A 55886-nucleotide genomic window follows, 5' to 3' on the forward strand; every position below is an offset into this window, starting at 1 on the left:
CCGCGACGATCCGCTCAGCTGCGGACACGGTGCGTGTCCACCTCGGTGCCGGCCATCGCCCCGGTCATGATCGCGACCGCGTCGGACATGGAGAATTCGTGTGGCTCGATCACCGCCACCCGGCGGCCGAGTCGCTGAATGTGCACGCGGTCGGCGATCTCGAACACATTGGGCATATTGTGGCTGATCACGATCACGGCCAGGCCGCGGTCTCGGACCTCGTGAATCAGGTCCAGCACCATACCGGTCTCCTTGACCCCCAGCGCCGCGGTCGGCTCGTCCATGATCACGACATGCCGGGCGAACGCCGCACTGCGCGCGACCGCCACACCTTGCCGCTGTCCACCGGACAGCGTTTCCACGGCCTGCTTCATGGACCGGATGCCGATCTTCAGATTCGCCATGTGCTGCTGGGATTCTCGCACCATGCGGTCCTTGTCGATCATCCGAAACACCGATCCGAGAATGCCGCGGCGGCGCACTTCCCGGCCCAGGAACAGATTGTCGGCGATGTCGAGCGCGGGCGCGACCGCCAGATCCTGGTAGACGGTTTCGATGCCGGCACGGCGAGCGTCGACGGGTCGCCGGAAACGCACCCGCTTGCCGTCGAGGTAGATCTCGCCCTCGTCCGGGATCAGCGCACCCGACAGCGCCTTGATCAGCGTGGATTTCCCGGCGCCATTGTCGCCTATCACCGCGAGAATCTCGTTCGGATACAGGTCGAAATCCGCCCCGTCGAGGGCAGTGACGTGGCCATAGCGCTTCACCAATCCCTTCGCATGCAACAGTGGAGCCTGCTGTTCGCTCACTTCTGCCTCCCGCGGTTGAACTGGTCCACGGCCACCGCCGCGATAACCAGGATGCCGGTGATCAGGGTCTGATAGATCGACGGAACTCCCATGAGCTGCAGCCCGTTTCGGATGATGCCGACGATCAGCGCGCCCAGCAGTGTGCCGATGACGCTACCGCGCCCGCCGAACAAGCTGGTGCCGCCCAGCACGACCGCGGTGATCGAGTCGAGGTTGTCGGTCTGCCCCGCATTCGGGTCGCCGACACCGGTGCGCGCCACCAGCAGCAGCGCCGCGAGGCCGTAGATCAGCCCCGCCGCGGTATATACGCCCAGCAGCACTCGCCGCGTGTCGATTCCGCTCAGCCGTGCCGCCTCCGGATTGTTACCGACGGCGTAGACGTGCCGCCCGGCCGCGGTCTGGCGCAACACATACCAGGCGAACGCGAACAGCACCAGCATCGCCACGGAACCGTAGGTGATATCGGTGTCGCCCAGCGGGAACGTCTTGTCGAAGTAGGTGAGCGTCCTGGGCAGACCGGAAATCGTCTGCTCTTCGGAGTAGATGTGGGTGAGGGCGAACGCGATGCCGTAGGTGCCGAGGGTCACGATGAACGGCGGCAGCTTCACCAGACTCACCAAAGAGCCGTTGAGCAAACCGAACCCGGCCGTGAGCGCGAGCCCGAGCACGATCGCCACCAGTGGCGGCAGCCCGGAGTCGACGGCCAATTTGGTGATGGCGATATTGCCCAGCGCCATCACCGCGCCGTTGGACAGGTCGATGCCCGCGGTGAGGATGATCAGCGTCTGGCCGATCGCCAGCGTGCCGACCACCATCACCTGTTGCACGATCAGCGAGAAGTTGCCGCCGGTGAGGAATCGCTCGGACTGGGCGGCGAAGAAGACGACGGCGATGATGATCGCCGCGATCGGTCCGAAGTTGGGGATGGCGAGCAGGCGAGTGAGGGCCGACGGTTTCGGCTGCGGCGGTGCCTGCGAGCTGGTGGCGGTGCTCATGTGAATCCTTGCTGCTCCTTGCGGTTACGACGGCGGACAGGTGCCCCCAGCCGACAGCGTGGCGGGGATGACGGTGCCTCCGCCGTGCCGGGTGATGCCCGCACCTGGGACGTGCTGGGCGTCGGCGTCCCGCCCCTCGTCAAGCCGGGACGCCGGCGCCCGGCCCCGTCGTTGTGCCGGGGCGACAAGGCCCAACTCGTCATCCCGGCACGGGCTCAGCGGGCCGCGGCGCTCACCCCCAGCAGTTGTCCAGGCCGTACTGCACGTCCTTGGAGTCCACGCCCGCTTGCGGTTTCGCGGTGATCAACGTGACGCCGGTATCGGTGTAGCCACTGACCTTCTTGCCGTTCTTGGCGTAATCGACGACCGCCTTCACGCCCTCGCTGGCCATCTTCAGCGGGTACTGCTGCGAGGTCGCCGCGATCTTGCCGTCCTTGACCGCCTGCACACCGCTGCAGCCGCCGTCCACCGACACGATAAGGGCGGTGTTCTCCTTGCCCGCGGTCTTCAGCGCGGTGTACGCACCCAGCGCGGACGGCTCGTTGATGGTGTAGACGAGGTTGATGTCGGGATCCTTCTGCAGGCAGGTTTCCATGGCGGTCTGTGCCTTGGCCTGGTCGCCCTGGGCGGGCTGCGCGCACACCACATTCGGCGCGGTGACGTCCTGGGTCATGTCCTGGGTGGCCTGGGCGGTGCCGTAGCCGGACAGGAAACCGTTGTGCCGCAACACACCGACGGTGACGCCGGGGTTGAGGTCGATCATCGCGATCTTCACCGGCTTGTCACCTTCGGCGGCCTTTGCGTACTTGCCGATCAGCTGCCCCGCAGTGAAGTTGTTGGTTGCGAACAGGGCATCGACGGCGCTCTGCGGGTCGGTCGGGGTGTCCAGCGCGATCACCTGCACCCCCTTGGCGCGCGCCTTCTCGACGGCGGGCACGATCGCCTTGGTGTCGCTGGCGGTGATGAGAATGCCCTTGGCGCCGGCGTTGACCATGTTCTCGATCGCCGTCACCTGGCTGGCGTTGTCGCCGTCGAATTTGCCGGCGGCGGTCAGCAGTTTTACGCCCGCGGCATCGGCCTCCTTCTGGGCGCCCTCCTTCATCTTGACGAAGAAGGGGTTGGTGTCGGTCTTGGTGATCAGGCCGACCGTGATCTGCCCGGAACTGGAGCCATTGCCACAGGCGGCGGCCGAGAGGGCGAGGGCGCTGACGGCCAGACAGGCGGCGGCGAGGCGGACGGCACGAGAGGACATCGATGTGCTCCTGCGATACTGGTATGACAACGTTGTCATGACGATAGAACGTGATCGAGCTCACGTCTAGGGGAATCTTTTAAGATATTGGCCGAGAACAGCAGCGTTCCGCGACACATAGGAGAAGGTGGCAATGTCAGCGTTGTCAGACCGGTTGCCGCGCCGGGGCGCCACCATGCGCGAGGTCGCCGCGCTGGCGGGGGTCAGTATCAAGACAGTGTCGCGGGTGGTGCGCGGCGAGGGCGGCGTTTCGCCGGAACTGGCCGCACGGGTGACCGATGCCGCCGCAATGCTCGACTATCGGCACAATCTCGCCGCCAGCACGCTACGCGGCCACGGCCAGAAGACGGCCGCGATCGGCCTCGTGCTGATGGATGTCGCCAACCCCTACGCGTCGGCACTGCATCGCGCGGTCGAGGATTTCGCGCACGGCCGTGGCACTTTGGTGTTCGCGGTCAGCAGCGACGAGGATCCCCACCGGCAGCGGGAAGTCCTCGACGCCCTGCTGTCCCGGCGCGTGGACGGACTGATCGTGATGCCGGTAGGCGCCGACCACGGCGCGCTGCTCCACGAGCAAAGGCGCGGCACGCCCATCGTTTTCGTCGACCGCGCGCCGGCCACCGCTGAAATCGACAGTGTCACCGTCGACAACCACGACGGCGCACGTCGCGCGATCGAGCATCTGGCCGCCCACGGACACCGGCGGATCGCGTATCTCGGTGACCTGCAGACGATCTGGACCGCCGCCGAACGCTACGGCGGCTACGTCGAGGGTCTGGCCCGCACGGGAATCCCGCTCGACCCCACCCTGATCTGCGCCGACCTGCACTCACCGGAAGTAGCCGAGGCCGCCGCGGATGCCCTGCTGTCTCGCCCTGATCGCCCTACCGCATTGTTCAGCGCGCAGAACCTGGTCACCGTCGGCGCGCTGCGCGCGATCCAAAAACGCGGCCTGCAAACCGAAATCGCGCTCGTCGGCTTCGACGACCTCCCCCTGGCCGAACTCCTCTCCCCCGCCCTGACCGCGGTCACCCAGGACCCATCGAGCATCGGCCGCACCGCCGCCGAAATCCTGTTCACCCGCCTCGACGGCGACATCTCCGCACCACGTCACGAAGTGATCCCGACTCGTCTTCTCGTTCGCGGGTCCGGGGAAATAGCGGCGCCCGGTATTCGTGCCAACGGCTAGCTTTCATGCATCTCCACCCCGCGCCTCGAGCGACCGGAACTCCCGGAGCGCTGATCGCATCCACGGATTCAGGCTTGGTCAGTCGGGCTCGGCCACCCGAGTGGCGGTCGGTGCGGCAGCGGGCGGAGTCCGGCCCCGGCGCCGCCCGGGTGCCAATGCGCCGATGGCGAGGGCGGCGACCAAGGTCATTGCGCCGAGGATCGCCGCTGCTTGGCGGACGCCGTGGACGAATGCGGCCTTGGCCGCGTCGGCGAGCGGTTGCGCTTGCGGGCCCAGATGCTCAGCCACGGCCAGTGCGCCGACCAGTGAGCCGGAGACCGGACCGCGTAGCTGTTGCGGGAGCATCGGCAGAATCGTCGCGATCCGGTGACTGTAGCCCCCCGCGAGAATGCTTCCGGCCAAGGCTATTCCGATCGCGGCGCCGACCTCGCGCGATACGTCGTTCACGGCCGCCGCGATGCCGTGCTGGTCGGCTGGCACGCCCGCCATGATCGCGGTGGTGGCAGGCGCCGCTGACAGGCTGATGCCGAGGCTGACGATCAGCAGCGGCCAGACGACATCGAAATAGGTGCCATCGACCGACAAGCGGGCGACCGCCAAGAGCCCGACGCCCAACAGCGCGAGACCGCATAGGGTCTGCAGCCGCAGTCCGAATCGCTCGGCGAGCCACGGCGAGATCGGCGAGATGGTCACGAAGGGAATCGTCATTGGTGCCATGGCCAAGGCCGAGATCAGCGGACGGTAGCCGAGGATCAACTGCAGGAACTGCACGACAAGCATGAACATGCCGAAGGAAACCAGGAACTGAATCGCGACGGAGGCGGTCCCGGTGCCGAATCGACGATCGGCGAACAACCGGACGTCGAGTAGCGGATGCGCCACCCGCAATTCGATCAGTGCGAATATTCCGAGCGACACGATGCCACCGATGGCGGCACCGATTACCAGCGGATGTGACCAGCCGAGCTGCGGCGTCTCGGTTGCCGCCGCCACGATCATGCCGACGCCGATTGCCGAGGTCACCGTGCCCCACGGGTCGAAACCGGGCCGCGCCGATGCGATCGAATCGGGGATGACGCATCCGGTGGCGGCGAGCAGCGCGCTACATGCGCTCATCGCCGCCATGATCGAAAGCCAGGTCCAGAACTGCAACAGCAGGCCAGAGACGAGGATCCCGCCCACCGCGCCCATGCCCACAGAACCGGCCCACATTCCGACGGCGACGCCGCGCCTGCCCTCCGGCAATCCGGCGGTGAGTAGCGACAGCGTCGACGGCATCACCAGGGCGGCGCCGACCCCGGCCGCCGAACGAGCCGCGATCAGCCATATCGGACCGTCGAACAGCAGCGGCACCGCGGAAAACAGCGCGAACACTCCGAGACCGATAAGCAGCATCCTGCGGCGTCCGTACCGGTCCCCCAACGCGCCGCCGGGCAACACCAGACAGGCCAGCGCAAGGGTGTAGCCGTCCACGATCCAGGTCAGCTGCTGCTGGGTGGCGCCGGTGGCCGCGGCGATCTCGGGCAACGCGGTGTAGAGCGCGGCCATCGAAGCGACGACCAGCGCCACCGCGGCACAGGACAGCATCAGCGCCCACCGCTGCGTGACGGACAACCGTGTCGCGGTGGAGTTCATGTCCTGCCCTACTTGAGCATCATGCCGCCGTCGACCGGTAATGCCACCCCGGTGATATAACGGGCGTCGTCGGAAGCAAGGAACAGCACCGCATTGCTGATATCTTCCGGCTCCACCCAGGCGATCGGCAGCACGTGGAACATCTGCGCGACAGGGATGAAGTCGTCGACGGTCGGATTCTCCAGATCCGGTCGGAACATGCGGAAGGTGGGCTCGTTCAGCAGCATCGGCGTCGCCACGTTCGTAGGGCAGATCGCGTTCACGCGAATGCTCTTGTCCCCCAACTCCATTGCCAGCGAGCGCATGATGCCGATGACACCGTGCTTGGCGGCGGCGTAGTGGCCGATATTCGGAACGGCGCGCAGGCCGCCGATCGAGCTGGTGAGCACGATCGACCCGCCGCGACCGCCCGCGACGATATGCGGCACCGAGACCCGGGTGGTCATCCAGACACCGGTCATATTGACATCGATCATGTCGCGCCAGGTCTGTTCGCTCATCTTGTCCATCGCATCGCCATCGCTGGCCAACCCGGCATTGGCCACCACGATGTCGAGCCGGCCGAGTTGTGCGACGCCGTCGTCGACCACGGCCCGCATGGTCTCCAGATCGCGCACATCGGCCTCGACGGCGATGATGCGCCTGCCGGTCGCCTCGACCAGCGCGACCGTTTCGGCCAGGTCGTCCGGTGTCGACATCGGAATGGTGACACCGTCGAGCTGTTTACAGACATCGACGGCGATGATGTCGGCGCCCTGCTGCGCCAGTTTCACGGCGTGGCTACGCCCCTGACCGCGCGCTGCACCCGTGATGAAGGCGACCTTGCCTTCTACTCGTCCGGTCATCGGTATCACTCACTCCCTGGATTCGTGGCCGCCACCGGCCCGGTGCCGACGGCGAAGCAACAACAGAACTGTCAGCAGGACAGCAACGGCGATCGCGCCGTAGCGCGCGGCACCGCTCATGCCGCTGGCGGCGAGCAGATCGATCGGGGCGGCAGAGACGCGCGGCTCGGCGACCACGCCCGATTCGGCATGGTGCTCGACTTGCCCATCAGCCGAAGCGGATTCGGGCTCGCCGGGTGCCCCGGCGGTGATCTCGGCCGCGAGATTGGTGGCGAACGTTCCGATGAGCGTGCCGGCGACCTCGGCGAGCGCGCCTCGGCCGAATTGGGCCGGTTTACCCGTGACAGCCAGGTCGGTTTCGACGAAAACATCTGTCACGCCTGCTGATTCGGCGAGTCGGCAGGTGATCGTCGCCTTCGCGGTGCCGTTGCCGCGCGCCTCCCGCCCGCCGCCCTCGAGCACCGCGATCCCGGCCGCCTCGTCCTGCGAGGCGATCTTGATGGTGCCGGTATAGGACAGGGTGACCGGACCGAGTTTGACCTTGATCTTGCCGCGGTAGTCGTCGCCGTCGCGCCCGGTGATGGTGGCTCCGGGGACGCAGGGGGCGATCCGCTCGAGGTCGAGCAGCACCCGCCAGGCTTGTGCGGCGGGGGCGGGAATGCTGAAGGTGTTCTCGAACTTCATGCGGACTCCTTCGCGATCGATTCCGCGGCCGCACGAACGGCTTTCACAATTCCCTGATATCCCGTGCACCGGCAGACATTGCCGGACAGCGCCTCTCGAATCTCGTCGTCGGACGGATCCGGGCTTTCCTGCAGGAATGCGGTCACGCTGGTGATGAAACCCGGTGTGCAGAAACCACATTGGAGCCCGTGACAGTCTCGGAAAGCGGCCTGCACCGGGGATAATCGGCCGTCCGGCGATGCGATCCCCTCCACGGTCGTCACCTGCGCACCGTCGGCCTGCACGGCCAGGACCAGGCAGCCACGCACCGCCTGCCCGTCCAGCAATACCGTGCACGCACCGCACACCCCGTGCTCGCAGCCCAGGTGGGTCCCGGTCAGCCCGCATATTTCGCGCAGGTAGTCGGCCAGCGTCAGCCGAGGTGCCACCCGATGGCGCCGGACCCGCCCATTGACCCGCACCTCGATATCGATGTCAGTCATTGCTCGCCTCCTCAACGGCGCGGCGCCAAGCGCGCGCCACCATGACCGCCCCGACCCGTTTGCGGTAGTCGGCCGTGCCGTGCAGATCGGACGGCACCGCGCCCAACGGTTCCGTCGCCGCAGGACCGACCTCGTCGGGAGCGACTTCGGCGATGTCGCGGCCGATCAGTTCCGCCTCGAGGGCAGTGGCCCTGCTCGGGGCGGGGCCGAGCCCGAAAAGACCGATACCGCACCGGTCTATGCGGGAGTCGGCGTCGAGGCCGATGGCCACGACAGCACCCGCCAACGCGAAATCGCCACTGCGGCGGGCGAATTCCTCGATCGCGAAACCGCACCGGCCGCGCCGCGCCGGAAAGACGATCCCGGTCAACAGTTCGTCGGCGGCCAGTTCGGTGCTCCACATCCCGGTGAAGAAGTCCGACGCGGACAGGGTGCGGCGCCCGCGCGGCGACTCAGCCTCGATTCGCGCGTCGAGAACCATGGCCACCGCCGGATATTCGGCCGCGGCATCGGCGTGGGCGATCGAGCCGCCTATCGTGCCGCGGTTGCGGATCTGGGGATGACCGATCAGCGGGGTGGCCCGCGCCAGCAGTGGCACCGCTCGGTTGACTTCGGCGGACCGGCCGACCGTGGTGTGGGTGGTCCCCGCGCCGATCCACACCGAGTCCACGCGCGACTCGATACCACACAGTTGATCGATGCGGCGCACGTCGACCAGATGCTCGGGGACCGCCAACCGCAGTGCCAGCATCGGCACCAGACTCTGCCCACCGGCGATGAGCTTCGCCTCGTCACCGAGTTCGGCGAGCAGCTCGACGGCCGCCATGGTGGAGATCGGCGCGTGATATTCGAACGGCGCGGGTTTCATGCCGGCACCGTCCCGGTTAGATCGGCGCGCGCCTGGTCCACCAGTGCCACGATCGCCGCGGGCGACAGCGGCAGGTGGCCGGCCTCCACGCCGAACGGTGCGAGGGCATCGACCACGGCATTGATCACCGCAGGCGCGGACCCGATGGCGCCGCCCTCGCCGACACCCTTGAAACCGCCGGGGCCGGGGCTCGGTGTCTCGACATGTCCGACCTCGATAACCGGCACCTCGGTCGCGGTGGGCAGCAGGTAGTCCATGAAGGTTGTGCTGATCGGATTCCCGCTGTCGTCATAGGCGAGGTGCTCGTACAGCGCGCCACCGATGCCCTGGACGGTGCCGCCGAAGATCTGGCCCTCCACCACATCCGGGTTGATCATCGGCCCGCAGTCCTCGCTGACGATGTAGCGCAGCAATGTCACCGCACCCGTTTCTATGTCGACCTCGCAGGTGCACACATGGGTCGCGTTGGCCCAGATCATCATGTGCGGCGTCCGATATCGGCCGCTGGCCTCCAGGCCCGCGGGCACGCCCGGCGGCAGGTCGTATCCGTTGAAATAGGCGATATCGGCTATCTCGGCCAGCGTCATCGTCGCATCGGGCACGCCACGGACCCGCGCCTGTCCGCGCGTCAACTCCACATCCTCGATGGGCGCACCCAGTTTGTGCGCGGCGATCGCCACCATCCGCTCACGCAGTACGGCGGCCGTCTCCGCGATCGCGCCGGCCAGCATGGAACCCGACCGGCTGCCGCCGGTACCGCCGCCGAACGGAGTCAGTGCGGTATCACCTTGAATCGTGTGGACATCGGCGATGTCCACACCGAGCGCATCGGCGGTCAGCTGGACGACGGTGGTCTCCAAACTGTTTCCCGACGATCCGCCCGACACATACACATTGACCTTCCCGGAGGGTTCGATCCGAATGGTCGCGCCTTCGGTGCTGTGCAGCGGCGTGCCGCCGGTGGTCGGTTCGAGGTAGGTGCAGGTGCCGACCCCGAGGTAGCGGCCATCGGCCCGGGCGCGCCGCTGCTGGTCACGGAAGGCGTCGTAGTCGAGCATGGCCAGTGCCTGCTCGAACGTCTCGGACGGCGACACATCGGAATACGGCATGCCGTTGGGGTTGAACGTCGGAAACTCGTCCCTTCGCAACATATTTCGTCGTCTCAGCGCCACCGGATCCATCCCCATCCGGCGCGCCGCGGTATCCAGCAGCACTTCGCGGGCCACCGACTCGAACTGCCAGGGACCGCGATAGGCGACACGTCCAACGGTGTTCGAATACATAAGCCGCACATCGAATGTCGCGGCAGGCACCCGGTACGGTCCTGGGAACAGCATCCCGACCGGGATGGCGGCCGTCAGCGGTGATGGGGTCGGATACGCGCCGACGTTCTGCACGTAGTCGATGGCGGCGGCGAGAATGGTGCCGTCCGCATCGAAGGCCATGCGGGCATCACCGTGCTCGTGCCGGGCCATCCCGCCCGCCATCAGATTTTCCTGCCGGTCCTCGATCCATTTCAGCGCCACCGGCAGCTTGCGCGCGGCCAGCACGATGCAGACGTCCTCCCGCAACGGCGCGGCCTTCAGCCCGAAGCCGCCGCCGGTATCGCGCATGATGACCCGCACCGAATGTTCGGCGATGCCGAGCAGTCGCGCGCAGAAGCCGCGGATCTCGTGCGGCACCTGAGTGGATGCCCAGACCGTCAACTCCCCGCTGGGAGCCGACCATTCCGCGATCAAGCCCCGCGTCTCTATCGGCACCGGCGCGTACGCCTGCTGAAAGATCTGCTGCCGCACCACATATGCGGCCGAATCGAAGATCGGGTCGAGCTCTGCCGCGGGGCGCCCGCTCAGTGCGCCGGCCAGGTTGCCCGGGCACTGCGCATGCACAAGTTCGGTGGTTTCATGCGCCGTGCGGTAATCGACGACCGGCTCGAGCGGTTCGTAGTCGACGACCACCAACTCGACCGCATCCTCGGCCACATACCGATCGATGGCGACCACTAGGGCGACCGGATCACCGACGAAACGCACCTCGCCCTCGGCCAGCGGCGGCCGAGGCACCGGCGGCAGTCCGGGGGCGTCCAGCGAGTACGAGAACTGATGCACTTCCGGATTCAGGTCGGCCGCCGTGAACACGGCATACACTCCGTCGAGCGCCGCGGCCTCCGCGGTATCGATGCCGACGATGCGACCACGCGGGACCGGACTTCGCACGAAGCACGCGTGCAGCATGCCCGGCCGATGCACATCGTCGACAAAACTGCCCGCACCGGTCACCAACCGGAGGTCTTCGACCCTGGGCACCCGGGTGCCGACGAACCCGGTCGGCGCCGCTTCCGTCACCTGACGAATCCCGATATCTGTCATCAGGCGGGCCTCCCATTCACTGTGCGGAGCGTTTCCGCCACCACCGGGTAAATGGTGTCCGGAAACGCTCCGCCGGAAGAAATATGCACTACGGCGATGAAAATCTGGGAGCAGGGAAAAATGGCATCGCAATCCGTTCGAATCAACGCGATCCGGCACCCCTCGGAGCCGCTCATCGCTGCTGAGGAATTGTCTAGCACCGCATCCACAACGGTGTCAAGAGTGTAATATGTCTTGACTGAGAATTATGATCTCATCTCGGGCACTTATGATTCTTACACCTGCACCTGCCGTCGCGCAATGTCGTCGAGAGGGTCGATCATGCGGGAACTGACCGCGTCATTACTGCGCTGGCATGCGACCGATACGCAATACGCGATCGCGACCGTCGTCGGGGTGACCGGAAGCGCTCCCCGACCGGTCGGCGCCGCGCTCGCCGTCGATGCCACCGGAACCGTCCTCGGCAGCATCTCGGGCGGCTGCGCCGAGGCCGCCGCATACGAGCTGTGCCGACAAGTGCTGCGATCGGGCTCGCCGATGCGGGCGAGCTTCGGTTACCACGACTCCGACGCCTTCGCGGTCGGCCTGACCTGCGGCGGCACCATCGATGTTTTCGTCCATCGGGTGCGCCCGGCCGACTATCCGATCGTCGAAGCGGCGCTGCTTCCCCCCGGCCCGGTGGCGCTGGTCCGCGATCTGGACAACGGGGCCCTGACCACGGTCGATCCGAGCCGCACGGTCGGAGCGCATTTGGACGACGCCGTCGTCGCCGAGGTCCGCGCCATGCTGGACATCGGCGCAACCGGTGTCCGCACGATCGGCTGCGACGCGGGCGAATCGATGATCTTCGTCGAGTCCTTCGCGCCCCCGCCACGGATGATCGTCTGCGGGGCAACCGATTTCGCTGCGGCAGTGTGCCGGGTGGGCGGCCTGCTCGGCTATCGGGTCACACTGTGCGATGCCCGCGCGGTATTCGCGACCCGAGATCGTTTTCCGGATGCCGACGAGGTCGTCGTCGGCTGGCCGCACCGATACCTCGCGGACACCCCGATCGACGCCAGAACCGTGGTGTGCGTCCTGACCCACGACCCGAAATTCGATATCCCGCTGCTGGAGATCGCACTGCGCCTGCCGATCGCCTACGTGGGCGCCATGGGTTCGCGCCGCGCCGACGCCGAGCGCCGCACCCGGTTGCGCGCGGCCGGCCTCACCGATGTCGAGCTGGCTCGCCTGCACTCTCCAATCGGCCTGGATCTGGGCGGTCGGACCGCGGCCGAGGCCGCCGTCGCCATCGGAGCCGAAATCGTCGCGGTCCGGCACGGCGGATCGACCCGACCGCTGCATGCCACCGATCGGCCGATCCATCCCGCCGAAAGCGTTCCATCGAGTCAGTAACGCGGTTACTATGGTAACCGTGTTACAGTTCTCGCGTGAGTCGGACAGCAGCACGGATTCCGTCGAAGAAGATCATCAAAACCGTGCTCGCACTGCTACAGACCGACGGCTACGACGCGGTCCAACTGCGCGAGGTAGCGCGGCGCGCCCACGTATCACTCGCGACGGTGTACAAGCTGTTCCCGACCCGGGATGCGTTGATCATCGCCGCGGTCCACGAGTGGATGGCCACCAACACCTATCCCGACATCGCACCTCCCACACCCGAGGAATCGATCGCCGACGGCGTGATACGCGTGCTGCGACATGTGTTCGAACCATGGGAGCGCAATCCAACGATGCTCGAAGCATTCCACCGGGCCCACTCGGCCCCGGGCGGCGCGCGCCTGAGCGTCGACGGGTTCGCCGCCGTCCTGCCGGTGGCCGGACAGATCCTCGACGGCGCCGATCCCGAGTACCTCGAGGACATCGGGCTGATACTGACCAACGTGATCTACGCCCTGATCGCGCGGGTCGCCGACAAGACCCTCGACATCGACGAGATCCTGCCGATACTCGAACGTGCCGTGCGGCGCCTCACCGCGGACAACACGGACCAGGACCGGGCAGTTCGCGAGCGGCGCGGCGCCACCGACCAGCGGCAGCCATTGGTGCTGGATCCATCGGTCACCGCGCCTTTCGTACGGGAACGCCCCCACGACACCGACGCGTCGGCGCAGGACGACGCCGCGCATCGACCGAACGCGGGCTAGCAGGTCTCGAACACAGCCACACCGTCCGCCGGGTCGCCGCGACACCGCGGCCCGGCAGCAACGGGAGGTGGTATTTCTGATCGGAAATCCGATCGTTCAACAGAAATAGAATTAAGTTGTACGAGTGACCGAAATTTTCGGTTCCTTGATTCGAGGCACCCTCCGATTATCATGCGGTGAAGGTGCATTTCAGCGCGCCGAAAAAAAGGAATCGGCAGCCGAGAAAATATTTGCTCGCACCTATTGACCCGACCTGTGACCGCGCGCACAATCATCGGCGTAGCAAATCGGATCAGGAACTCGGATTCGATTTCGGAGCAGCTTTTCTCCGCATGCGCTGCCGCCATAATCCAACGAAAGTGATTTCGCGATCGATGTTGATCCCGCACACTCCCACGCCCGCCGAATCCGGGCTACCTCACAATGCGGTGGCAAATGGAATTGTGACAATTCACTTGGATGGTGCCACGACGTCCCAGCCCGGCCGAGCCGGCGATACGGTGCTCGAAACCGCGCGCCGGGCCGGGCTGACACCACCGTTTTCCTGCGAGGCAGGCAACTGCGGAACATGTATGGCCACCCTCGTCGACGGGCGGGTCGTGATGAAGGTGAACGACGCGCTGACCGACGACGACGTCGCGGCCGGCTACATCCTCACCTGCCAGGCCGTTCCCCAGACCACCTCGATCACCGTGGAATACCCGTGACCTCCCGACCCAGGAGCCGACGATGACCGATTTCGACACCATCGACTACTTCACCGATCCGGCACTCGTGCCCGATCCCTATCCGTATTACGACCACTTACGCGCCAAGTGCCCGGTGACGCGGGAACCGCACTACAACGTCCTCGCGGTGACGGGATACGAGGAAGTTTCCCAGGTCATGCGCGACGCCGACACGTTCTCCTCGTGCATCGCGGTAGGTGGCCCGTTCCCACCACTGCCGTTCGAGCCGGAGGGTGAGGATATCAGCGCGCAGATCGAGCAACACCGCACCGAGCTGCCCATGTACGAGCACATGGTCACGATGGATCCCCCGGAGCACACCTATGCGCGGTCGGTGCTGAACCGGCTGTTGACACCCGCGCGGCTGAAGGAGAACGAGGAGTTCATGTGGCGGCTGGCCGACCGCCAGCTCGACGAATTCCTGGCCAACGGCCGCTCCGAATTCGTCGCCGAGTACGCGAAACCGTTCTCGCTCTTGGTGATCGCCGATCTGCTCGGCGTTCCCGAGCAGGACCACCAGGAGTTCCGGGTCGTGCTCGGCGCCGACCGGCCCGGCAGTCAGGTCGGTGCGCTGGACAAGGTGTCGGTCGGCACGAATCCCTTGGAGTGGCTCGACGAAAAGTTCAGCGGCTATATCAGCGATCGGCGACGCGAGCCGCGCGACGACGTGCTGACCTCGCTGGCGCTGGCGAAATATCCGGATGGGTCGACCCCCGAAGTCATCGATGTGGTCCGTTCGGCGACCTTCGTATTCGGTGCGGGCCAGGAGACGACCGCCAAGCTGCTCGCCGCCGCCGTGCGCGTACTCGGTGACGATCCGGAGCTGCAACAGACGCTGCGTGCCGATCGCAGCCGCATCCCGGTATTCATCGAGGAAACGCTGCGCATGCACGCACCGGTCAAGAGCGGCTTCCGGCTCGCCCGCCGCAACACCGAGGTCGGCGGGGTCGACGTACCGGCCGGATCCACGCTCATGGTCTGCCCCGGTGCGGCGAACCGCGACCCGAACCGGTTCGAGAACCCTCACGAGTTCCGCATGGATCGCGCGAACTTCCGCGAGCACATGGCCTTCGGCCGTGGCGTGCACTCCTGCCCCGGCGGTCCGCTGGCGCGAGTGGAGGGGCGGGTATCGCTCGAACGCATCCTGGATCGGATGCTGGACATCACGATCGATGCCGACGAGCACGGTCCCGCGGACGACCGCAGCTACCGCTACGAACCCACCTACATCCTGCGTGGGCTCACCGATCTACATATCCGATTCACGCCACGAGACGCATCCGCGCCACGACAGTGAGTTGAATTTCGTGTCGATCATGTTCGAACCCGACGGCCGAGGCCCCTCCTCGGTTCGCCTGCTGGTGACCGGTGTCTGCTGCATCGTCGTCATAGCGGTCGCCGCCACCGTGATGGTCGCGATTTCCCGTGGGGCACTTCGCAAGACCGTGACGGTGACCGCCGTCATGGCCAATGTGGGCGATGGGCTGCCCACCAAGTCGGATGTGAAATTCCAAGGGGTTCGGGTCGGGTTTGTGACGGCGGTGACGCCAGCCGCCGTCACCGGCATGAACGATGTCCGAATCGAGCTGAGTCCGCACTTCGCGCAGGCGATTCCGGGCACGGTGACCGCGCGGGTGGTGCCGAGCAACGTATTCGCGGTGCCCTCGGTACAACTCGTCTACAACGGTGCGGCGGCGGCGCCGCTGAGTTCAGGTGCCCGGATCAGCCAGGATCACAGCCTGGCGACCGTGCGCTTGCAGACCTCGCTCGATCAGCTGCGGCGGATCATCGCCGCGGTCGGTCGGGAGGACACCGACAACGCGGTGGGCATGTTGGCGACCCTCGCCGAAGCCACCGAGGGGCGCGGCGCCGGCATCGAGAATGCGGCGGCACGGCTGCGCGATATCGTCGTCGAACTGGACAAGGTCGTCTCCGTGGACGCGGCGCCGTCCACGCTCGACTCGCTCTCGGCCGCGATGCGTGAACTCCAGTCGACGGCACCATATCTGCTCGACGCCATGCACCATGCGATAGTCCCGCTGCAGACGCTGGCAGAGCAGCGGGCGAAGCTCGCCGCGCTGCTGTCCGGCGGCCTGCACACGCTCGGCACCGTGGCCACCGCACTCGACCACAACACCGACAAAATCATCGATGTCACCACGCATATGTCACCCGCGCTCGGCGCAATCGGTGACGGCGCGAGCAAGTTTCCGCAGATCAGCGTTTCGCTCACGCGAATGACGGCCCGGTTCAACGAGTTGTGGAATCCGCAGACCCAACGGCTCAACGCGCGCGTCATTCTGCAGCTGACACCCAACCGGCAGTACACCTCGGCGGACTGCCCTCGGTACGGCGAACTGGCCGGTCCCAACTGCGCGAGCGGTCCGGCGACACCCGCCCCGGCCGAGGGCTTGCCGCCCGGCTTCGATCCGCGCCGCTTCCAACCGCCGGACTCCCTGCTGACCAACGATATCGGGCCGGTCGGCAGCGCCGCCGAACAGGAACGGATCGCCGAAATCCTCGGCGGCGAACCCAATGCCGCCGCGGATATCCTGTTCGCTCCACTGGCCCGCGGCGCCACCGTCGCGATCACATCGGACCCGAACGGGGGCACCCGATGAGCTACCGCGGATCACTGGTCGTCCTAGTCGCCTTCCTCATCAGTTCGGCGCTGCTCAGCTGGTCGGTCGCCGTCACCCTCGAGCGCGGCATCAGCGGCCAGACCACCAGGTACTCAGCACTGTTCACCAACGTATCCGGGCTGCGCGTCGGCGATGACGTCCGGATGGCCGGGGTGCGGGTCGGCCGGGTGGAATCGGTCGAGTTGGCGGGCACGCTCGCGCGCGTCGGTTTCCGCATCCACAGCGATCAGGTGCTGACCGGGAACACCACCGTATCGGTGACGTATCAGAACCTGATCGGTCAGCGCTATCTCGGTGTGGCCATGGGTAACCACGGCGACCCCACCGTACTGAAACCCGGCGCCGAAATTCCCGTCGACCACACCGAGCCGTCGTTCGATATCTCCAAGCTGCTCAACGGTTTCGAGCCGCTGTTCGGCACCCTGGACCGGACCGCGGTCGACAACATCACCGGCGCCCTGATCAAGGCGTTGCAGGGCGACAACGGCTCGGTCACCACACTGATCGCCGAGACGACCCGGCTGGCGGAATCCTTCGCCGGGCCGGACGAGGTGCTCGGCCAGGTCATCTCGAATCTCGCCACCATCGTGGGCAACCTCGCCCAGCAGAGCGGGAATCTGACCACGGTGATCGACCGGACGCGATCGATTTTCGAAGGCCTGCAACAGAATCGGCAGGCATTGTTCGATTCCGTGGACCAGATCGCGGTGGTGGTCGGCCGGGCCTCGCAGATCGTGGCCGCCGACCAGCCCACCCTCGTCGACTTCCTGAATCGGGAACCGGGATTCGCCCAGCACTTCCTGGACAACAAGGCGAAGTTCGAGTATCTCGGCTACAACCTGCCGATGGTCCTCAAAGGGCTGGCCCGCATATCGCAGGAAGGCGGTTACATCGACGCCTACGTCTGCGATGTGACCCTGTCGCTCGTCCCGGGTCTGACACCGCTGATTCCGCAAATAGTCGACGCGGTGACCCCCGGCGGGGTGGCCCAACACACCTCCAAGTGCAGGTGAGCACATGCGCATACCGTGGAATCTCGAGGGCCGCACGCGAATCGGGCGCCGGCAACTCGAAGACCTCAGCAGGCCGTGGCTCGGATTCACCGCGATTGCCCTCCTGGTCGTCGCGGTCGTCGCCGCGCTGGCCGTCAATTCGCTCGATATCGGTGAGCGCCGCCTGGAAGCCGACTTCGCACAGGCCGCGCAGCTCGGCGCAGGCGATCAGGTGACCGTGGCGGGGGTGCCGGTGGGCCATGTGGTCGGGCTGCGCTTGGCCGGCGACCACGTGACGGCAACGCTGAGCATCGCCGACCATGTGGCGCTCGGCCCCGCCACGACCGCGGCGATCAAACTCACCACCTTGCTGGGCAATCGGTACGTGGAACTCGCACCGGCCGGATCCGGTGCACTGCCTGATGGCCGAATTCCCTTGGCACAGACCAGTGTTCCCTACGATCTGCAGTCGGCCCTCGCCGACGCGACGACCACCTTCGATCAGGTCGATGCCGACAAGGTCGGGCAGGCGCTCACCGAGCTGTCCACCCAGCTGCACGGTTTGCCGCAGCTGATTCCGTCGGTGATGCAGAACATTACGACGCTGTCCGGTGTGATCGCCGAACGTCGCGGGCAGATCGGCACACTGCTGACCAGCACGAGCCAGCTCACCACGGTCATCGAGAACCAGCGGGCCGGCCTCGGCGTACTGGTCGACCAGGGCCGCGACCTGCTGCGGGAGGTCGCGGCGAAACGGCAGGCCATCGCGGCCCTCATCGCCGCCACCAGCAATGTGGTGCGGACGCTGCAGCCGATCGTCGTGGACGATCAACCTGAAATTCAATCCCTGCTCGACAATCTGAGCCAGCTGGTGCAGATGCTCGGTCGGCACGACGACCTGCTGCGCAACATATTGCAGATCCTTCCGGTCCCCTGGCGCAGCTGGGCGGACGTGACCGGCTCCGGCACGGAACTGGACGCCAACGCGTCCTCGGGAGCGTTCGTCGACTCCTTCATGTGCGCGCTGGTCGGCCGCGCGCAGGTCCAGCTGCCGCCGTATTCGGAGGACTGTCGATGAGATCGTCACCCCGCCCGGTGAAGCTGATTCTCGGACTCGCGGTTACCGCGCTGATCGCGGGCGCGGCCAGCGCCCCACTCGCCCAGTTGAATCGCGAAACCATCACCGTGACAGCGCATTTCGACAGTGCCGCCGGTGTCTTCGCCGGAAATCCGGTGGATGTGCTCGGCATGCGGATCGGCAAGGTGGCGAGCGTCGCGCAACGCGGCTCCTATGTCGAAGTGACGATGAATGTCGATGCCTCGGTGCGGATTCCGGCCGACGTCACGGCGGTGACCGTGTCGGATTCGGTGCTGACCGACCGGCACATCGAACTCACTCCGGTGTACCGCGGCGGGCCGACCCTCTCGGAGGGGGCGACGCTGGGTACCGATCGGACGAAGACCCCGGTCGAATTCGACAGTCTGCTCGCGATGGCGGACAAGCTGTCGACGTCACTGCAGGGCGACGGGCAGGGACGCGGCCCGATCGCCGACGCGGTCGATGTCGGCGCGGCGGTGGCGACCGACAACGGCGAGCAGATCAGGGCCGCGCTGGATCAACTGTCCCGAGCACTGCGCATGGGCGACGATCACGGTGTCGCCACCAAAAACGCGATAACCACCCTGGTGCACAACCTGGACTCGCTCACCGCCGCGGCCGCGAGCAACGACCAGACGATTCGCGACTTCGGCGCCGGGGTCCGTCAGCTGAGCGACCTGCTCGCCGAACAAAACCTCGGCACCGGCGACACCGGCGCGAAACTGAACGAAATCCTCACCCGGACAAATGATCTCATGCAGCGCAATCGCGGCACGCTGGCCGGTACGGCGAGCGGAGCCAACGTCATCTTCCAGAGTCTGTCGGATTACAACCGCAACGTCGCGGAATTCATGGACCTGTTCCCGCTGGTCGTCGACAACGCCTATGCCGTGATCGACCCGAATGTGGGCGCGGGCCGGGTGCACGTGAATGTGGACAAGGTCGCATTGGACGGGCAGATGGTGAAGCAGGTGTGCAACCTACTCGACCTGAAACGGCTCGGCTGCAACACCGGGAAGATGTCCGATATGGGGCCGGACTTCGGCATCGTGGCCATGCTGGCCGGAATCGCGGGATTGCCGAAATGACTACCAGGAAAATAACATTCACCGCTGCCGCCGTCGTACTCCTGGCCGCGGCTCCGGCGAGCGGGTGTTCGGTGGGGCTGGACCGGATGCCGCTGCCCGCGCCTTCGGTCGGATCGCACAGCTTCACGCTGACGGCCACCTTCGCCAACGCGCTCAATCTCCCGACCGAGGCCAAGGTGAAGGTCGACGGCGCCGATGTCGGGGAGGTCGAATCCATGACGGCACGCGATTATGCCGCCGTCGTCACCCTGCGGATCCGATCCGAGGTCGTGCTACCGGCGGGCACGACCGCCGAATTGCGCTCGGCCACACCGCTCGGCGATGTATTCGTCGCACTCGACCCGCCACCCGATCCGACTCCCGGGGCCCCGGCGCTGCGCGATGGGGACCGCATTCCGCAATCGTCGACGTCTGCGGCGGCCACCATCGAGGAAGTGCTCACGCGGGCGGCATTGCTGGTCAACGGCGGCGTGATCCGTGATCTGACGAAGGTGATCAACGGTCTCGGCGCCGAATTCGGCGGGCGGGGTGATCGCATGGGTGAACTGATCGCCCAGACGACCACATTGGTCCAGACCCTCTCGGCACGATCGGACCAGATCCGGGCGGTGGTGCACGATACCGCTGCACTGACCGCCACCGTGGCGGCGCAACAGTCGGTGGTGAACGACGTAGTCGCCGCTGCGGGCCCGGCGCTGGATGTCGTGGCCGCCAGCACCCAGGACATCGTGGATATCGCCGCCCAGTTGAATCGGATCGCCGGCCAGCTCACCACGTTTCCGTCGATCAACGGCACCGGAAAGCGCAGCCTGGTAAGCGATCTCAACAATCTCGCCGCCGGACTCAACACCGCCGCGACGGACCCCGGAGCCAACCTCGACGGGTTGAATTACACCCTGGCCCTGGTCGGTGGCAAGGTAGCGAACTCCACCGCCGCCGGCGCCGACGCCGATATCTATCAGATTGCGCTCGGCGCGGTGCCCGACCCGAACTTCCCGGGCAACCCGGAAGCCCGGGTACCCGACCAGACCGACTGGGCCAACTTCGCCGGTTCGTTGGCATACACCTTGGGCCGGTTGTACGGCCGAGTGATCGGGCCGGGACGATGAAGCGCCCGGAACCGAATCGGTCCTTCGAGGTGCGCGTGGAGTCGGCGGCAAGCGCGGCCCTCGCGGTCACCGACCGGTTGGTCCGTCATCGGCTCGTCGTGTCCTTGATCGCCCTGGTGGCCACGCTGATTGCGGGCGCAACGTATGTCGTGTTCGGATCGCTCGAGCTGAACCCGCTCGCCTCGACCTATCAGATCCAGGTCCACCTGGCCCAATCCGGTGGTCTGCTACAAGACCGGGATGTCACGGTGCGCGGTGTCCGCGTCGGCCGGGTGACTTCGGTCGATTTCGTGGACGGTCAAGTGGTCGCGCTCGCATCGATCGAGGCAGGCGCCAGGATCCCGACCGACAGCACGGTCCGGGTGGCCGGACTCTCACCGGCCGGCGAGCAATACCTGGATTTCGTCCCCGCCACCTCCAGCGGCCCGTATCTGGCCGCCGGTGCGGTCATCGGCGCCGACCGGACCACGGTGCCGGTGCAATTGTCCCAGTTGCTCGGCGACCTCACCGGCACCATCGCACAACTCGATCCCGAAAAGCTCGAGGCGATCGTGCACGAGTTGGGCGCGAGTTCGGCGGCGCCGGAGAAGCTGGCGGCGATCATCGATGGCGGCACCTTCATGATCACCACACTCGGTGCGGTACTCCCGCAGACCGTCAGCCTGCTGCGCAATAGCGAGGTGATGCTCGGCACCGCGCGCGACCTCGGACCGGGCCTCGCGATTACCGCGGCCGATCTCGAACGCACTCTCGCCGGGGTGAATTCGATGACGGGCGGGTTCGAAACCCTGGTCGACACCGCGCCGGAGATGCTGCGGACCATGGACCAGATCATCGCCGACAACTCCCCGACCATGGTCCAACTGCTCGGGAATCTCGCGACCGTGGCCCAGATGTCGTACGTACACGTGCCGGCCATAAACAATCTGTTCTTCCCCACGCATCGGCCCGGGTCCGCGGCGGACGCGTTGAGCACCGCATTCCACGACGGCGCGGTGTGGGCGATCGCGAGCATCTATCCGCGAAAGCAGTGCGACTACAACCTGCCGCGCCTGCCCATCACCGTCGCGAACCATCCCGAACCCTACTTGTACGCCTACTGCACCGACCCGGATCCGACGCTCGTGCCGCGCGGCGCGCGCAACGCACCGCGGCCCCCCGGCGACGACACCGCACACCCACCGGCCGGAGTCGATCCGCTGGCGACCGCCGATCCGACACCGCAGGGCCCGCTGTCGATCCCGACACCCTATGGCGGCGCACCCGTTCCGGCATATGTGCCGCCGAAGTAGCAAATAACAACGAAGGCCAGGAGTTTCGATGAAGCAACCAGTGCTGGAGACGGAAACCGCTACCGAGACATCCGATTCGGATTCAGTGGCCGAGGACTCGGTCGTGGACGAGGAGGCCGCACCGCCGTTTCGGCGGCGTCGCTGGGTACCTCGCGCCGCCGTCGGCGCCATCGCTGTCGTCGCGGTATCGGCATCGGTGCTTGCGGGCATTCTCGGCTGGAAACTGCACGACCGCGACGAGGTCGATGCCGCGGCCCGGCAGGCCGCAACCACCGCGCAGAACTACGCGATCACGCTGACCAGCATCGATTCCCAGCACATCGATCAGAATTTCGCCGCCGTCCTCAGTGGTGCGACCGGTGAATTCAAGGACACCTACACCCAGTCCAGTAACCAACTGAAGACGCTGCTGGTCCAGAACAACGCGGTGAGCAAGGGAAAGGTGGTGGGCTCCAGTATCAAGTCGGCGACGAAGGACCGCGTCGAGGTGATGCTGTTCATCGATCAGGAGGTCACCAACTCGGTGAGCCCCGATCCGCGGATCGATCGCAGCCGCATGGTCATGACCATGGAACGGGTCGGCGACAGCTGGCTGGCCGGCAAAGTGGAGTTGGTGTGATGTGATCGATCAATCCTCCGCACCGTCGGTCACGCGGATAAGGAACTGGGGACGCGGTTATCTGCACCGACATCCCGTCGCATCGCTCGATACCGTAGGCGCCCAGTTCATTCTGGGTGTGCGAGCCGTGCAGTATCTCGTAATCGATATAGCGACAGGCCAATTCGCGTTCAAGGAGTTCGTACAGCAGGCCGCTTTCATGATCAAAACCTCCTACCTGCCGACCGTCGCGGTCGCGTTGCCGATCAGCGCGACCCTCTCGATTCAATTCGGGCTGATCGCGGGTCAGGTCGGCGCGACCTCGCTGGCCGGGGCGGCCAGTGGTCTCGCCGTCATCCGCCAGGCGGCGCCGGTGGTCACGGCGATGCTGCTCGCGGCGGCGGTCGGCTCGGCGATCTGCGCCGATCTCGGTTCGCGCACCATCCGCGAAGAGATCGCCGCACTCGAGGTGATGGGCGTTTCGGTGCTGCGCAAGCTGGTGGTGCCGCGGGTGGCCGCCGGAGTGCTGGTCGCCGTCGGGCTGACCGGGCTGAGTGCCTTCGTCGGATTCCTCGCCGGATATATGTTCAATGTCTATGTCCAGGGCGGTACACCCGGCAGCTTCATCGCCACCTTCTCCTCGTTCGCCCGCATCGGCGATATGTATCTGGCGGTGGTCAAGGCCGTGGTGTTCGGGCTCATCGTGACCGTCGTCGCGTGCCAGAAGGGACTGAGCACCAAGGGCGGTCCCGGCGGGGTCGCGAATTCGGTCAACGCCACCGTGGTGGCCTCGATCGTGCTGCTCATGGTGGTGAACGTGGGCTTCACCCAGATGTACACCATGCTCTTCCCGCGGCAGGCGCTCTGAGATGGCCGCGCCGTACTATCCACTGCACATCAGGCAGGTGCTCCGCGTTGCCGACGCACCACTGCACGGGGCCATGCGCCTCGGGCATATGGCCATATTCTTCCTGCGCGCGCTCGCCTCCATTCCGATCGTCCTGCGCCACTACCGCAGGGAACTACTGCGCCTGATCTCCGACATCACCTGGGGCAACGGGTCTCTCATCGTCGGCGGCGGTACGGCGGGCATTATTGTCGTGCTCGGCGCGAGCGGCGGGGCGCTGGTGGGGATCGAGGGCTACAGCGCGCTGAAATTGCTGGGCATCGGCCCGGCGACAGGTCTGGTCTCGGCGACCGCGTCGACGCGCGAACTGGCCCCGATCATGGCTTCCATCGCCTTCGCGTCACAGGCGGGCTGTCGATTCACCGCCCAACTCGGCGCCATGCGCATTGCCGAGGAGATCGACGCGATGGAAACACTCGCCATCCGGTCCATCCCCTACCTGGTGACCACGCGGCTCATGGCCTCGGTGGCCGCCATCGTTCCGCTCTATCTCGTCTGTCTGGCAATGAATTTCGTCGCGGCCGAGGTAGCCATCGGCGTCGCGGGCAGCCAATCGCCCGGCACGTACGACCACTACTTCCGCATGGTGCTCAGCGCGACCGATGTCGGGTATTCACTGGCGAAAGCTGTCGTCTTCGTCGTCATCACCACGACCATCCAGTGCTACTTCGGCTACTACTCCGCGGGCGGTCCGGTGGGCGTCGGCATTGCCGCCGGTCGTGCGATGCGCGCCAGCATCACCGTCATGATCTGCGTCAATCTGCTGATGACGCTGGCGCTGTGGGGCTTCGACTCGGGAGCACGGATCAGCGGCTGACCGCGCCGGTCGACTACACGCCGCCGGTGGCGGGTTTGCGGCCGTGGCGCATCAGCACCGCGATCACCAGCGCCACGATCGCGGTTGCGGCCACGACCAGGCGAAGATCATGGGCGGCAACCTCGCCCGGCTGCTTAAGGTGTAGCAATCCCGTTGCCCGCGTTGCTGTTTGCGGCGCGGGCACCAGGGCCTAACCGCCTGTCCGCACCGCCGCCATAGCGCCGCCGTCCACGAGCAGGTCGACACCGTTGAGAAAGCTCGCCTGGTCCGACAGCGCGAATGCGACGGCGGCGGCGACTTCGTCCGCGGAACCCCTGCGCCGCAATGGTGTTCGCTGCACAAGCGCCGCCATGCTCGGATGATTGTCGGCTTCCTGGAGCCCCTGCGGAGTGTCGATGATGCCGGGTGAGACCGAGCAGATGCGCGCGCCGGCTGGGCCGAGGCGCACCGCCTCATATGCCACGAAGCGGTGCACGCCCCGTTTCGCCCAGCTGTAGGCGAGACCGGGATCCTCGACGGCGGGGCCGAGCGCATCGTGGATGCGCTCGAGAAACTTCTCATCGAGCGGATCGTCCACAACCGCGAGGCCGGCCGGGTCCGGCGCGACAGGATCGAGCAGCGGTGCCATCGAAGCGAAACACACCATGGCCGTGCCGGTTACGGCCAACGGGCGCAGCGCCTGCGCGAGCAGCGCCGTCCCGATCAGATCGACGGTGAAGATCCGGCGCCAGTCACCCATCGTCGGAGAGATACCAGCGGCATGGGCGACGGCGCGCAGTGTGCCGTGCCGATCCACCCGCTCGGCGAGCCGCGCCAGCCCTTCGACGTCGGTGACGTCGAGCTCCACCGCTTCGACTGTGGCACCGCCTTTTTCGGCCAAATGTTCCCGCGCGGCGGCCGCGGCAGCCGCGTCCCGATCCACCAGGAGCAGTATGTCGACCATCTCGGCCAGTCGTTGTGCACAGGCGTAGCCCATACCGCGACCCGCGCCCGTCGCAATACCCACTGTTGTCACGTGTCGCTCCTATCGGTTGTGGGCGTGGCCCAGCATTGGGCCAGGCTCGATTCCGCGGCCCGGTCGACCAGTTCCACCCGAAAGCCGTCGGCCCCGCGCAGAAATGCGAAGAACAGCCGCCCGTCGACGCCGGGCCGGGTGGCCTCGGTGACATAGCCGTGCCGGACCAGGTCGGCAGCATCGGCGGCCACGTCGTCGGACCAGTACCCGACGTGGTGGAGTCCGGCTGCCCCCGCGGGTTCCCACAGCGTGCCCGCGACACTACGCACAATCTCGAGCCGCGGCACGGTCGTGGAGTATCGGCATTTCAACTCCAGGACCGCCGTCCGGGTGTCGGGCAGGTCCACCGAGACCGGCCCGCCGACCTCAGGCCCCCACTCGTATCCGAGTACCGCCGACAGCGTCGCCGCGGTGGCCTCGAAGTCCGCCGCGACGATCCCGATATGGAACTGATCCTCGGCTCTCACGCGACGACCTCCATTCGGCTCGAAATTCCTGGAAGAATTGCATTCCGCTTCACGAGAAGCGTATTCTCATCAAGCGAGAGGAGATGCAATGGCATGGGATTTCGAGACTGACCCGGACTATCAGAAGAAGCTGGACTGGGCCGACGAGTTCGTGCGCGCGGAAGTCGAACCACTCGATCTGGTCTGGGAGCACGAGCAGTTCGTGCCCCTCGACGGGACACGGCGCAAGGCGATCCAGCCCCTCAAAGAGGAGGTGCGGCGTCAGGGTCTGTGGGCCACGCATCTGGGCCCGGACCTCGGCGGCCAAGGTTATGGACAGCTGAAACTGGCCCTGCTGAACGAGATTCTGGGCCGCTCGTCCTGGGCGCCGATCGTCTTCGGCTGTCAGGCGCCCGATACCGGCAACGCTGAAATCATCGCCCACTACGGGACGGCCGACCAGAAGCAGCGCTACCTGCAGCCACTGCTGGACGGTGAGCTGTTCTCCAGCTATTCGATGACCGAACCGCAGGCCGGCGCCGATCCGACCCAGTTCCAGACCCGGGCGGTGCGCGACGGCGACGATTGGATCATCAACGGCTGGAAGTACTTCTCCTCCAACGCCAGAACCGCCTCATTCCTCATCGTGATGGCCGTGACGAATACGGACGTCAGCCCCTACCAGGGCATGTCGATGTTCCTGGTGCCGACGGACACCCCGGGCATCGATATCGTGCGCAACGTCGGCCTCTACGGCGAGCCGATGAACGACGGCAGCCACGCACTCATCCATTACCAGAACGTGCGCGTGCCCGCCGAATCCCTGCTCGGCGGCGAGGGCCAGGCCTTCGTCATCGCGCAGACCCGCCTCGGCGGCGGCCGCATCCATCATGCGATGCGCACCATCGGGCTCGCGCAGAAGGCCATCGACATGATGTGCGAGCGAGCCCTGTCGCGTACCACCGCGGGCAGCAGGTTGGCCGATAAGCAGTTCGTACAGGGCTACATCGCCGATTCCTACGCCCAGCTGGCCCAGTTCCGGCTTTTCGTACTGCATACCGCTTGGAAGATCGACAAGTACAACGACTACAAGAAGGTCCGCAAAGACATTGCCGCGGCCAAGATCGTCATGCCGACGGTGCTGCACGATATCGCCTGGCGCGCAATGCAAGTGCACGGTGCCTTGGGCACCACCAACGAGATGCCGTTCTTCCGGATGATCCACGGAGCCGGTGTCATGGGGCTGGCCGACGGGCCGACCGAGGTGCACAAGACCACGGTGGCCAAGCAGGTGCTGCGCGACTACGAGCCCACCGACGGCATGTGGCCCACGGAATGGATTCCCGGAAAGCAGGAAGCCGCCCGGGCGAAGTTCGCCGAATATCTCGAGCACGAAGTAGGGAACCAGTGAGCATCGATACCGCCCGGCTCGCCGATTGGATGGACGGCCAGGGCCTGCCCGGTAAGGGCGAACCCCTCGAAACCCGCTTCCTGTCCGGCGGAACCCAGAACGAGATCTATCAGATCCGCCGCGGCGAACACGTCAGCGTTCTGCGCATCCCACCTGCCGAGGCGCCCGCCGATCGGGATGCGGGCATTCTGCGCGAGTGGCGGATCATCGAGGCCCTCGACGGCACCGATGTCCCGCATACCGCCGCCGTCGGCGTCTGCACCGACTCCGACGTGCTCGGCCGCACCTTCTACCTGATGGGCTTCGTCGACGGCTGGTCGCCGATGGACCATCGCGGTGTCTGGCCGGAGCCGTTCGACTCCGACCTCCAGGCGCGGGCCGGACTCGGCTATCAACTGGCCGAGGGAATCGCGTTGCTGTCCAAGGTGGATTGGCAGGCGAAGGGCCTGCAGGATCTGGGCCGCCCGGACGGCTACCACGAGCGACAGGTGTCGCGGTGGCTGAGCTTCTACGACAAGATCGATGGCGCGCGCACGCTCGACGGTATGGACGTGGCCACCGAATGGCTGCGCACCCACCGCCCGCTGGACTACATCCCCGGCCTGATGCACGGCGACTACCAGTTCGCCAATGTGATGTTCCAGCACGGCGGACCGGCGCGGCTCGCGGCGCTGGTGGACTGGGAGATGGGGACGGTCGGTGATCCGAAGCTCGATCTGGGCTGGATGCTGCAGGGGTGGCCGGAGGACACCAGCGATCCGGCCGTTGCCACCAAGGGCTACGCCAATATGCAGTACATGCCCTCGCGTGACCAGATGCTCGCGCACTACGCACAGGTGTCCGGACGCCAGGTCGACGATATCGACTACTACCTGATCCTGGCCAAGTGGAAGCTGGCCATCGTGCTCGAGCGCGGTTTCCAACGCGCCAAGGGCGACGTCAAGCTGGCGGCGTTCGGCCCGATCGTGGTCGACACCATGCGCGCCGCCGCCGAATTGGCCGAGAGTACGGAGTACAAGGCATGAGCGAGCGAACAATCAACACAGCGGACCTGTCGGTCGTGACGGAGCCGAGCGCCGGCGAGGCGGAGTCATGAGCGAGCGCAGCGAGCGAACAATCAACACAGCCGACCTGTCGGTCGTGACGGAGCCGAGCGCCAGCGAGGCGGAGTCATGAGCGACGCGGAGTTCGTACTCGACCGGCACGGCCCGGTCATGGTCGTCCGGCTCAACCGTCCGGATGCGCGAAATGCGTTGACCGGCACCATGATGCGCGGAATCGGCGCGGCGATCATCGCGGCCGAGGCCGATCCGCTGGTGCGGGCCGTCGTGCTCACCGGCACCGGTGATCGCGCCTTCTGCTCCGGAATGGATCTGCGCGCTTTCGCCGGCGGCGAAGACTTCGGCAGCGGCGCGGAAGCCGAGGCCTACGGCCGGCTGGCCAAGGGGCAGGTGAGCGTGCCGGTGATCGGCGCGGCCAATGGCAGCGCCGTCGGCGGCGGACTGGAACTACTGCTCGGCTGCGATCTGATCGTGGCTTCCGCGGCGGCGAAATTCGGCTTCCCCGAGGTCAAGCGGGGACTCTTCGCCGGTGGTGGCGGAACCTTCATCGGCACCCGGATCCCGCTCGGCATCGCACTCGAACTGCTGCTGACCGGTGATCTCGTCGACGCCGAGCGCGCCGAGCGGATCGGTCTGGTGAACGCGGTGGCCGAACCGGATGCCGTGTTCTCGACCGCACTGGCCATAGCCGAGCGGATCGCCGCCAACGCGCCACTCGGGCTGGCCGCTTCGAAAGAGCTGGCCCGCCTTGCGGTTTCGGATGCGGCCGCGGCCACCGATCGACTCGGCAAGTGGCAGGCGTTGGTATTCGGCAGCGAAGACGCCAAGGAGGGCGCCCGCGCCTTCGCCGAGAAGCGCACGCCGAACTGGCGAGGCCGGTAGATGCGCGCGGTGATCTGCCCGGCCTACGGGCCACCGGAGGTCGTGCGCATCGAAGACCGTGCGGCGCCCGCACTCGAATCGGGACAGGTTCGAGTGCGGGTCGGCGCGGCCGCGGTCAATTTCCCGGATGTTCTGGTGATCGCGGGCGAATATCAGATCAAGGTGCCGACACCGTTCGTGCCCGGCAGCGAATTCGCCGGTGCGGTCACCGAAACCGCCGACGACGTCACCGAATTCGCCATCGGTGACCGGGTCACCGGCACCGGGATCGTCGGGGCGTTCGCGGAAGAGGTCACCGTCCCCGCCGTGGGACTCGGCCGCATCCCCGACGGAGTCGACGACCACTGTGCGGCTGCGTTCGGCGTCGCATACCGGACGGCGTATCACACACTGCGTTCGGTGGCTCGAGTGCAGCCCGGGGACCGGCTGCTCGTACTCGGGGCCGGTGGCGGAGTCGGGCTGGCGGCGGTGCAACTCGGGGTGCAGTTGGGGGCCGAGGTCACCGCGGTCGCGTCCTCCGCCGAAAAGCTCAGCGCCGCAGCCGCGCACGGTGCCAGCAGGCTGATCGATCACACCAGCGGTGACCTGCGTGCTGCGCTGAAGGAAGCATCGCCCGGCGGCGCCCACGCCGTCATCGACCCGGTCGGCGGCCGACTATCCGAGCCCGCGCTGCGGTCGCTGCGCCGCGGCGGGCGGTTCGTCACCGTCGGCTTCGCCTCCGGCGAGATTCCGCGGATCCCGCTGAATCTCGTGCTGGTCAAGGGAATACACGTCCTCGGCTTCCAATTCCAAGACCTGGACCTGGTCGAATTCCGCCGCAACGAGGACGAATTGCGGGATCTGCTGACCACCGGCCGGGTACTTCCGCATATCAGCGCGGTGTATCCGCTCACCGAGGCCGCCACCGCACTACGCCTGGTCGCCGATGGCCGGGCAGTCGGGAAAATCCTGCTCGACCTCTCGGCGTAAGCCGTCCGAACGAGCCGAGAGCCCGGTGCTCGGGCACCGGGCTTTCCGTTTTCAGCTCACCCCACCGGAAGCAGATCAGCCGCCAGGTGATCCTGGGTTTCACTGCAGCGGAACATCTCCACATCGTCGAGCACGTCGACCGGTTGCGCCAATGCCGCCAGTGCCCGTGCCTTGAACGCTCGCGCGGCCACGCTCAGCCGGTGCTGTACTCCCGCGGTCCGGCAATCGAGTTCACTCGGACAGGCAGCGCCCCACACCGTCACCTCGAATGACCGGTCCTCGATATTCTTCAGCACCCCTTGGCGGACCCGCGGATCGGATTCGAAAAGCTCTGCGGCGATTGCCATTCCGTTCGGCCACACACCGGCATCCGATAGCGATGCCATCGAGGTCTCCAGATCCAGCACGGTTGCCCCGAGGATCCGCAGCGGTCGGATATCGGCGACGTCGCCCACGCAGACCGTCACCTCCCACCCGGCCATCGCGCGGTCGAATAGCCAACCTCCCGAGTACCGCACCACATCGGCGATATCGGGGGCGATGACCGCCAGCCGATATCTCAGAGGGTGCTTGCGGGCATGAGCTCGCGCTCGAGCGAGCGGACGTACTCCGTGAATACCCGGTTCAGTGGTATCGAGGGGTCGAGCAGCCATGAGGTTTCCATCCCGTTGAGAAATGCGACTATCTCCACAGCCTTGACGGCAGGGTCCAGATCGGTGCGGTAGCGGCCTGCGCGCTGGCCGCGGCGGATACCGCCGGCGACGGTGGCGACGGCGTTTCGGTACCGACCGAGCAGGCGATCGTGCAGCGGCGCATCCGGGTCGAGATTCTCGACGAGCAGCACTGTGAACATGCCGACCAGATCCGGCGAACGCCGGAACCGCTCGGCGACGTGTTCGACCTGCTCGATCAGATCGCCTCGGCGGTCGGAATGAAGTTCGTCGTCGGTATCGCGAGCCTCGAGTACCGCATGCAGCAGTTGCTCCTTGGACTCGAAGTGATGCAGCACCCCGGCCGTACTGACCCCGGCCTCCCGCGCGATCTGCGCCAGCGTCGTATTACGCCAGCCGTTGCGCGTGAGCAGTCGCTGTGCGACGGCGAGAATCTGCAGCTTGCGGTACTCACCTTTGGCTAGCAACGTCTCATATGGCCGCGGGGTACCGGCTTCGGGATCGGACACCGAACTCCTTCGTTCGATCAACCTACTGAAGACACAGTAGGTTGGTTTCACGACTGTGACAAGGGTCTCAGATGGTCCAATTTTTGCGTTGGGTCACAGTCCGAGCGATTTGGCTATGATCATTTTCATAACCTCACTCGTACCGGCGTAGATGCGGGCGACACGTGCATCGGCATAGAGCCGCGCGATGGGATATTCCGTCATGTAGCCGTAGCCGCCGAACAGCTGTAAGCAGCGGTCAACCACCCGCGCCTGTACCTCGGTGCAGAACAGCTTGACCCGCGCGGCATCGGCGCCCGAGAGCTGCCCGTCGACCAATTCCAGCACCGCCCGATCGACCATGGTCTGGGCCGCCTCCACTTCCGTCGACAGCGCGGCCAGCTCGAATTTCGTGTTCTGGTAGGCCGCCACCGGCTGGCCGAAAACCTTGCGCTGCTGCACATATTCGATCGTGGCGGTGATCGCGGACCTGGCCTGCGCCACCGATCCGACGGCGACCGTTATCCGTTCCTGGGCGAGGTTGTGGCCGAGATAGGCGAACGCCTGCCCCTCGGCCCCGAGCCGGTTCGCCACCGGGACGCGCACATTGTCGAATGCCAGCTCCACCGTGTCCTGCACCTTGCAGCCCAGCTTGTCCAAGACCCGTCCCTTGGTGAATCCGGTTCGGCCGCTTTCCACCACGATCAAGCTCAGGCCCGCGCGCCGGTTGTCCGGATCGGACGATGTGCGGGCCACCACGATCACCAGATCCGCGAGCAGACCACCGGTGATGAATGTCTTGGCGCCGTTGAGTATGTACTCCTCGCCGTCGCGAACCGCGGTGGTACGCACACCGGCCAGATCGGAGCCGGTGCCAGGCTCGGTCATGGCGATCGCCGTCAGCAGCTTGCCGCAGGCCAGACCCGGAAACCAGCGCTCGCGCTGCTCGGCGTCGGCGTATTCCAAGAAGTAGGGCAGGATCACGTCGATCTGGGTGCGGACGGTACTGAGCGTGACGAGTGCGCGGTAGGCCTCCTCCTGCAGCACGGCGTTGAACCGGTAGTCCCGCATGCCACCGCCCCCGTATTCCTCGGGGATCGCGGTACCGAGCAAGCCGAGTTCGCCCATCCGCCCGAAGATTTCGCGCGGCATCTGCCCGGCCCGCTCCCAGTCCGGGTAGTGCGGCACCACCTCCTTATCGATGAATTCGCGGGCCAGCTGCCGGAATGCCTCGTGGTCTTCGGTGAAAATGTCTCGGCGCACGGTCGGCTCCTTCAGTGCACGAGTTCGACGACGGTGGCGTTGGCGGTGCCGCCGCCCTCGCACATGGTCTGCAGGCCGTAGCGAATTCCGTTGTCGCGCATGTGGTGGATCATCCGGGTCATCAGTACGGCGCCGGAGCCGCCGAGCGGGTGGCCGAGGGCGATCGCGCCGCCCAGCGGATTGAGCAGGTCCGGGTCGGCGCCGGTTTCGGCCAGCCAGGCCAGCGGGATCGGGGCGAATGCCTCGTTCACCTCGAAGACGCCGACCTCCGACAGTCCGACACCGGCCTTGCGCAATACCTTCTCGGTGGCCGGAATCGGACCGGTCAGCATGAGTACCGGATCGGCGCCGGTGACCGCACCGGCCCGATACCGCACCAACGGCGTAAGCCCCAACTCGCGCGCCTTTTCCGGGGTCGTCACCAACAGCGCCGCGGCGCCGTCGGAGATCTGCGACGAGTTACCCGCATGGATGACGCCATCGGCCTGGAAGGCGGGTTTCAGCCCGGCCAGTTTCTCGACCGTGCTGCCGGGCCGGATGCCCTCGTCGGCGATCACCGTCCCGGAATCGGTTGCGACGGCGACGATCTGCTCCTCGAACGCGCCGCGATCCTGGGCGGCGGCGGCCCGTTCGTGCGACAGCACCGAGAACTCATCGAGCCGGGTGCGGTCGAAACCCCATTTCTGCGCGATCAATTCGGCGGAGATGCCCTGGTTGAACGCGAAATTGTCGTAGCGGGCAAGAGCTTTCGGGCCGTAAGGCATGCCGTCGGCGCGCGCGGAGCCCAGCGGCACCCGGCTCATCACCTCGACCCCGCCCGCGACCACGACCTCCTGCGCACCGGATGCCACCGCCTGCGCGGCGAAATCCAGGGCCTGCTGGCTGGATCCGCAGGCCCGGTTCACCGTGGTGCCCGGGATGGTTTCCGGCCAGCCCGCGGCGAGCACCGCGTAGCGCCCGATATTGCTGGACTGGTCGCCGACCTGGGAGACACAACCCCAGATGACGTCGTCGATGACCGCCGGGTCGATGCCCGTGCGGCCCGCCAGCGCATTGAGCACGATCGCCGACAGATCGGCGGGATGCGTACCCGACAGTCTGCCATTGCGTTTGCCGATCGCGGTCCGCACCGCTGCGGCGATGACTACCTCACGCATCTGCTGTACTCCCCTGTTCGGATCGGTCCGCGCCGCGGACCGGTGGTCTGTGCACGGTCCAGCGACCGTCGAACTGCGGTTCTCGTTTCTCGGCAAAGGCCGCGAATGCCTCCGGGGCGTCCGAGGTGGCGAAATTGAGGCCCTGCGCGGCGGCCTCGCCGACGAGTGCTTCGCGCAAGGTGTGGTCAGCGCCCGCGTTGAGCAGTGCCTTGGTCTGCGCCAGCGCCACCGGCGGACCTGCCGCCAGCCGCGCGCCGAGATCTGTGACGTAGGCGTCGATTTCGTCTGCGGGAACCACCCACGTCACCAGGTTCAGTTCCCGCGCCTGTTCGGCGTCGATCATCTCGCCCAGCAATGCCAACCGCTTGGCCTGTTGCAGCCCGATCAGTTTCGGTAGCAGCCAAGAGCCGCCCAGGTCCAGCGAAAGGCCGCGGCGGGCGAAGATCTGCGAGAAACGGGATTCGGGCGTGGCGACCACCAGATCGCAGCCGAGCGCCAGATTCCATCCGGCGCCGACGGCAACGCCGCTGACCTTGGCGACCGTCGGCATCGGCAGTTCGTGCAGCAGCAACGCCACATCGGTCAATGCCCGCATGCGATAGATCGGATGCCCGTTATCGGGCACCGAAATGTCGGCGCCGGAACAGAACGCGCCACCGGCTCCGGTGAGCACCAGTGCTCGCACGCTACGATCGGCCGCGGCGGCCCGCAGCGCATCCGCCAGCGCCTGCCACAGTTCGGCATCGATCGCGTTCTTGCGATCAGGCCGATTCAGGGTCAAGGTTCGTACGCCGTCACGGTCCTCGGTCAGCAGCGACCTCAGCATGCCCGCTCCGCGGGTTGCCGATATGCCGGACCGATTGCACCCGCCGCGCGAAGTTCGGCGATTTCCGAACCACCGCAACCGATTTCGGACAACACGGCGTCGGTGTGCTCACCGAGACCCGGAACCGCGCCCATGGGCGGATCGAATCCGTCGACAATGGCCGGTGGCAGCAGCGACGGGATCGGGCCGGACGGGGTGTCGATGCTGCGCCAGCGATCGCGGGCCGACAGTTGCGGGTGGGCGATGACCTCGCTGGGCAGGTTGTAACGGGAGTTGCCGATCCCGGCGGCGTCGGCGAGCTCCTGAATCCGCGCGAGATCGTGTCGGGCGCACCAGGATCCGATGGCTTCGTCGAGAAGGTCGCGCCGCTTACAGCGGTCCGGATTGGTGCGCAAGTCCTCATCGTCGGCCAGGTCGGGGCGGTCGATGATGTCGCGGGCCAGCCGCTGCCACTCCCGATCGTTGGTGGTGCCAATCACCACAGTCTGCCCGTCCGCGGTGCGGTAGGCGCCGTAGGGCGCGACCGCCGCCGAGCTCATGCCCAGCGGTTGCATATCGATTCCGGAGTGCCTGGCATAGGTGAGGTGATAGCCCATCACATCGGCCATGGTGTCGAACAGGCTGACCGCGATCGTCGCGCCCGCATCGGATCCCCGACGCTGCCGTCCGCACAGCGATGCCAGAATCGACAGCGCCGCATACTGTCCCGTGATGACATCGGCCATCGGCGGGCCCGGTTTCGCCGGGGCATCCGGATATCCGGTGACCGCACACACCCCCGATTCGGCCTGTACCAGCAGGTCGTAGGCGCGCTTGTGCGACAGCGGCCCACCCGAGCCGAATCCGTCGATCGATACCGCGATGAGATCCGGATGCCGCTCGGCCAGATCCGCCGGTGCGAGTCCGAGCCGGTCGGTCGCACCCGGCGCCAGATTCGATACCAGTACCTCGGCCCGATCCAGCAGGCGATGCAGAATGGCCACGCCCGCAGGCGTTTTCAGATCCAGCGTCACCGATTCCTTGCCGCGGTTGACCCAGACGAAATGCGCCGCCTGCCCCTCGACCACATCGTCGTAATACCGGGCGAAGTCGCCACCGTCCGGATTTTCGATCTTGATCACGCGGGCGCCGAAATCGGCGAGTGTGCGGGTGCACATCGGCGCCGACACCGCCTGTTCCAGGGCGACGACGGTAATACCCGCCAACGGTCCCGCTTGCGCCGTATCCGGCATCACATCACCATGCCGCCGTCCACCGGCAGCACCTGCCCGGTGACGAAGGAGGCGGCGTCGGAGGCGAGGAAGACGAAGGCGCCGGCCACCTCCGCCGGATCGGCCCAGCGCCGCAACGGAATTCGGTTCAGCATCTGCGCCGCGAACTTGTCGCCGGTGCGTATGGTCTCGGTCATCGGCGTGGCCGCCAGCGGCGCCAGGGCGTTCACCAGGATGTTCTTGCGCGCCAATTCGCGAGCAAGGGATTTGGTGATGCCGATGATCGCCGCCTTGGCCGCGGAGTAATTGACCTGCCCCAGCGTGCCGACCAGCCCAGCCGATGATGTGACGTTGATGATGCGCCCGGTACCGTCGGTCGGCAGATACGGCAAGGCCGCCTGCGAGCAGTTGAAGGTGCCCAGCGTGTGGATCTCGAACAGGCGCCGCATCGAGTCGGCACTGGTATCGGCGAACATGTGCGGATCGGTGACCCCGGCGTTGTTCACCACGATATGCAGTGTGCCGCCGGCCAATTCGGCCGCCTTGGCCGCAGCGGCGTCGGCGGCCGCCCGGTCGGACACGTCGAGGGCGAAACTCGCCGCGCTGCCACCGTTTCCGGTGATCTTCTCGGCGACGGCCGCGGCCGCGTCCGCATCGACATCGGTGACCAGCACCGCCGCGCCCTGCACAGCGAGGGCCTGCGCCACCGCGGAGCCGATACCGCCGGCCGCGCCGGTGACCATTGCGGCCCGCCCGATCAGCTCGAAAAGTCCGTTCTTGGCTGCCATTCGGTAATTTCCTGCCTCTGCTAATAGCTTCTGGGTAGGCCCAGCGTGTGGGAGCCCAGGTAGTTCAGAATCATTTCCTGGCTGATCGGGGCGATCCGCATGACGCGGGCCTCCCGGAAATAGCGGGATACGTTGTATTCCTCGGCGTAACCCATGCCGCCATGGGTCTGCAGCGCCCGGTCGGCGGCGGTGAATCCCGCGTCGGCGCACAGATATTTGGCGGTGTTCGCCTCACGTCCGCACGATTTCCCGTTGTCGTAGAGCCAGGTTGCCTTGCGCAGCACCAATTCCGCGGCATCCAGGTGGGCCAGCGAATCGGCCAGCGGGAATTGGATGCCCTGGTTCATGCCGATCGGCCTGCCGAATACCACTCGCTCCTTGGCATATTTGGTGGCCCGGTCGAGTGCGACCCGTCCCAGCCCGAGTGCCTCGGCGGCGATCAGCATGCGCTCGGGATTCAGGCCGTCGAGCAGATAGCTGAATCCTTTGCCCTCCTCCCCCACTCTGTCCTCGACCGGGATGCGCAGCCCGTCGATGAACACCTCGTTGGAGGTGACGGCATTGCGGCCCATCTTCGCGATCGGCCGGATATCGACGTGCGCGCGATCGAGGTCGGTGAGGAACAGCGTCATGCCGTCGGTCTTCTTGGTGACCTCGTCGTAGCGCTGGGTGCGGGTCAGCAGCAGGATCTTCTCCGACTCCATCGCCTTGGAGATCCATACCTTGCGACCGTTGACGACATAGTGGTCGCCATCGCGGCGCGCGAAGGTGGTGATGTGGGTGGTGTCCAGGCCCGCGCCGGGTTCGGTGACACCGAAGCACACGTGCAGATCACCGGTAGCGATGCGCGGCAGCGTCCGCTGTTTCAATTCCGCTGACCCGTGTACGACCACCGGATGCATGCCGAAGATCGACATGTGGATCGAGCTGGCCGCGTTCATGCCGCCACCCGATCGGGACACCTCCTCGGCCAGCAGTGTGGCCTCGGTGATGCCCAACCCGTGTCCGCCGTATTCCTCCGGGATGGTGATGCCGAGCCAGCCACCCTCGGCGATGGCGTTGTAGAACTCGGTCGGGAATTCGTGCGCCTGATCCTTTTCCATCCAGTACTGGTCGTCGAACTTGCGGCAGAGTTCGGCGACCGTGCTGCGGATCAGCCGCTGATCCTCGGTGAGTTCGAAATTCATGCCTCCGACGTTCGTGTCGTCGCGCACCGGCAACCCCTTTCAGTCGGAGGCAGGCAGCGCTTTGGCGGCCTTGAGGGTCATCGCGGTCCCGTTGCAGGTCAGCTCGCCGGTGCCCGAACTGGTGCACAGCAGCTCGACGGTCTCCGCGGCGTCGACATAGCGTTTCCCGATCAACGTGACCGCATCCGCCCCAGCCGATTTCCCGGGCGGGGCCGAGGCCGCGGGCACCATGGGCGCGCCACCGCACGCGATTTCCGGCCGAGCGTCGGCGGGCGCCCGGACCACCACCACCCGCGTGCCGCATACGGTGCTGGCGAACTGTTCACCGGGACGAATCGGCGCCGTCATGGTGAATCTCCTTTCCACTCGGGCTGGCCTCGCCAGTCATTACGCTCTCGCTATCAGAAAATTATATTCTCATTCTAGGAGAATCAACATCTGATCGGAAGATGAGCATGACTGAGCAGCGACGAGCACGGGCGATCGCGATGACCGCCACCGAACGCGACACCTTCCTGCAGAGCCAGCCGATCTGCCGGATCGCCACCGTCGGCCCCGGCGGACACCCGCATACGAGCCCACTGTGGTTCGCCTGGGACGGCACGGCCCTGTGGCTGAATTCGCTGGTGCGCAGCCAGCGATGGACCGATATCACCCGCGATCCACGGATCAGCGCGATCGTCGACGACGGCGGGACCGACTTTCTGCAGCTGCGCGGCGTCGAACTGCGCGGACGCGTCGAAGTGGTCGGCGAAACGCCGCGCACCGGCACACCGGTCGAGGAACTCGACGAACCGGAGCGGCTGTTCGCCGACAAGTACATGGGCGGGCAGCCGTTTCGGTACGACGGCCGCCACGGCTGGCTGCGGCTGACGCCGGACCACGTCATCAGCTGGGATTTCGCCCGGTTACAACGCCGACGTTGACTATCGCATCCGTACATGGAAATCTAGTCTTCAGTTTTAGAGAATCTAATTCTCACGAGAGGAGGACAGGAATGCGTCTGCCGCCGTTGCCCGCGGAGCAATGGGACGACCGGACCCGCGACGCCTTCAAGGCGCTACTGCCGCGCGCGATCCGCAATGCGGAAGGAGCAGGCCCCGCCATGGGACCGCTGGCCCGGCACCCGGACCTGACCGAGGCCTATCTCGGATTCAGCGTCTACCTGCTGTTCCGGTCCACGCTGCCGCCCCGGGTGCGCGAGTTGACGATCCTGCGGGTCGCCCACCGGCGCGGCTGTGCCTACGAGTGGGCCCATCATCTGCGGTTCGGCCAGGATGCCGGACTCACGCTCGACGAAATCGAGGCCGTCACCCGCGGCGAGGCCGCCGACGATTTCGACCGCCTCGTCCTCACCGCCGTCGACGAACTCGACGACAAATCCGAACTGTCCGACCAGACCTGGGCGGCACTTGCCGAACGACTCGATGAAAAGCAGCGCATGGATCTGGTTTTCACGGTCGGCGGCTACATCCTGCTGGCCATCGCGCTCAACACCTTCGGCGTACAGCCCGACCCTGAAAGGTAAATCCCTTGCCACACTTCACCAAACCGACGGCGGGCAGCTGGACGGAGAACTATCCCGAGCTCGGCACCGAGATGGTCGACTTCACCGACTCGACCGATCCCCAGTTCTACAAGGACGAGCAGGAAGCCATCTTCAAGAAGAGCTGGCTCAATGTCGGCCGGGTGGAGCGGCTGCCCCGTGTCGGTAGCTATTTCACCAGGGAGCTGGCCTGCGTCAACGCCTCGATGATCATCGTCAAGGACCACGATCAGCAGGTGCGGGCCTATTACAACATCTGCAGGCACCGCGGCAACAAACTGGTCTGGGACGACTTCCCGGGCGAGGAGACCGCCGGTAGCTGCCGACAGTTCACCTGCAAATACCACGCCTGGCGCTACAGCCTCGAGGGCGAGGCCACCTTCGTCCAGCAGGAGAAGGAATTCTTCGACCTCGACAAGAGCAAGTTCGGGCTCAAGGCCGTGCGCTGCGAGGTGTGGGAAGGCTTCATCTTCATCAACCTCGACGACGACGCTCAGCCGCTGGAGGGGTACCTCGGGGCATGGGCGAAGGGCCTGGAGGGCTATCCCTTCCACGAGATGACCGAGGTCTACAGCTACAAGGCCGAGATCGGCAGCAACTGGAAGCTGTTCATCGATGCCTTCGCCGAGTTCTACCACGCGCCGGTGCTGCATATGAAGCAGGCGGTCAAGGACGAGGCCGACAAGCTGCTCAATGTCGGCTTCGAGGCACTGCACTACGAGTGCTGGACCCCGCATTCGATGGTGTCCTCGTGGGGCGGTATGGCCCCACCCAAGGACATCAATATGGTCAAGCCGATCGAGCGGGAGCTGCGCAGCGGCCTGTTCGGTCCGTGGGATCGGCCCGATATCGAGGGCCTGGATCCGCTGCCGTCCGGTGTCAACCCCGCCGGCCACAAGGCCTGGGGCATCGACGAATTCGAGGTCTTCCCCAACTTCGGCATCCTCATCTGGGCGCCGGGTTGGTACCTGACCTACCACTACTGGCCGACCGCGGTGAACAAGCACATCTTCGAGGCGAATCTGTACTTCGTGCCGTCGAAGAGCGCGCATGAACGTCTCGGCAAGGAACTGGCGGCGGTCACTTTCAAGGAATACGCGCTGCAGGATGCCAACACCCTCGAAGCGACCCAGACCATGCTCGAGACCGGTGTGATCACCGAATTCCCGCTCAACGACCAGGAAGTGCTGCTGCGCCACCTGCACCTCACCGTTCAGAAGATCGTCAAGGAGTACCGCGATGCCCGAAACAACTGAGAAGGCGCTGCCCGCCGAATTCGCCGACCTGGACCGGTTTTCGGACTGGATCCTGGCCACCGAGCCCGAGCGTTACGCCAAGCGGCTTGCCTCCCCGATGGAGGAGATGCAGGACCTGTACGACACCGTCTTCCCGCGCCTGCAGTCGGCGCTGGACTACTGCGACAAGTTCGAGTGGTCCGAGCTGCCCGACGACGCCCGGCATCTGTTCCACCTGTTGCAGTCGCTGGTGATGGTGTCGTTCCCGATCGAGGTGTGGAAGCAGCCGCGGGTACCCGACTCCGGCGCAGCCTACCTCGATGTCATCAAGGAGCCGGTGGTCTGACCCATGCTGACACTGAAGGCGGCCGGTCTACTCGATATCGACACCGGCGAGATAATCCGACCCGGCATCGTTCGCATCGACGGCGATCGGATCGTCGCCGTCGGCGCGAGCGCGGACGACGCCGACGAGGTCATCGATCTGGGTGAGGTGGTGCTGCTGCCCGGCCTGATGGATATGGAGGTCAACCTCCTCATGGGCGGTCGCGGCGAGACCGGCCTGGCCTCCAGTGTGAAAGACGATCCGGCACTGCGCATGCTGCGTGCGGTGGGCAATGCCCGCCGCACGCTGCGAGCCGGTTTCACCACCGTGCGCAACCTCGGACTGTTCGTGAAGACCGGCGGCTACCTGCTGGATGTGGCGCTCGGCAAGGCGATCGACGCGGGCTGGATCGAGGGCCCGCGGATCGTCCCGGCGGGCCACGCGATCACACCCACCGGTGGCCACCTGGATCCGACCATGTTCTCCGCCTTCGCTCCCGACGTGCTGAAGCTGACCCTCGAGGAGGGCATCGCCAACGGCGTCGACGAGGTGCGCAAGGCGGTGCGGTACCAGATCAAGCACGGTGCGCAGCTGATCAAGATCTGCGTCTCCGGTGGCGTCATGTCGCTCACCGGAGCACCTGGGGCGCAACACTATTCGGACGAGGAGCTGCGCGCGATCGTCGACGAGGCGCACCGGCGCGGGCTCAAGGTCGCCGCCCACACGCACGGGGCGGAGGCGGTCAAACATGCCGTCGAGGCCGGGATCGACTGCATCGAGCACGGCTTCCTGATCGACGACGAGGCGATCAAGATGATGGTGGCGGCAGGCACCTGGTTGGTGCCGACCACCCGGCTCGCCGATGCGATGGATGTGTCCAAGGCGGATCCGGCATTGCAGGCCAAGGCCGCCGAGATGTTCCCGAAGGCCCGCACCTCGGTCCGGGCGGCCTACGAGGCCGGAGTGAAGATCGCGGTCGGCACCGACGCACCGGCGATCCCGCACGGCCGCAACGCCGACGAATTGGTGGCACTGGTCGATCGCGGCATGAGCCCGATCGATGTCCTGCGCGCGGCGACCGTGCGCGCGGCCGAACTGATCGATGTCACCGACCGCGGGCGGCTGGCCGAGGGACAGCTGGCCGACATCATCGGCGTGCCGGGAGATCCGTTGCGCGACATCACCGTCACCCAGAACGTGCGGTTCGTCATGAAAGGCGGCAAGGTCCATGTCCAGAAATGATGATCTGCTGGAGATCCAGCAGCTGCTGGCCCGCTACGCGGTGACGATCACCAAGGGCGATATCGATGGCCTGCTCGCGGTATTCACCCCCGACGGCACCTACAGCGCATTCGGTGACACCTACACCCTCGACCTGTTCCCGGAGCTGGTCGCGGCCGCGCCGACGGGGCTATTCCTCACGGGCACACCGGTTCTCGATATCGATGGAGACACCGCCGCGGGTACCCAGCCGCTGTGCTTCATCGACCACAGCACCCACGATATGCGCATCGGCTACTACACCGACAGCATCGTGCGAACCGAAGCGGGATGGCGGCTGAAGACGCGCCGGATGACCTTCATCCGCCGCAGCGGCGTGCACGATTCGGGCATCCCACACGCCTTCGAGAACACCCGCGGATGACCATGGACCTGTCCGAATTCCGGTCCGGTGTGCGGACCTGGCTGGACGAGCACGATCTGTCCCCCGGTCCGGATCATTCGCTGGACGGTCAGGTCGCGCAGTTGGCCCGCGTGCGCCGTGCCCTCTACGACGCGGACTGGATGCGCTACGGCTGGCCCGCCGAGATCGGCGGGCTCGGCGGTCCCGCAATACTCCGCGCGATTCTCGGTGAGGAGGTCGCCACCCGCGACCTGGCCGAGCCCGGACTCTATTCGATGGTCGAAGTGCTTGCGCCCACGATGATTTCGTATGCGCGCCCGGAGCTGGCGGCGGAAATGGTGCCGTTGCTGCTGTCGGGCCGCGAGCAGTGGTGCCAGGGCTTCTCGGAGCCGGGTTCGGGCAGCGATCTCGCCTCGCTGACAACGAAAGCCGTTGCGCACGGGAATGATTGGGTGGTCAACGGCCAGAAGGTGTGGACCAGTCTGGCCCAGTACTCGGCGCGCTGCGTCCTGCTGACCCGCACGGCCCCCGGACACGACGGGATCACCGCATTCTTCCTCGATATGAACTCCCCCGGCATAACGGTGCGCCCGCTGCGCACGATGCACGGCGTCGACGAATTCGCCGAGGTGTATTTCGACGATGTCGTGGTGCCCGGCGACCGCATGCTCGGGCGGCCCGGCGACGGCTGGCAGGTCGCGATGGATCTGCTCCCGCACGAGCGCTCCACCTGCTTCTGGCACCGCGGCGCCTATCTGTTCACCCGGCTCGATCGCTTGGCGACCGCGGCCACGGTGGCCGACGACGCCGACCTCGGCGCCGCGTATCTGGCACTGCATACGTTGCGCTGCCGCTCCCGGCTGACCCAGCAGCGGTTGGCCGCCGGTGAGCATCTCGGACCGGAAACTTCGATCGACAAGGTGCTGCTGGCCGGTGCCGAACAGCAACTGTTCGACACCATGCGCGATGTGCTGCCCGGTGCGGTGGAGCTGACCGATCCGGAATTGCGTACCGAATTCCTCTATTCGCGCGCGGCCACCATCTACGGCGGCACGGCCGAGATCCAGCGCAATATCATCGCGCGCCGTCTGCTCGACTTGGGCAAGGAGTAAGTCGTGACCAGCATCGATACCGATACCGCCGAGCTCGAACTGCTCACCGACACGCTGCGCAAGACGATGCTGGCGACGTCGGGTCAGCAACTCGATCAGGCGCTGACCGACCTCGGCTGGCCCGATCTGCTCACCGAAATGCCGGACGTGGCAATACCTCTGGTGTTCCGACTGCTCGGCGAAACCGGTGCGCACGCGCCACTGCTCAACGATGTCATCGCCCACGCCGCCGGTACGTCCCTCGGGGCCACGCACCCACTGCCGTTCGCGGGCGGGTCGTGGGTCGTCTGGGAGCGTGCCGATCGGCCCGGCACCACGGTCGACGAGGAACTCCCCCTGCACCCGGTGCGGACCGGAACCACTATCAGGGTGGCGGCCGGTCGTCGTGCCCTGGCCTGGTGGCTGCTCGGCAGCAGCCGCGTCATGCTGTCGCTGGCCCGCCGACATGCCTTGGACCGCAAGCAATTCGGCCGTCCCGTCGCGTCGTTCCAGGCGATCCGGCACCGCCTCGCCGAGACGCTGGTCGCCATCGAAGGCGCCGAGGCCACCCTCACGGCCGCCGACGACGAGTTCGGCGCGCTGCTGGCCAAGGCCGCCGCCGGACGCGCGGCACTGATCGCGGCTCGACACTGTCAGCAGACACTCGGCGGTATCGGCTTCACCGCCGAACACGACCTACAGCGGCACATCCGTCGCGTCCTGATCCTGGACGGATTGCTGGGCAGCACAAGGGAACTCACCCGCGAGGCCGGCACCCGTATCCGCACCGCGGGCGCGGCACCGCGCCTGGTTCACCTGTAGATCCAAACCGCAAACTCCGAGGCGCCCGCCATGAAATTCGCTCCAACCGCGATCGGCTATCTCCGCAGCGATGTATCCGGAATACGGCAGGGGTGGGACGAAACCCAGATCCGGAGCCTAGCCGGGCGTCTCGGCTACAACCTCACCAAAACCGTTGCCTTCAGCGCCAAGACCGACAATCCGGTGGCACAACTGGTCGCCCTGACTCGGAAGATGAACGCGGACGCGGTGATCGCGCCCGGCCTGATCCATTTCGGCGGTGCGATACCGCGCGAACTGGACCAGATCACGGCCGTGATCACCGTCGTCTCGGAAACAATCTGAACCAGATACGAAGGAGTACCAGGTCGCATACGATTCCGAGTTCGATCTCGACCTGTTCGAGATGGGTGGTTGCTGCGACGGTTTCCGTTGCGGTGACCTCGGTTTCGACGAAGGTTCCGGCTTTGGTGACTGTGTCGACGCTGACACGATGTCGTCGCGGTGGGGGTGGCGGTAAGTGGTCCGGGCTTTCTCGACACGGACAAGTTCGATCATGCCGATTGCGGTGAGGAGATGGTTGGCGGCCTCGGCCTGGTCGGCGCCGTTGAGGAGCACGCAGCCGTAATCCTTTTCTCCCGCCTGCCGTGTAACCCATTTCCTTCCTTGGTGATTCGGCTGCTTCCAACCAACTCTTCACAAGGCTATTGCCGTTCGGTCACCGTCGCGATAACCGGGAACTTGGTGTTGAGGGTCAGCGCGGAGATCGGTGTGAGGTCCGGGTTGTCGATGGTCAGCTCGAACCGGCTGACTATGGTCGAGAGCGCCAGCTGCATCTCCATCATCGCGAATGCATTGCCGATGCAGAGGTGTCCGCCCGCGCCGAAGGGCAGCCACAAGTTCCGGTCACGGCCGGCGACCGCGTCGGCGGCGAAGCGGTCCGGGTCGAAGGTATCGGGCCGGTCCCAACACTCGGGGTTTCGGTGCGCGTGGTAGAAGCTGTACATCAGCGGAGTGCCTGCCGGGATGTGGTAGCCCCCGATCTCATCGTCCTCGGCGGCGCGCCGCTGCCCCATCCATGCCGGCGGTTTGAGCCGCAACACCTCCTCGAGTACATGCTTGCTGTAAGGCAGCGTGGGCAGGTCGGCCAGGGTGGCATGCCTGCCGGTCAAGGCGCTGTCAACGTCATCGCGCAGCCGCTGGTGCACATCCGGATGCAGTTGCAACAGCAGTATGGCCGAGGTCAATGCCGAGGAGCTGGTCTCGTGACCGGCGAAGAGCATGGTGACGACCTCGTCACGCAGTTCCAGGTCCGTGAGTTTCTCGTTGGTATCGGCGTCCGTGGAGTTGATGAGCATAGACAGCAGCCCACCGCTGCCGGAGTCGCGCAAGTCGTCGATCACCTTGTAGACGATGGCATCCATTTCGGCGATCCCGCGCCAGAAACGGCGATGGCTGGGCGTCGGAAACTTCAAGGGAACCAGGGGCATTCGCACGAACTTCCCCAACTCGGCGTTCACCTTCTGCGTCGCGCGGGCGAAGCCGGTGACCTCCGGGCCGTTGGGATCCAATCCGAACAGCGCCCGCACCACGATCCGCAGCGTGAGGTGGCTCATCTGCTCACCGATATCGACCGTCCGTCCGGCGCGGGCGTGTTCGGCCCATTCGTCACACATGGAGTCGATCTCGGCCACCATGATCTCGCTCAGCGCACTGATCTTCTTGTGGTGGAAGGCCGGTTGGACGAGGCGCCGGTTGCGTCTCCACCGGTTGTGGTCGGCGATGGTCGCCAGCCCTCGCCCCACGAACGGCTCGATGATGTCGTACATCTGGGTCTCGCGGGTGAAGTTCGCCATGCGCTCCTGCAAGACGTACTTGATGTGGTGAGGATGGGTGATCCCCACCATGCTCCCGTTGATCAGTTGGAACCGAAAGACATCGCCGTGGTGGGTCATGGAGTCGGAGAGGAACGAGATCGGGTCGACGACAAAATGTTTGGTATTCCGGAGGCGGCCGGCGACCATCGGGGGCAGGCCGCTGACTGTGGAGGTGGAAGACATGACAATAAGTAGAACCGATCTCCTCGGAATCCGGCTGATTTCAGTGGTTGTGACTGGAGGCCAACTCCCGCAACAGGTCCCGGCCGGCAAAGCCGCTGGCGTTCTCATCGCACGCGAATGTGGCGCTGTCGTAACCGATTCCGATGGCAGCCCGTTCAGCCTGACTGCGGCACATGCCATCGCGGCAAGCCCGGCCATTGCTCCGCTCTTGCTCGATCTGATCGCAAGCGCCTGGTAGCAACGCCACCAGATCGGCAAGCGAGAGATCGTTCTCGCCGCCGAGTGCTCACCGCCTCGCCTATCTGCCGATTCGACACCGCCACCATCCGCATTCGGCGAAAAGTCATTCCGCCACAACCAGAATCAGCTCCCAGGTCGCCGTCACCCGCACACGCCGCAGTCGACCTACCGCATCTTTTGTTTCATCTCGTCCAGATGCGCCAGAATCGGCAGCCCGGCGTGGCTGAGCGCATTGCCGTGCCCGGTCTGGTGCACATCGAAGACCGATTGGATGGCGGCGTAGAAGCCCTGTATGTCCAGCGTTTGATTCACCGCGCGCTTGGCCTGACGCAGCCCGAACGGCGGCATTTCGGCGATCTGTGTGGCCAGCGCGGTGGTCTGCGCGTCCAACTCGGCCCGCGGCACCACCTTGTTCACCATGCCGACCTGCTCGGCCTCGCGCGCGGTCACCGGACGTCCGGTGAACAGGATCTCCTTGGCCTTGCGCGGGCCCAATTCCCAAGTGTGCCCGTGATATTCGACGCCGCCGATACCCATAAGCACGACCGGATCGGAGAAGAGCGCGTCCTCGGCGGCGACGATCAGATCGCACGGCCAACACAGCAGCAGACCACCGGAAATACAGCGCCCCTGCACCGCGGCGATGGATGGTTTCGGCACATTCCGCCAGTGCAGCGAATACTCCAGATACCGGCGCGATTCGACGTTGTAGATCATGTCCAGGGTGATCTTGTCCGGTAGCGGACCGCCCGAGCGCAGATCATGACCGGAGGAGAAATGCTTGCCTTCGGCCCGCAGGACGATCACCGATACGTCGTCGTCGGCCGCCGCTCGGGCCCATGCCGCATCGAGTTCGTCCAGCAGTTCACCGTTCTGAGCGTTCGCGACCTCGGGACGGTTCAAAGTGATGGTCGCGATCTTGTCGGCGACGGCGTACAGAATATGCATTGCGAACCCCGCTACCTGGGCAGTCCGAGCACCCGCTCGGCGACGATATTGCGCTGAATTTCGGAGGTGCCGCCGGCAATGGTTCCGGCGAAGCTGCGGACATACCGTTCGAACCAACTGCTGATGAAATTGTCGTTGTTCAGCGGGTTGAACGGCGCGGTCATCGCCGGATGGATCAGGCCGTCGGGGCCCTGCGCCGACAGCGCCTGTTCCGAACCGTTCTGCACCGCCTCCGAGCCGAGCAGTTTCAGCACCGACAGCGCGGCCACGTCCTGTTGGCCCCGCGCCTCGCGCGCCAGCGCCGCCGACCCGAGCAACCGCAGCGCCTGAGCATCCATGACCAGTGTCGCGTACCGGTCGCGATCGAGGACGGTGCGCGGGTGGAAGTCCTCGATCAACTCCTGCAGCCGGTCGGCGAAACTGAGCCACAGCAGCGTGCGCTCATGCCCGAGCGAACCGTTGGCCACGCCCCAGCCACCGTGCAGCGGACCGACCAGATTTTCCGCGGGCACTCGGACGTCCTCGAAGAACACCTCGTTGAAGTCCAGATCGTGCGGTCCACAGATGGAGGCGAACGGTCGCCGGGTCACGCCGGGAGAATCGGTGGGGATCAGCAGCACGCTGATGCCCTTGTGCTTGGGGGCATCCGGATCGGTGCGTACGAAGGTGAGCAGTACGTCGGCGTCGTGTGCGCCGGAGGTCCATACCTTCTGCCCGTTGACCACGAAATGATCGCCGTCGCGCACGGCCCGGGTGCGCAGCCCGGCCAGATCCGACCCCGCCCCCGGTTCGCTCATCCCGAGCGCCGCGGTGATCTCGGCACGCAAAATCCTTGCCGCCCAATGCTTCTTCTGCTCCTCGCTGCCGAACGACAGCAGCGAGGCGGCGATGATGCCGAGCCCCTGCGGATTGAAACTGTGATAGATGCGCCGCTTGGACAGCTCCTCCAAATGCACATACTGCTGCAGGATTCCGGCATTGCGGCCGCCGAATTCCGGTGGGTTGCCCGGCAGCAACCAGCCGTGGTCGAACTGCAGCCGCTGCCATTCCCGCGCCCACGGCGGGACCTCCGCACTGGAGATCGGGCGATCGCAGGCGGCCACCGCCTCATCGGGCATGAATTCGGTGAGGAAGGCAATGAATTCGGCCCGGAACTCCTCGACCTCGGTATCAAAAGTCAGTCGCACGGTACTCCTCGGCGATCAGCGCCCGATGCTCGGCCGCGCCGCCGAGCAACAGCTCTCCGGCTTTGGCTCGCTTGAGCGCGAACTGCAGGTCGTTTTCCCAGGTGAAGCTCATGGCGCCGAACAACTGCATGCCGCGGCCGAACACCTGCGACTGGCATTCGCCGGCCGCGGCCTTGGCCATCGAGGCGGCCAGGCGCCGCCGCGGATCGTTCTCCCGGATCGTCATCGCCGCGAAATACGCCAGGGCGCGGGCTCTTTCGATCGCGATGTGCATATCGGCGGCCTTGTGTTTGACCGCCTGGAACGAGCCGATCGGCACCCCGAACTGCTGTCGACTGCGTACATGCTCGAGCACCATGTCCAATACCCGTCGACACGCGCCGACCATGGTCAGCGCCAGTCCGGTCGTGGCCAGGTGGCGCGCGGGTTGCGGATCGACGCGCAGGTAGCGATCGTCCGGAACCCGCACCTCGAAAAAGCTCACTTCGGCGATATGCAGCACCGGATCGAACACTGCCGCACGCCGCACGGCGACGTCGTCGGCGGGCACCACGAAGACACCGGCCTCGGTCACGACCGCCAGTTGCCGCGCCCGGTCGCCGTCGAGCACATGACGCGCGGTGCCGCTCAGCAGCCAGCCATCCCGGTCGCGCACCGCCGACACACCGTCGTACACCGCGGCGCCCGGTTCACCTGTGCGCACGAAATCCGGTGCGAGCGGGGCGAATTGGGTCATAGTGGCCAGATACGGGGTGGGGTCGGTCGCCCGCCCCAACTCCTCCAGCACGATCGCCAGCTCCACCGCATCGGCCGGGTCGGTCAGCTCCATCCACCCCAGCTCCGCATAGGTGCGCCACAACCCCGCCGGATCCGCGCCCTTATCGGCAACCTCGCGGATCAGGGTCGGTGGGCACTGCTTGGCGACCACCTCGCGCACGGTTTGCTGCCACAGCAGTTGATCGGAGTCGAACTCCAAAAGCATCCGGCCTGCCTCCTTGCCACTCCGAACACACTCCAGGACGAGAATAACATTCTCCAGTTCGGAAAGTAAGAGTCTCGCATTTGTTCACTGACACGGCGTCCAGCCAACACGGGGACGCCACATTCTCCGGTACAGTGCATCCATGTTCTCTCTACATGACCGAGGACCGGAGCGCCGGTGACCAGCCCGAGCGAAGAGCCAGCCTGGAAGCAGCGCGCCGTCGAGCGCTCGTTACGGACCGCGAAACTGCGCGCCGAACAGCGCGTTCAGCGCTTCCTCGACGCAGCGCAGGCCATCATCACCGAGAAGGGCAGCACCGACTTCACCGTTCAGGAAGTCGTCGACCGTTCACGCCAGTCGCTGCGGAGTTTCTATCTGCAGTTCGACGGCAAGCATGAGCTGCTGCTCGCCCTCTTCGAGGACGCACTCGTGCGCACCGCCGACCAGCTGCACGCCGCCGCCGATGCCAAGGCCGATCCGCTGGAGCGACTGCAGGTCACCGTCGAACTGTTGTTCGAGTTGTCCCGGCCCGATCCGGCCGCACAGCGCCCGCTGTTCACCGACTTCGCACCGCAGCTGCTCGTCACACATCCGGCGCAGGTCAAGGTCGCGCACGCACCGCTGCTCGCACTGTTCACCGAGCTCATGGAGCAGGCCAAACAGGCCGATCAGCTGCGCTCGGACGCGAACCCGCGACGGACCGCGGCGATGGTCATGCAGACGGTCATGTTCATCGCCCAGTCCACCGGCGGCACCGACGAGGAGACCGTGCACCCGATCACCGCGACCGAGGTCTGGAACTTCTGCGCCCACGGCTTCACCAAGGATTGAGAATATTATTCTCAATCAGGGAGAGTTTCACTTACACTCGGGGGTATGCCCGACCTCTGGAATGATCTTCTCGGCTGTCTCGACCTGACCGCTCGGCCGTCCCTCGACGACGAATCCGTCTTCGAGGGACGCAACCAGCAGCTCGAGTACTACCGCGTCTTCGGCGGGCAATTGCTGGGCCAGTTCATCCGCGCGGCCGATCTGACCTGTCCGGAGAAATCGGTCAAGTCGATGCACGCACTGTTCGCCCGCGAGGGCAGGACCGATGAGCCGATCCGCTATCGGGTGCGCCGACATCACGAAGGCCGCTCCTTCGCCACAGTGACCATCGTCGCCGAGCAGAGCTACGGGGTCGTGGCCACCGCATCGGTGTCACTGCACGCGCAGGCGCAGGGACCGGAGCACCAGAGCGTGCCCGCCGCTCCCCCACTACTGAGCGCCGAGCACAAGGTGACGTGGGACCTGCTGCCCTGGGAAACCCGATCCGCCGTCGATCTCGACGACACCGCTTCCGCCCCACCGGAATTCGAGTTCTGGATGCGCACACCGGACGTCGATCCGCGGCTGGCTCCGGCGATCATCGCCTACGCCACCGATCTCAACCTCATCGGGACCGCACTGCGGCCGATCGACGGTGTGTGTCAGCGCGGCAACGGCACCGCATTCCATTCGGCGGTGACCTCGCACAGCGTGTGGTTCCACCGACCGTTGCGCACCGACGAGTGGCTGTTACTGCGCCAGCACAGCCCGCTCATGGCGGGCAGCCGCTGTTTCGGCCGCGGCGATGTGCTGACCGAGAACGGCCTTTTGGTCGCCTCGTACGCGCAAGAAGCCATGGTGCGCTTCCCATCCGAGGTCGGGTGAACCCGTGGTCGTGAATCGAATGGTGATCAAGCGATCCTCCGACGCACCCGAGAACCGGCCGCACCGGGTGGTGCAATGGGCCACCGGCACCATCGGCGCGCGGGCACTGCGCGGTGTCGTCGAGCATCCGAAGATGGAGTTGGTCGGCCTGTTCGTGCACAGCGCGGACAAGGTGGGGCGCGACGCGGGCGAGTTCTGCGATATCCCGGCCACCGGCGTGCTGGCCACCGATGACATCGAGCGGATCGTCGAACTCGACGCCGACTGCGTGCTCTATATGCCGCTCGTGTTCGACGCGGAGGTGGTGATCCGCCTGCTGGCATCGGGCACCAACGTGGTGACGACATGCGGCCTATTCCACCACCCGCCGAGTATGGATCCGGCACTCCGACAGCGCATTCAACAGGCCTGTGCGCTCGGGGGCACCTCGATCCACAGCACCGGCAGCAGTCCGGGTTTCATCACCGAGGCGGTGCCGTTGGTGCTGTCCTCGATCCAGCGCCGACTGGACCGGCTGATGATCGACGAGTACGCGGATCTGTCGCAACGCGATTCGCCCGCGATGTTGTTCGACGTCATGGGTTTCGGGCGGCCACCGGGTGACTCCAACGCGGCCCGTGCGGAGCATCTGGCCGCGAGTTTCGGTCCGTCACTGCGGTTGGTCGGCGACGCGCTCGGCTGCCCGCTGGATTCGATCGAGGCACACGGTTCGGTGGCAACCGCGCGTGCGACCACCCGGATCGCGGCGGGCACGATCGAACAGGGAACCGTTGCGGCCCAACGCACTACGGTCTCCGGTCTGGTGGCAGGCGAACCGGTGCTGAGCTTTCGCGCCAATTGGTATTGCACCACCGATATCGAGGCCGATTGGGACCTGCGCGATACCGGATGGCATATATCCGTGGTCGGCGACGCGCCACTGGAGATCGACCTGCGCTTCCCGATTCCCCTGGAACAAATGGCCGCTGTATCCCCCGCCTATACCGCCAATCGGGCGGTCAATGCGATTCCGGCGGTATGTGCTGCTGATCCCGGGATTCGGTCGACGCTCGACTTGCCGCACATCGCGGCCGTCCTCGGCTGAGCGCATCGTAGCCGTGCTCGGCGGCGCACATCACGGCCGTACCTCGCGGCCGTACTCGGCGGCGCGCACCGCGACCGTAACCAGCGGCGCGCATCACGGTCGTGCTCGGCGGCGCGCATCACCACCGTACTCGACTGAGCGTTGTCGACCCCGGTGGCCCATCGCCTCGGTATCTATTGCCGCAGTGGCCAATTCGCGTCAAGTGACGGTGATACCTGCACATCGCGGCCGTAATTCGGCTGAGCAATTGTCAACCCCACGCGATATCTGTTGCCGCAGTGGTTAATTCACGGTCCGGCGATGGTGATATCGGCGAGCAGCGTGTCTACCCGGGCTCGCGCTCGCGTGGCTACTCCATTGCCGGGAGCCACGTGCACGCGGCCCGCTTCGATTGCGGCGAGTGCGGACTCGGCGACCTCACGCGGGGACAGGATTCCACCGCGAGCGGCAGCGAGGCTGCGCATCGAGGGTGTCGCGCCGTCACCGGAGGGCAGTTCGATCGCGCCCAACGCCGCCGAGTTCTGCCCGAGCGGGGTATCGACCAGGCCGGGGCAGAGCACGGTTGCGCCCAGCGCGGGCGCTACCTGCTTCAGCTCCAAGTCGAGCGTCTCGGTGAGACCGACCACCGCGTGCATAGTGCCCGTGTAAGGCGTGCGGCCCGGCAGCGGGGCGAGGCCGCCGGAGGAGGCGGTGTTGAGGAAATAGCCGGTGCCCTGCTCGATGAGCAACGGCGCAAAGGCCTTGACGCCGTGCACAACACCGAGAATCTTGACCCCGATCATCCGCTGCCAGGTGCGCGCGTCCTGATCCCACAGCGGCGCGGCCGGGCACACCACACCGGCGTTGTTGCAGACCAGATCCACCCGGCCGTAGGCAGCGATGGTGCGCTCGGCCAGCGCGCGCACCGATGTCTCATCGCTCACATCGGCCACCACGGCCGTGACCTCGGCGCCCTGCAGTGCTGCCGCCGCCGCGATCAGGCCGTCCTCCCGGATATCGGAGATGACCAGCCGTACCCCGCGCGCGGCGAGCGCCTCGGCCAGGCCGTAGCCGATGCCGCTCGCACCGCCGGTGATCACGGCGACCTGTCCCTCACGTATCAGCATCGGCGGCTCCTACTTACCGGGTGGTGGGTCGAAACGCCGTCAGAGGCTGAGAACCGAGGCCGCCGCGGTACCGGGTGCCCCATAGACCTGGGCATAGCCGACGCGGGGATTACCCGGCACTTGACGCTCGCCCGCCTGGCCGCGCAACTGCAGCACCAGTTCGTAGACCTGCCGGATACCGGAGGCGCCGATGGGTTCGCCGTTGGCGATGAGCCCGCCATCGGTGTTCACCGGCAGGCGGCCGCCGATTTCGGTCGCCCCCTCGGCGAGCAGCTTCTCCTGGTCGCCGTCGGCGCAGAAACCGTTCTCGGCCATATGGATAACCTCGGCGCCCGCGTCGGTGTCCTGGAGCTGGATCACGTCGACATCCTCGGGTCCGATCCCAGCCGCCTCGTATGCGGCCCGAGAGGCGTACACCGTCGGCGAGACGTCCTCGTCGATGGCGGCCCAGGTGCTGTGCACCTCGTACGCGCCGTAGCGACGCGTACGGATCGCGGTCGAGCGCAGGTAGACCGGATTGCTGGTGTAGCGGTGCGCGATATCCCCGCGGCACATGATCACGGCCGCGGCACCCTCGTCGGGCGAGCAGAACATGTACTGCGTCAACGGATAGTTCAGCATCGTCGAGTTCAGGATCTCGTCTTCCGGAATCGGCTTGCGCCGGAGGGCATTCGGATTTAGTGCGCCATTGCGGAAGTTCTTGGCGGCGACCTTGGCCAGGGTGCGCTGGGAGATGCCGTGCTCGTGGATGTAGCGGTTCGCCTTGATTCCGAAGAACTGGGTGGTGACGAACTGTCCGTTCTCCGCGTACCACGCGGGCAGCCCGAGCTTGGCCGGATCGTCGGTGAACGCGCCGCGGGGATGTTTGTCCATGCCGACCGCGATGCCGATGTCGTATCGTCCGGACCGGATCGCCTCCGCGGTCTGTTCGATCGAACTCGCGGCGGTGGCACAGGCATTGAACACATTGGTGAACGGGATTCCGGTCAGCCCGACCAGCCGGGTCACGGCATCGGGATTACTGACCTCATAACTGCCGCCGAAACCGAACTGGATGTCCTTCCACTCGACACCGGCGTCGGTCAGCGCCAACTGGATTGCGTCGGCGCCCATTTCGATGGCCGACTTGGCGAAGCGGCCGAACGGGTGCAGGCCCACGCCGATGATGGCAACGTCGTTCATTCAAATCTCCTCGGTAGCCGTAGCCGCTGTTCAGGCCGGTGCGAAAGCGACCGTGACGACTTCGTTCCCGTCGTCGTCGACGTATAGGGGGACGAAGGCCAGTTCGACATCCATCCCGAAGCGCAGCTCGGATGGTTCGGCCACGGTCAACCGGGCCTCCACCCGCACGTCATCGCCCAGCTGGATCAATCCGATCCCGAACGGCTCGAAACTTTCGGCCGTCTCCTTGCCCGCGTACGGCAGTTTGGGGACGAAGCCCTGGGTGGTCCAGGCCACGAGCGTGCCGTGTCGGGGCAGCAACCGTTCGGACATGTCCGGACCGCTGCAGCGCGGGCAGCGTGGTTGTTTGGGCCAGGTGACCGCGCTGCACGCGGCGCAGCGACTGCCGATCAACTGCGGATTCTCCGCCGGCCACGTCGAGACATCGGGCGCGAGGGCCTTTGCCATGCCGTCCTCCATCAGGTGGAAATGTCATTCTCATAAACTGTATACGCTATTTCCGGCGAAATGCGAACAGTGAAGAGTTGCTCCGCGGCGGTGTACGCGTCCAACTGTCCCGCCGCGACCGAGTCCGCCAATGCCGTCAATGCCGGATCGGTCCGCAATCGGGTCTGGGCCAGGGACAAGATCTGCGCGCGCGCCCGCGCGGTGCGCCGGTCGAGGGTGTCGGTGCGGTGGTGCGCGTCGATCGCGGCCACCAGCTCGGCGATCCCGACGCCCTTGGCCGCGACCAGGGTGAGGATCGGGGCGGCGGACTCCTGATGCAGATCCCGCACGGTCTGGTCGGCGCCCTCCCGGTCGGCCTTATTGACCACCAGGATGTCGGCGACCTCGAGCAGACCCGCCTTCGCGGCCTGA

60 protein-coding genes (2 of these 60 only partly in view) are annotated in these 55886 nt (G+C 66.0%); 30 read left to right on the forward strand and 30 right to left on the reverse strand.

The features are described from left to right. From ACIBW7_RS21020 to ACIBW7_RS21035, 4 genes are all read right to left on the reverse strand, one after another. Positions 1 to 28: the start of a carbohydrate kinase gene (locus tag ACIBW7_RS21020; protein WP_397048659.1), read on the reverse strand. It extends 935 nt beyond the left edge of the window; the window shows 28 of its 963 coding nt (coding positions 1–28); it begins with the start codon at positions 26 to 28; its stop codon lies off the left edge, out of view. Beyond that, positions 15 to 809, reverse strand: a complete 795-nt coding sequence (locus tag ACIBW7_RS21025; RefSeq protein WP_397048661.1) for an ATP-binding cassette domain-containing protein — start codon at positions 807 to 809, stop codon at positions 15 to 17. Before ACIBW7_RS21025 ends, ACIBW7_RS21020 begins: the two co-directional genes overlap by 14 nt. Further along, entirely contained in the window at positions 806 to 1804 is a 999-nt protein-coding gene (locus ACIBW7_RS21030) for an ABC transporter permease (RefSeq protein ID WP_397048664.1), read from the reverse strand. The genes ACIBW7_RS21025 and ACIBW7_RS21030 overlap by 4 nt, the downstream gene beginning before the upstream one ends. A gap of 232 nt (positions 1805 to 2036) precedes the next feature. Further along, entirely contained in the window at positions 2037 to 3056 is a 1020-nt protein-coding gene (locus ACIBW7_RS21035; protein WP_397048666.1) for a sugar ABC transporter substrate-binding protein, read from the reverse strand. 133 nt (positions 3057 to 3189) lie between these two features. On the opposite strand from ACIBW7_RS21035, the gene ACIBW7_RS21040 reads away from it, so the two are divergent. Then, complete coding sequence (locus ACIBW7_RS21040; protein WP_397048668.1) at positions 3190 to 4245, forward strand: LacI family DNA-binding transcriptional regulator; 1056 nt, start codon at positions 3190 to 3192, stop codon at positions 4243 to 4245. A gap of 78 nt (positions 4246 to 4323) precedes the next feature. On the opposite strand, the gene ACIBW7_RS21045 is transcribed toward ACIBW7_RS21040, so the two are convergent. Genes ACIBW7_RS21045 through ACIBW7_RS21070 form a run of 6 tightly spaced genes read right to left on the reverse strand, consistent with a single transcriptional unit; the run spans position 4324 to position 11128 of the window. Further along, entirely contained in the window at positions 4324 to 5880 is a 1557-nt protein-coding gene (locus ACIBW7_RS21045; protein ID WP_397048670.1) for an MFS transporter, read from the reverse strand. Positions 5881 to 5888: 8 nt separating this feature from the next. After that, positions 5889 to 6725, reverse strand: coding sequence for a mycofactocin-coupled SDR family oxidoreductase (locus ACIBW7_RS21050; protein WP_397048672.1), 837 nt, complete (start codon positions 6723 to 6725; stop codon positions 5889 to 5891). Positions 6726 to 6734: 9 nt separating this feature from the next. Beyond that, positions 6735 to 7409, reverse strand: a complete 675-nt coding sequence (locus ACIBW7_RS21055) for an SRPBCC family protein (RefSeq protein WP_397048674.1) — start codon at positions 7407 to 7409, stop codon at positions 6735 to 6737. Beyond that, positions 7406 to 7891 carry a (2Fe-2S)-binding protein gene (locus tag ACIBW7_RS21060; RefSeq protein ID WP_397048676.1) on the reverse strand — a complete coding sequence of 162 codons (486 nt, stop codon included), beginning with the start codon at positions 7889 to 7891 and terminating at the stop codon, positions 7406 to 7408. The genes ACIBW7_RS21055 and ACIBW7_RS21060 overlap by 4 nt, the downstream gene beginning before the upstream one ends. Then, complete coding sequence (locus tag ACIBW7_RS21065; RefSeq protein WP_397048678.1) at positions 7884 to 8759, reverse strand: FAD binding domain-containing protein; 876 nt, start codon at positions 8757 to 8759, stop codon at positions 7884 to 7886. The genes ACIBW7_RS21060 and ACIBW7_RS21065 overlap by 8 nt, the downstream gene beginning before the upstream one ends. Then, complete coding sequence (locus ACIBW7_RS21070; RefSeq protein ID WP_397048680.1) at positions 8756 to 11128, reverse strand: xanthine dehydrogenase family protein molybdopterin-binding subunit; 2373 nt, start codon at positions 11126 to 11128, stop codon at positions 8756 to 8758. Before ACIBW7_RS21070 ends, ACIBW7_RS21065 begins: the two co-directional genes overlap by 4 nt. A 321-nt stretch (positions 11129 to 11449) precedes the next feature. On the opposite strand from ACIBW7_RS21070, the gene ACIBW7_RS21075 reads away from it, so the two are divergent. From ACIBW7_RS21075 to ACIBW7_RS21135, 13 genes are all read left to right on the forward strand, one after another. Next, entirely contained in the window at positions 11450 to 12523 is a 1074-nt protein-coding gene (locus ACIBW7_RS21075; protein WP_397048682.1) for an XdhC family protein, read from the forward strand. A gap of 35 nt (positions 12524 to 12558) precedes the next feature. Continuing rightward, positions 12559 to 13275 (forward strand): TetR family transcriptional regulator, encoded by a 717-nt coding sequence (locus ACIBW7_RS21080; RefSeq protein ID WP_397048684.1) that lies wholly within the window; start codon positions 12559 to 12561, stop codon positions 13273 to 13275. Between the two features lie 374 nt (positions 13276 to 13649). Then, the gene (locus ACIBW7_RS21085) at positions 13650 to 13982 is read left to right on the forward strand and encodes a 2Fe-2S iron-sulfur cluster-binding protein (RefSeq protein WP_397049065.1); all 333 of its coding nucleotides are present in this window, start codon (positions 13650 to 13652) and stop codon (positions 13980 to 13982) included. Between the two features lie 22 nt (positions 13983 to 14004). After that, the gene (locus tag ACIBW7_RS21090) at positions 14005 to 15300 is read left to right on the forward strand and encodes a cytochrome P450 (protein ID WP_397048686.1); all 1296 of its coding nucleotides are present in this window, start codon (positions 14005 to 14007) and stop codon (positions 15298 to 15300) included. Positions 15301 to 15319: 19 nt separating this feature from the next. Beyond that, complete coding sequence (locus ACIBW7_RS21095) at positions 15320 to 16624, forward strand: MlaD family protein (protein WP_397048688.1); 1305 nt, start codon at positions 15320 to 15322, stop codon at positions 16622 to 16624. Continuing rightward, positions 16621 to 17658, forward strand: coding sequence for an MCE family protein (locus tag ACIBW7_RS21100; protein WP_397048690.1), 1038 nt, complete (start codon positions 16621 to 16623; stop codon positions 17656 to 17658). Before ACIBW7_RS21095 ends, ACIBW7_RS21100 begins: the two co-directional genes overlap by 4 nt. Before the next feature lie 4 nt (positions 17659 to 17662). Next, the gene (locus tag ACIBW7_RS21105) at positions 17663 to 18715 is read left to right on the forward strand and encodes an MCE family protein (protein WP_397048692.1); all 1053 of its coding nucleotides are present in this window, start codon (positions 17663 to 17665) and stop codon (positions 18713 to 18715) included. Beyond that, positions 18712 to 19824, forward strand: coding sequence for an MCE family protein (locus tag ACIBW7_RS21110; protein WP_397048694.1), 1113 nt, complete (start codon positions 18712 to 18714; stop codon positions 19822 to 19824). Before ACIBW7_RS21105 ends, ACIBW7_RS21110 begins: the two co-directional genes overlap by 4 nt. Further along, positions 19821 to 20933, forward strand: coding sequence for an MCE family protein (locus tag ACIBW7_RS21115; protein WP_397048696.1), 1113 nt, complete (start codon positions 19821 to 19823; stop codon positions 20931 to 20933). The genes ACIBW7_RS21110 and ACIBW7_RS21115 overlap by 4 nt, the downstream gene beginning before the upstream one ends. Continuing rightward, complete coding sequence (locus tag ACIBW7_RS21120; protein ID WP_397048698.1) at positions 20930 to 22225, forward strand: MlaD family protein; 1296 nt, start codon at positions 20930 to 20932, stop codon at positions 22223 to 22225. Before ACIBW7_RS21115 ends, ACIBW7_RS21120 begins: the two co-directional genes overlap by 4 nt. Before the next feature lie 28 nt (positions 22226 to 22253). Then, entirely contained in the window at positions 22254 to 22844 is a 591-nt protein-coding gene (locus ACIBW7_RS21125) for a hypothetical protein (RefSeq protein ID WP_397048700.1), read from the forward strand. Positions 22845 to 22848: 4 nt separating this feature from the next. After that, a complete protein-coding gene (locus ACIBW7_RS21130; protein WP_397049067.1) occupies positions 22849 to 23691 on the forward strand; it encodes an MlaE family ABC transporter permease in 843 nt (280 codons plus the stop codon). Position 23692: 1 nt separating this feature from the next. After that, positions 23693 to 24547, forward strand: coding sequence for an MlaE family ABC transporter permease (locus tag ACIBW7_RS21135; protein ID WP_397048702.1), 855 nt, complete (start codon positions 23693 to 23695; stop codon positions 24545 to 24547). Between the two features lie 13 nt (positions 24548 to 24560). On the opposite strand, the gene ACIBW7_RS21140 is transcribed toward ACIBW7_RS21135, so the two are convergent. From ACIBW7_RS21140 to ACIBW7_RS21150, 3 genes are read right to left on the reverse strand one after another with little or no spacing between them, the layout of a single operon-like run. Further along, positions 24561 to 24695 (reverse strand): hypothetical protein, encoded by a 135-nt coding sequence (locus ACIBW7_RS21140; RefSeq protein ID WP_397048704.1) that lies wholly within the window; start codon positions 24693 to 24695, stop codon positions 24561 to 24563. Positions 24696 to 24737: 42 nt separating this feature from the next. Continuing rightward, on the reverse strand, positions 24738 to 25562 hold the full coding sequence (locus ACIBW7_RS21145; RefSeq protein ID WP_397048706.1) for an SDR family oxidoreductase: 825 nt from the start codon (positions 25560 to 25562) through the stop codon (positions 24738 to 24740). Next, complete coding sequence (locus ACIBW7_RS21150; protein WP_397048708.1) at positions 25559 to 26029, reverse strand: VOC family protein; 471 nt, start codon at positions 26027 to 26029, stop codon at positions 25559 to 25561. Before ACIBW7_RS21150 ends, ACIBW7_RS21145 begins: the two co-directional genes overlap by 4 nt. A gap of 88 nt (positions 26030 to 26117) precedes the next feature. Here ACIBW7_RS21150 and ACIBW7_RS21155 point away from each other — a divergent pair, with 88 nt between their 5' ends. The 4 genes from ACIBW7_RS21155 (at position 26118) to ACIBW7_RS21170 (ending at position 30331) form a co-directional block, all read left to right on the forward strand. Continuing rightward, positions 26118 to 27419, forward strand: a complete 1302-nt coding sequence (locus ACIBW7_RS21155; RefSeq protein WP_397048711.1) for an acyl-CoA dehydrogenase family protein — start codon at positions 26118 to 26120, stop codon at positions 27417 to 27419. 29 nt (positions 27420 to 27448) lie between these two features. Further along, the gene (locus tag ACIBW7_RS21160) at positions 27449 to 28444 is read left to right on the forward strand and encodes a phosphotransferase family protein (protein ID WP_397049069.1); all 996 of its coding nucleotides are present in this window, start codon (positions 27449 to 27451) and stop codon (positions 28442 to 28444) included. 147 nt (positions 28445 to 28591) lie between these two features. Further along, on the forward strand, positions 28592 to 29362 hold the full coding sequence (locus ACIBW7_RS21165; RefSeq protein ID WP_397048713.1) for an enoyl-CoA hydratase-related protein: 771 nt from the start codon (positions 28592 to 28594) through the stop codon (positions 29360 to 29362). Beyond that, positions 29363 to 30331: an NADPH:quinone oxidoreductase family protein gene (locus ACIBW7_RS21170; protein ID WP_397048715.1), complete on the forward strand. Its 969-nt coding sequence runs from the start codon at positions 29363 to 29365 to the stop codon at positions 30329 to 30331. It abuts the gene before it with no gap. Between the two features lie 56 nt (positions 30332 to 30387). On the opposite strand, the gene ACIBW7_RS21175 is transcribed toward ACIBW7_RS21170, so the two are convergent. From ACIBW7_RS21175 to ACIBW7_RS21215, 9 genes are all read right to left on the reverse strand, one after another. Next, positions 30388 to 30894 carry a hypothetical protein gene (locus tag ACIBW7_RS21175; RefSeq protein WP_397049071.1) on the reverse strand — a complete coding sequence of 169 codons (507 nt, stop codon included), beginning with the start codon at positions 30892 to 30894 and terminating at the stop codon, positions 30388 to 30390. Continuing rightward, on the reverse strand, positions 30891 to 31511 hold the full coding sequence (locus tag ACIBW7_RS21180) for a TetR/AcrR family transcriptional regulator (RefSeq protein ID WP_397048717.1): 621 nt from the start codon (positions 31509 to 31511) through the stop codon (positions 30891 to 30893). The genes ACIBW7_RS21175 and ACIBW7_RS21180 overlap by 4 nt, the downstream gene beginning before the upstream one ends. Before the next feature lie 93 nt (positions 31512 to 31604). Beyond that, the gene (locus ACIBW7_RS21185; protein WP_397048719.1) at positions 31605 to 32753 is read right to left on the reverse strand and encodes an acyl-CoA dehydrogenase family protein; all 1149 of its coding nucleotides are present in this window, start codon (positions 32751 to 32753) and stop codon (positions 31605 to 31607) included. A gap of 11 nt (positions 32754 to 32764) precedes the next feature. After that, entirely contained in the window at positions 32765 to 33910 is a 1146-nt protein-coding gene (locus ACIBW7_RS21190) for a thiolase family protein (protein WP_397048721.1), read from the reverse strand. Then, positions 33903 to 34736, reverse strand: coding sequence for an enoyl-CoA hydratase/isomerase family protein (locus ACIBW7_RS21195; protein WP_397048723.1), 834 nt, complete (start codon positions 34734 to 34736; stop codon positions 33903 to 33905). Before ACIBW7_RS21195 ends, ACIBW7_RS21190 begins: the two co-directional genes overlap by 8 nt. Beyond that, entirely contained in the window at positions 34730 to 35968 is a 1239-nt protein-coding gene (locus ACIBW7_RS21200) for a CaiB/BaiF CoA transferase family protein (RefSeq protein ID WP_397048725.1), read from the reverse strand. Before ACIBW7_RS21200 ends, ACIBW7_RS21195 begins: the two co-directional genes overlap by 7 nt. After that, on the reverse strand, positions 35968 to 36735 hold the full coding sequence (locus ACIBW7_RS21205; protein ID WP_397048727.1) for an SDR family NAD(P)-dependent oxidoreductase: 768 nt from the start codon (positions 36733 to 36735) through the stop codon (positions 35968 to 35970). The genes ACIBW7_RS21200 and ACIBW7_RS21205 overlap by 1 nt, the downstream gene beginning before the upstream one ends. Before the next feature lie 20 nt (positions 36736 to 36755). Further along, positions 36756 to 37922: an acyl-CoA dehydrogenase family protein gene (locus ACIBW7_RS21210; RefSeq protein WP_397048729.1), complete on the reverse strand. Its 1167-nt coding sequence runs from the start codon at positions 37920 to 37922 to the stop codon at positions 36756 to 36758. 39 nt (positions 37923 to 37961) lie between these two features. Continuing rightward, positions 37962 to 38270, reverse strand: coding sequence for a hypothetical protein (locus tag ACIBW7_RS21215; RefSeq protein ID WP_357466303.1), 309 nt, complete (start codon positions 38268 to 38270; stop codon positions 37962 to 37964). Between the two features lie 107 nt (positions 38271 to 38377). Here ACIBW7_RS21215 and ACIBW7_RS21220 point away from each other — a divergent pair, with 107 nt between their 5' ends. The 9 genes from ACIBW7_RS21220 (at position 38378) to ACIBW7_RS21260 (ending at position 44889) form a co-directional block, all read left to right on the forward strand. Further along, positions 38378 to 38848: a pyridoxamine 5'-phosphate oxidase family protein gene (locus ACIBW7_RS21220; RefSeq protein WP_397048732.1), complete on the forward strand. Its 471-nt coding sequence runs from the start codon at positions 38378 to 38380 to the stop codon at positions 38846 to 38848. Positions 38849 to 38919: 71 nt separating this feature from the next. Continuing rightward, complete coding sequence (locus ACIBW7_RS21225; RefSeq protein WP_040700288.1) at positions 38920 to 39450, forward strand: carboxymuconolactone decarboxylase family protein; 531 nt, start codon at positions 38920 to 38922, stop codon at positions 39448 to 39450. A gap of 5 nt (positions 39451 to 39455) precedes the next feature. Then, positions 39456 to 40724: an aromatic ring-hydroxylating dioxygenase subunit alpha gene (locus tag ACIBW7_RS21230; protein ID WP_397048734.1), complete on the forward strand. Its 1269-nt coding sequence runs from the start codon at positions 39456 to 39458 to the stop codon at positions 40722 to 40724. Continuing rightward, positions 40708 to 41049, forward strand: a complete 342-nt coding sequence (locus ACIBW7_RS21235) for a hypothetical protein (protein ID WP_357466308.1) — start codon at positions 40708 to 40710, stop codon at positions 41047 to 41049. Before ACIBW7_RS21230 ends, ACIBW7_RS21235 begins: the two co-directional genes overlap by 17 nt. A gap of 3 nt (positions 41050 to 41052) precedes the next feature. Further along, positions 41053 to 42270 (forward strand): amidohydrolase family protein, encoded by a 1218-nt coding sequence (locus ACIBW7_RS21240; RefSeq protein WP_397048737.1) that lies wholly within the window; start codon positions 41053 to 41055, stop codon positions 42268 to 42270. After that, a complete protein-coding gene (locus ACIBW7_RS21245) occupies positions 42257 to 42673 on the forward strand; it encodes a nuclear transport factor 2 family protein (RefSeq protein ID WP_397048739.1) in 417 nt (138 codons plus the stop codon). Before ACIBW7_RS21240 ends, ACIBW7_RS21245 begins: the two co-directional genes overlap by 14 nt. Before the next feature lie 2 nt (positions 42674 to 42675). Beyond that, on the forward strand, positions 42676 to 43764 hold the full coding sequence (locus ACIBW7_RS21250; RefSeq protein ID WP_397049073.1) for an acyl-CoA dehydrogenase family protein: 1089 nt from the start codon (positions 42676 to 42678) through the stop codon (positions 43762 to 43764). A 66-nt stretch (positions 43765 to 43830) separates the two neighbouring features. Further along, a complete protein-coding gene (locus ACIBW7_RS21255; RefSeq protein ID WP_397049075.1) occupies positions 43831 to 44565 on the forward strand; it encodes an acyl-CoA dehydrogenase family protein in 735 nt (244 codons plus the stop codon). 30 nt (positions 44566 to 44595) lie between these two features. Further along, on the forward strand, positions 44596 to 44889 hold the full coding sequence (locus ACIBW7_RS21260; protein WP_397048741.1) for a hypothetical protein: 294 nt from the start codon (positions 44596 to 44598) through the stop codon (positions 44887 to 44889). 359 nt (positions 44890 to 45248) lie between these two features. Here the strand turns inward: ACIBW7_RS21260 and ACIBW7_RS21265 are convergent, their stop codons facing one another. The 4 genes from ACIBW7_RS21265 to ACIBW7_RS21280 form a co-directional block, all read right to left on the reverse strand. Then, the gene (locus tag ACIBW7_RS21265; RefSeq protein ID WP_397048743.1) at positions 45249 to 46604 is read right to left on the reverse strand and encodes a cytochrome P450; all 1356 of its coding nucleotides are present in this window, start codon (positions 46602 to 46604) and stop codon (positions 45249 to 45251) included. A 405-nt stretch (positions 46605 to 47009) separates the two neighbouring features. Then, positions 47010 to 47792: an enoyl-CoA hydratase gene (locus ACIBW7_RS21270; protein WP_397048745.1), complete on the reverse strand. Its 783-nt coding sequence runs from the start codon at positions 47790 to 47792 to the stop codon at positions 47010 to 47012. Positions 47793 to 47803: 11 nt separating this feature from the next. Next, the gene (locus ACIBW7_RS21275) at positions 47804 to 48979 is read right to left on the reverse strand and encodes an acyl-CoA dehydrogenase family protein (RefSeq protein ID WP_397048747.1); all 1176 of its coding nucleotides are present in this window, start codon (positions 48977 to 48979) and stop codon (positions 47804 to 47806) included. After that, entirely contained in the window at positions 48963 to 49961 is a 999-nt protein-coding gene (locus ACIBW7_RS21280; RefSeq protein WP_397048749.1) for an acyl-CoA dehydrogenase family protein, read from the reverse strand. Before ACIBW7_RS21280 ends, ACIBW7_RS21275 begins: the two co-directional genes overlap by 17 nt. Positions 49962 to 50138: 177 nt before the next feature. Here ACIBW7_RS21280 and ACIBW7_RS21285 point away from each other — a divergent pair, with 177 nt between their 5' ends. From ACIBW7_RS21285 to ACIBW7_RS21295, 3 genes are read left to right on the forward strand one after another with little or no spacing between them, the layout of a single operon-like run. Beyond that, positions 50139 to 50792, forward strand: a complete 654-nt coding sequence (locus ACIBW7_RS21285; RefSeq protein ID WP_397048751.1) for a TetR/AcrR family transcriptional regulator — start codon at positions 50139 to 50141, stop codon at positions 50790 to 50792. 45 nt (positions 50793 to 50837) lie between these two features. After that, on the forward strand, positions 50838 to 51656 hold the full coding sequence (locus tag ACIBW7_RS21290) for an acyl-CoA thioesterase (RefSeq protein WP_397048753.1): 819 nt from the start codon (positions 50838 to 50840) through the stop codon (positions 51654 to 51656). A 19-nt stretch (positions 51657 to 51675) separates the two neighbouring features. Further along, positions 51676 to 52740: a dihydrodipicolinate reductase gene (locus ACIBW7_RS21295; RefSeq protein WP_397048755.1), complete on the forward strand. Its 1065-nt coding sequence runs from the start codon at positions 51676 to 51678 to the stop codon at positions 52738 to 52740. A 287-nt stretch (positions 52741 to 53027) separates the two neighbouring features. On the opposite strand, the gene ACIBW7_RS21300 is transcribed toward ACIBW7_RS21295, so the two are convergent. The 4 genes in view from ACIBW7_RS21300 to ACIBW7_RS21315 are tightly spaced (at most 39 nt apart) and all read right to left on the reverse strand, a layout consistent with a single transcriptional unit that may run on beyond the window. Continuing rightward, positions 53028 to 53846, reverse strand: a complete 819-nt coding sequence (locus tag ACIBW7_RS21300; RefSeq protein ID WP_397048757.1) for an SDR family NAD(P)-dependent oxidoreductase — start codon at positions 53844 to 53846, stop codon at positions 53028 to 53030. A 39-nt stretch (positions 53847 to 53885) separates the two neighbouring features. Beyond that, positions 53886 to 55028 carry a thiolase family protein gene (locus ACIBW7_RS21305; protein WP_397048759.1) on the reverse strand — a complete coding sequence of 381 codons (1143 nt, stop codon included), beginning with the start codon at positions 55026 to 55028 and terminating at the stop codon, positions 53886 to 53888. 30 nt (positions 55029 to 55058) lie between these two features. Continuing rightward, positions 55059 to 55475 carry a Zn-ribbon domain-containing OB-fold protein gene (locus tag ACIBW7_RS21310; RefSeq protein WP_397048761.1) on the reverse strand — a complete coding sequence of 139 codons (417 nt, stop codon included), beginning with the start codon at positions 55473 to 55475 and terminating at the stop codon, positions 55059 to 55061. Positions 55476 to 55486: 11 nt separating this feature from the next. Continuing rightward, positions 55487 to 55886 carry the 3' portion of an ArgK/MeaB family GTPase gene (locus ACIBW7_RS21315; protein WP_397048763.1) on the reverse strand. 515 nt of this gene lie beyond the right edge of the window, so the window shows 400 of its 915 coding nt (coding positions 516–915); its start codon lies off the right edge, out of view; it ends in the stop codon at positions 55487 to 55489.

Source organism: Nocardia sp. NPDC049526, assembly GCF_044465765.1.
Taxonomy (GTDB): domain Bacteria; phylum Actinomycetota; class Actinomycetes; order Mycobacteriales; family Mycobacteriaceae; genus Nocardia.

Coding starts and splice junctions, on each gene's coding strand:
- ACIBW7_RS21125 (WP_397048700.1), top strand. CDS start 22,254: ATGAAGCAACCAGTGCTGGAGACGGAAACCGCTACCGAGACATCCGAT.
- ACIBW7_RS21065 (WP_397048678.1), bottom strand. CDS start 8,759: ATGAAACCCGCGCCGTTCGAATATCACGCGCCGATCTCCACCATGGCG.
- ACIBW7_RS21040 (WP_397048668.1), top strand. CDS start 3,190: ATGTCAGCGTTGTCAGACCGGTTGCCGCGCCGGGGCGCCACCATGCGC.
- ACIBW7_RS21085 (WP_397049065.1), top strand. CDS start 13,650: ATGTTGATCCCGCACACTCCCACGCCCGCCGAATCCGGGCTACCTCAC.
- ACIBW7_RS21135 (WP_397048702.1), top strand. CDS start 23,693: ATGGCCGCGCCGTACTATCCACTGCACATCAGGCAGGTGCTCCGCGTT.
- ACIBW7_RS21170 (WP_397048715.1), top strand. CDS start 29,363: ATGCGCGCGGTGATCTGCCCGGCCTACGGGCCACCGGAGGTCGTGCGC.
- ACIBW7_RS21030 (WP_397048664.1), bottom strand. CDS start 1,804: ATGAGCACCGCCACCAGCTCGCAGGCACCGCCGCAGCCGAAACCGTCG.
- ACIBW7_RS21120 (WP_397048698.1), top strand. CDS start 20,930: ATGAAGCGCCCGGAACCGAATCGGTCCTTCGAGGTGCGCGTGGAGTCG.
- ACIBW7_RS21195 (WP_397048723.1), bottom strand. CDS start 34,736: ATGCTGAGGTCGCTGCTGACCGAGGACCGTGACGGCGTACGAACCTTG.
- ACIBW7_RS21110 (WP_397048694.1), top strand. CDS start 18,712: ATGAGATCGTCACCCCGCCCGGTGAAGCTGATTCTCGGACTCGCGGTT.
- ACIBW7_RS21270 (WP_397048745.1), bottom strand. CDS start 47,792: ATGCATATTCTGTACGCCGTCGCCGACAAGATCGCGACCATCACTTTG.
- ACIBW7_RS21305 (WP_397048759.1), bottom strand. CDS start 55,028: ATGAACGACGTTGCCATCATCGGCGTGGGCCTGCACCCGTTCGGCCGC.
- ACIBW7_RS21050 (WP_397048672.1), bottom strand. CDS start 6,725: ATGACCGGACGAGTAGAAGGCAAGGTCGCCTTCATCACGGGTGCAGCG.
- ACIBW7_RS21060 (WP_397048676.1), bottom strand. CDS start 7,891: ATGACTGACATCGATATCGAGGTGCGGGTCAATGGGCGGGTCCGGCGC.
- ACIBW7_RS21235 (WP_357466308.1), top strand. CDS start 40,708: ATGCCCGAAACAACTGAGAAGGCGCTGCCCGCCGAATTCGCCGACCTG.
- ACIBW7_RS21225 (WP_040700288.1), top strand. CDS start 38,920: ATGCGTCTGCCGCCGTTGCCCGCGGAGCAATGGGACGACCGGACCCGC.
- ACIBW7_RS21165 (WP_397048713.1), top strand. CDS start 28,592: ATGAGCGACGCGGAGTTCGTACTCGACCGGCACGGCCCGGTCATGGTC.
- ACIBW7_RS21250 (WP_397049073.1), top strand. CDS start 42,676: ATGGACCTGTCCGAATTCCGGTCCGGTGTGCGGACCTGGCTGGACGAG.
- ACIBW7_RS21045 (WP_397048670.1), bottom strand. CDS start 5,880: ATGAACTCCACCGCGACACGGTTGTCCGTCACGCAGCGGTGGGCGCTG.
- ACIBW7_RS21105 (WP_397048692.1), top strand. CDS start 17,663: ATGCGCATACCGTGGAATCTCGAGGGCCGCACGCGAATCGGGCGCCGG.
- ACIBW7_RS21210 (WP_397048729.1), bottom strand. CDS start 37,922: ATGAATTTCGAACTCACCGAGGATCAGCGGCTGATCCGCAGCACGGTC.
- ACIBW7_RS21240 (WP_397048737.1), top strand. CDS start 41,053: ATGCTGACACTGAAGGCGGCCGGTCTACTCGATATCGACACCGGCGAG.
- ACIBW7_RS21155 (WP_397048711.1), top strand. CDS start 26,118: ATGGCATGGGATTTCGAGACTGACCCGGACTATCAGAAGAAGCTGGAC.
- ACIBW7_RS21190 (WP_397048721.1), bottom strand. CDS start 33,910: ATGCGTGAGGTAGTCATCGCCGCAGCGGTGCGGACCGCGATCGGCAAA.
- ACIBW7_RS21160 (WP_397049069.1), top strand. CDS start 27,449: ATGGACGGCCAGGGCCTGCCCGGTAAGGGCGAACCCCTCGAAACCCGC.
- ACIBW7_RS21035 (WP_397048666.1), bottom strand. CDS start 3,056: ATGTCCTCTCGTGCCGTCCGCCTCGCCGCCGCCTGTCTGGCCGTCAGC.
- ACIBW7_RS21255 (WP_397049075.1), top strand. CDS start 43,831: ATGCTGGCGACGTCGGGTCAGCAACTCGATCAGGCGCTGACCGACCTC.
- ACIBW7_RS21260 (WP_397048741.1), top strand. CDS start 44,596: ATGAAATTCGCTCCAACCGCGATCGGCTATCTCCGCAGCGATGTATCC.
- ACIBW7_RS21290 (WP_397048753.1), top strand. CDS start 50,838: ATGCCCGACCTCTGGAATGATCTTCTCGGCTGTCTCGACCTGACCGCT.
- ACIBW7_RS21075 (WP_397048682.1), top strand. CDS start 11,450: ATGCGGGAACTGACCGCGTCATTACTGCGCTGGCATGCGACCGATACG.
- ACIBW7_RS21100 (WP_397048690.1), top strand. CDS start 16,621: ATGAGCTACCGCGGATCACTGGTCGTCCTAGTCGCCTTCCTCATCAGT.
- ACIBW7_RS21265 (WP_397048743.1), bottom strand. CDS start 46,604: ATGTCTTCCACCTCCACAGTCAGCGGCCTGCCCCCGATGGTCGCCGGC.
- ACIBW7_RS21280 (WP_397048749.1), bottom strand. CDS start 49,961: ATGCTTTTGGAGTTCGACTCCGATCAACTGCTGTGGCAGCAAACCGTG.
- ACIBW7_RS21200 (WP_397048725.1), bottom strand. CDS start 35,968: ATGCCGGATACGGCGCAAGCGGGACCGTTGGCGGGTATTACCGTCGTC.
- ACIBW7_RS21215 (WP_357466303.1), bottom strand. CDS start 38,270: ATGACGGCGCCGATTCGTCCCGGTGAACAGTTCGCCAGCACCGTATGC.
- ACIBW7_RS21115 (WP_397048696.1), top strand. CDS start 19,821: ATGACTACCAGGAAAATAACATTCACCGCTGCCGCCGTCGTACTCCTG.
- ACIBW7_RS21300 (WP_397048757.1), bottom strand. CDS start 53,846: ATGCTGATACGTGAGGGACAGGTCGCCGTGATCACCGGCGGTGCGAGC.
- ACIBW7_RS21090 (WP_397048686.1), top strand. CDS start 14,005: ATGACCGATTTCGACACCATCGACTACTTCACCGATCCGGCACTCGTG.
- ACIBW7_RS21220 (WP_397048732.1), top strand. CDS start 38,378: ATGACTGAGCAGCGACGAGCACGGGCGATCGCGATGACCGCCACCGAA.
- ACIBW7_RS21205 (WP_397048727.1), bottom strand. CDS start 36,735: ATGGCAGCCAAGAACGGACTTTTCGAGCTGATCGGGCGGGCCGCAATG.
- ACIBW7_RS21310 (WP_397048761.1), bottom strand. CDS start 55,475: ATGGCAAAGGCCCTCGCGCCCGATGTCTCGACGTGGCCGGCGGAGAAT.
- ACIBW7_RS21245 (WP_397048739.1), top strand. CDS start 42,257: ATGTCCAGAAATGATGATCTGCTGGAGATCCAGCAGCTGCTGGCCCGC.
- ACIBW7_RS21095 (WP_397048688.1), top strand. CDS start 15,320: ATGTTCGAACCCGACGGCCGAGGCCCCTCCTCGGTTCGCCTGCTGGTG.
- ACIBW7_RS21295 (WP_397048755.1), top strand. CDS start 51,676: ATGGTGATCAAGCGATCCTCCGACGCACCCGAGAACCGGCCGCACCGG.
- ACIBW7_RS21070 (WP_397048680.1), bottom strand. CDS start 11,128: ATGACAGATATCGGGATTCGTCAGGTGACGGAAGCGGCGCCGACCGGG.
- ACIBW7_RS21055 (WP_397048674.1), bottom strand. CDS start 7,409: ATGAAGTTCGAGAACACCTTCAGCATTCCCGCCCCCGCCGCACAAGCC.